We start from the raw sequence: 57,671 nt of genomic DNA, 5'->3' as shown, positions 1-57,671 counted from the left end.
CAGAGAAAAATATGCAGTTAGTACCTAAAAAAAGCTATAAATCGTTTAAATACTTAGCTTTTTCCTTCATAGCGGCGACAGTTATTTTAGCTGCTCCTTTAATATATTTCACTTTTATAAAATTTCCTTATCAAAATAAATTGTTAGAAGCAAATGCAAGTTTCATAGCAACTGATTATGACAAAGTCATTACGCAATTAAATGAAGAGGAATTTGAATCATTACCGATTGCATCTAAATATGAGTTAGCATTTGCATACATTACAGCTGAAAAACTAGGTGAAGCTCAAAAGAAATCGATTATGAAAAACATTAGTTTGAAAAGTGATGAAAAGTATTTGCTGTATTGGATGTATAACGGAAAAGGTAATTTTGATAAATCATTAGATTTAGCTAAGACACTTGATGATCCTCAGCTTATTATGTACGGCCTTGTTAAACAAATTGAATCACTGAAAAATAATCCGGATTTATCAGGAGAAGAACGTGATCAAAAGTTAAAAACATATGAGCAACAATTAGATGAATATAAAAAGAAATATGGCAATTCATCAAGCGATAAAAATTTGTCGGACACAGAGAAAAAAGAGTAAGCACTTGATGAGACAGTTGAAAAGGAGCAGTGAACACGGATGGAGCAACTATTAGTATTGACTTATGGAGACAAAATATATAAGTGCACATTACATCCAAATGAGCAATCAATAGTGTCGATTGGAAAAGAGTGGACAAATGATATTACGAATCCAAGTTTAGAACAAGAAATAGAGTTAAAGTGGAATAATGAAGTAAATGCTTGGATGGTACAGGATCAATTAATAGAATTCAATAAGGAAGTTGAGATTGGAAAAACAAGAGATGTGAGCTTGAAAATCTTTATATCTATTATTGGCACAACTAAAGTGTTTGATATCGGAACGAAACTTTCTCTTACAGTGAGTCGAAACGATTACGATGATATTTCTATTACCGGGACTAGTGTAGATTTAATGCTATCTCGCGAAACGTTGTACGATTCTTTTAAAGTGAACGTGTATGGCGGGGATGTATTTCATAATTATACGAAGTTAAAAGATAGCGTTATGTTGGAATCAGGAGACGTATTATATTTTGATGGTATTTTATTGGAGATTGGTAGTGAAGACATTCAAGTACTTTCTTCAGAAGATAAAGTGAAATCTGCGTTACCTATTTTAGTAGAATCAGAAACGAATTATCAAAGTGGTTATCCAGACTATCATCGTTCACCACGTATTATTTACCGTGAACCAGAAGAGAAAATGACAATTGCAAAGCCTTCAAGTATGCCATCAAAACCAACGGAGCATTTAGCAAGAATCATTGCACCTTCACTTGTCATGATTGTCGTAACTGTATTACTTGCTATTTTCATGAAATATGGAATGTTTATTATCGCATCGATTGCGATGACATTAGTAACAATCATTGTTTCTGTCACATCGTATATTAAAAATTTGAAGCAATATAAAGTCGACATTGTTGAACGAGATAAAAGCTATAGAGAGTATATAAAACAAAAAACGAAAGATTTACATGCAGAAAGTGAAAAACAGCGTCACGCATTACATTATCACAATCCAAATGTAGAAGTAATACGTAATATGGCAGTTCAAGTAAATCCTCGAATTTATGAAAAAACAATGTTACATCATGATTTCTTAACATTTAGCGTTGGAACAGGACAAGCTAATACGAGTTTTGAAATTCAATTTAATGAAGAAGAATTTAGTCAAACGAAAGATGAATTAATTGATATAGCACGTGAACTAAGACAGCGTTATCTATCATTGGAAGATGTACCAGTTGTAACAGATTTAATGAATGGACCAGTCGGTTATATTGGTCAACGCTCTTTAGTGTTAGAGCAATTACAATTATTAGTTGCACAAACGGCTTTATTCCATAGTTATTATGACTTGCAGTTTATTACTATTTTTCCGGAAGAAGAAAAAGAAAAATGGGATTGGATGCGCTGGTTACCTCATGGGAGTGTTCGCGATATAAATGTACGTGGATTTGTATACCATGATCGTAGCCGTGATCAAGTGTTAAATAGTTTGTATCAAATATTGAAAGAACGAAAATTAAAACTAGATGAAAAAAGTTCTACTAATGAAAAAATGTACTTTGCACCGCACTATGTCGTTCTCATTACAGATGAAAAACTAATATTAGACCATGTTGTTATGGAATTCTTTAATGATGATCCGAGTCAATTAGGTGTATCACTTGTATTTGTACAAGATGTTATGCAAAGTTTACCGGAGCATGTGAAAACGGTAATAGATATAAGAGATGCAAAACAAGGGAACATCATCTTAGAGCAAGGAGAGCTTGTTAACCGTCAATTTAAACTAAATCATGTGCCAAAAGGGTTCAATTTAGAAGATATTTCACGGGCATTAGCACCATTAAATCATTTGCAAAACTTAAAAAATAGTATTCCAGAAAGCGTAACATTTTTAGAAATGTACGGCGTTGAAAAAGTAAAAGAACTGAATATCACAAGTCGTTGGGAGAAAAATGCAGCGCATAAATCTTTAGCTGTACCACTTGGGCTACGTGGTAAAGAAGATATCGTAAACTTAAACTTACACGAAAAAGCACACGGACCACACGGATTAATAGCAGGTACAACCGGTTCAGGTAAATCAGAAATTATACAATCGTACATTTTATCTCTAGCAGTTAATTTCCATCCGTACGAAGTAGCCTTTTTACTAATTGACTATAAAGGCGGCGGTATGGCGAATTTATTCAAAAACTTACCGCATTTATTAGGAACAATTACGAACTTAGATGGAGCACAAAGTATGAGAGCGCTCGCATCAATTAAAGCTGAATTACAAAAAAGACAACGATTATTTGGGGAAAATGATGTAAACCATATTAATCAGTATCAAAAACTGTATAAAGAAGGCTTAGTAAGTGAACCGATGCCACATCTATTTTTAATTAGTGATGAATTCGCGGAACTGAAGTCAGAACAACCAGAATTTATGAAAGAGTTAGTTTCAACAGCGCGTATCGGTCGTTCACTCGGAATCCATTTAATATTAGCTACGCAAAAACCGAGTGGTGTTGTAGATGATCAAATTTGGAGTAACTCGAAATTCAAACTAGCACTAAAAGTTCAAAATACGTCAGATAGTAATGAAATTTTAAAAACACCGGATGCTGCTGAAATTACATTACCAGGACGTGCTTACTTACAAGTTGGGAATAATGAAATTTATGAATTATTCCAATCAGCTTGGAGCGGAGCAGACTATGTAGAAAACAAAGAGGATAAAGAACATTTAGACGCAACAATCTATGCAATAAATGATCTAGGACAATATGAAATATTAAGTGAAGATTTAAGTGGACTTGGTAGCAGTAAAGAAGTAATAAGCGTACCATCTGAACTGGATGCTGTTATTGACTACATTCACGATTACGCAGAAATAAATGAAATTGAAGCGTTAGCTAGACCGTGGTTACCACCACTTCCAGAAAGCGTATATTTACAAGACTTACATGCAATTCAGTTCAAAGAAGCATGGACGAAAGAAAAGAAACCATTACAAGCAACAGTTGGTCTACTAGATCAGCCTGAATTACAATCACAAACACCATTAACATTAGATATTAGTAAAGACGGACACGTAGCGGTCTTCTCAAGCCCAGGCTACGGAAAATCAACATTCTTACAATCAGTCATTATGGATGTAGCTCGTCAGCATAGTCCGGAGCATTTGCATGTGTATTTAGTGGACCTTGGAACAAATGGTCTTCTACCTTTAAAAGGATTACCTCATGTAGCGGATACGATTACGATTGACGAATCTGAAAAATGTTTAAAGTTTGTTGAAAGATTAACTCAGGAAATGAAAAATCGTAAACGATTATTAAGTGAATATGACGTTGCAAATATTGAAATGTATGAAAAGGCAAGTGGGAAAGAAATACCACATATTATTATTGCAATCGACAATTATGATGCAGTAAAAGAAGCGAAGTTCTATGAAAGCTTTGAAATGCTAATTATGCAAATTGTCCGAGATGGTGCAAGTTTAGGAATTCATACCTTAATTAGTGCAGGGCGACAAAATGCACTTAGAATTCAATTGTACAATAATATTAAAATCCAAACTTGCCTATATATGATTGATCAAAGTGAAGTAGCTAGTATTGTAGGGAGATCTGATATAAAAGTGGAAGAAACAGCAGGAAGAGCGTTAATAAAACTAGAATCTCCCACATTATTCCAGGTTGCATTACCTACGAAAGCAGAAGATGAATTACAGCAAATTCAATTATTACAACAAGAAGCAAATGATATGGACCGAGAATGGGATGGAGAACGTCCGAAGGCAATTCCAATGATGCCAGAAATTATTGATATTGCTACTTATCGTAAAAATAAAGACGTTACAAAAGCTCTACAAGCAGCAAGAATTCCAATGGGGCTTGATTTTGCAAACGTAGAAGTTGTAGCTCATGATATTGCAGTGAATGATCATTTAATGATTTATAGTGTAGATGATAGTATGAGAAAACAAATTGTATCTAGCATCCTATCTCAATTGAATAAAGATTATTTTGAAAGTGTGACGTTGGTGGATACAGCAGAGTATAGTTTCGTTCAATATAAAGACGATGTGACGCACTACATTGTAGACGAAAATGAAATCAATATGCATGCGAAGTATTGGATGGAAGTAATTCGTGAACGAGCTTTTGAATTAGCACAAGCAAGACAAGAAGGTAGAGAAATTCCTGCATTCACAAAACAACTCATTATCATGACAAATGTTGAAGAGTTTAGTAAATTTGTTTATTTAGAAATGGAGGATGCAGCGACTTTAATTGATTTATCTCGTACAGTAGGTATTTACTTTGTATTAGCAGGTCACCACGACTACATGGACCGAAATCGTGAAGCTCTACCTATGAAAATGAGAAGTAAGCTAACAGCAGCAATTATCGCAATGCCATTAAATGATCAAAGTATCTTCAACATAAAATATATAAGCAACGAAGCGCCATTAGGTAAAGATGAAGTGTATTACTATCAAAAAGGGAACATAATGAAACTAAAAATGCCTAGAGTAACTAACGAGGTGACAGTATGAAATTAAAGAAGAAAGTTAAGGTGATGATAGTCGTGTCAATAGTGGCAAGTTTATTAAGTGGATGTGGTTTTGGGGAAAAGCAAATAGATTATAAGCCATTTGTCAAAGCTTTGGATGAAGGTGACATGAGAAAGGTTATGTCTGCGAGTGATGATGGGTATGCGTATGTGAAGGAACGGGTTATTGATTTTACGACAGAAAAAAATGGTGATGACAGAATTCATAATACACTATATCAAACTACTGAAGGTATATATAATTTGAAAGAAAATTTATTGTATGGAGAGACCACTCAAAAAATAACAAGTGATATTAAGAACATAAAAGATAGACATAAGGATAATAAATATAAAGAAGAAGAAAAATATAGCACTAGGTTCATGTATAAAGATAGAAAGGGTTACAGTACTGATTCGAGCTTGGATGTTTCACATGTAAAACTAATTTTTAATAGATTGCAAGGTGTTGGGAGTTTACAACTGAAAGTAGATGGAAATAAAAAGAAATTTAATGAACCAAATACAGTTGGTTTTACGTTAACGGAATCACAATTTCAAGAAATAATTAACGATAAATTGAATTTGCAATATGATAGTTTTGAAACAGCATCAATTGTATTTAATTTTAACGATTCTAAAGATACGAAACAGCATCCAATGCAAATAATACAATTAATAATTTCAATTGTATATGAAAAGAAAAATAGTGAGGGAAAATTATTAACACATACTCAGCAAATATCTGTGAATTTTAGTAGTAAAAAGGATAATGATCAGGAAGCCAAGCAAGATTATGTGAATTATGAAAAGTCTTTTCAAAATAATAAATCATTCTAAGGGAGCTGATTTTTTTGAAGAAAGGTGTGGAAAAAAAAGAGGATTTAAGAATAAACTCTGATATGGGAAAGTTAGAGCTCGCTGGGCAAGATATATATAATTTTAGAGATGGCAAAGAACCGTATAATAATATTGGGGAGGATGCCGAAGAGAAAAACGAAGATCTCTTAGAAAAAAAATTTAATGCAAGACTAATAGATTCAGCAGAAGATAAAGACACCGGATTTGCTGCTTACGCATTTAAAGATAATAAAACAGGAGAAGTTATTATTTCATATGTTGGGACGGAACCTGGAAAAGACAACAATAGTGATGTAGTAGTAGATGCAGAGATAGGTGTTCACAATTTAACAAATGCAAATAAATTAGCATTTAGTAATTGGGAACATGAATTAAAAGTAAAACAATATGACCAAGGAGAGGCATTTTATGAAAAAATGAAACAATATGCTAATGGTAAAACTATTAGTATAACAGGACATTCTTTGGGCGGAGGTATTGCAAATACAGTAGCATTAAGGCATCAAAAAGACGATATTGATGTTTTAACACTAAATCCAGCTCCAGTTTTAAATCGAGATGTAGATAAATTCGGTAATGGGTTTGATATGAAAAATGTTCGGAATATCATTAATCAGAATGATCCTCTACATATTGGGATAAAGGCAGCAGACTTCACACTTCCAGGAAGAATGTATAAAATTCCGAATCAAGCAGGACACTCATATGCTTTTACAGAGAAGGATTATGATGAGAATGGACATCTAATATGGATTGATAAACTAACAAGTGATAATGACACGGGGTGGGATGCTATCCCGGGGTTTCTGGAATTTGCTCAATCTGCTGGGGCTATTTACACAGGAACTATACATGATGTATTTCATAGAAAAGTTTCTATACATGAAGAAAAGATAGCTGGAGTTACACTTAATTTGATATTAAGTGCAACGCCAATTTCTACTATTATAAACGGAATATTAGGTTACTCGGACATTGTACAAGGTAGCAAGGAGCTTGAAAAGCTAAAAGATAAAGTTCAAGAAGGTTTTTCAAGATTAAATACAAAGTATGAAGGGCTAAAATCTCAAATTACAGCAGAAGCAATCCAATTTAGTATAATGGCTACAGTTGAAATAAAAGGAGCGATAGATATCGCTGTAGAATGGATTGAAACAACTTTAGCGAAATGTAAGGAAAAAGTTTTAGAAGTATTAGAGTCTGTATTTAATACTGCTATAAATTTTTTAGCTGGAAGTGTTGTAGTATATTTAGCTACAAGTGAAATTTTAGAAATTGCAAAAGAAGTTGCAGCTTCTTACGTGCAAGATTTACTAGATTTGTTTAAAGGAGATTTTGTAGTTGATACAAATGTAGCTGCAATTGTATCTGAACATATATTAAGTCATCGTCACTCATTGTTAAATCTTTTTATGAATGACAACAGCAGGGGGATAAACCGTTCTTTATTAGGTGAAATTGCTAAAGATGTGAAGGAGTTATCAAAAGATTTAAAGCAATTAAACGACGATGTTTCAGAAGCGGTATTTTCTATGTTTGCAAAAGACGAAGAATTAGGAGCAGTTTCATATTATTAAAACTCCAAGTTTATAAATTTAAAAGAGAGGGGAATGAAGGTGGATTTACATACAATAATGTCAAGAGTTCATAGTACATTTCCAGCTAGTGGTGGACGAGAACAAATTATAAACGTTGTAGTGCAATTGGAAAAAGCAGCTGCATCTTTAACGGGGGATATTAGAAGGTTAGAGAGTAGTATTGATAGCACATTACAAGGAAAAACACGTGAGGCATTTATTGATCGTATCCGTCAATTAGAGAAAAAAAGACAAAAAATAGAAGAGAAAATTAGCGTACTAAAAGGGACAGTGAATTAATATGAAAGACTATATGGATAAAGTATTACCTTTAGGCAGTGTTGTAAGATTGGGTCTTAAAGAAGAGGAAGATGTGGAGTATGTAATCACTACGAGAGGTTTATTACTTGATGAAAACACATTCTATGATTATGGTGGAGTGTTGCATCCAGTGGGTTTAACCGAAGAAACGTATAAATTATTTAACCACACGGATATTGCAGAGGTTAAATTTGAAGGGTATCGAAATAAAATTGAAGGTCAATTCGCAGCTAAGTTTAAAATGTGGCGAAATGAGTTTGTTGAAAAAGTAATTGAAAAAAATAAAAAGCAACAACAAGCACAAGAGTTAGAAATAAAGGGAAAAAAAGAAATTTAAAAGGAAATAAGCTTTCCTCTTCCAAAAATGGAAAGAGGAAAGCTTATTTTGATTGAATAAGGGTGTCAGTATGAAGTTAAAGAAGAAAGCTAAGATGATAATAGTTCTGTCAATAGTAGCAAATTTATTAAGTGGATGTGGTTTTGGGGAGACGAAGATAGAGTATGAGAGATTAGTAAAGGCATTGGATGAAGGTGATATGAAGACGGTTATGTCTGCGAGTGATGAAGGGTATGTGTATGTGAAAGAAGAGGTTAGGGATAGCACTTTTATTGAGGATAATAATAAGCAAATAGGAGTAGTTTATCAAACAACGCAAGGTATTTATAGTATTAAAGATAATATTCTTTTTGGTGAGGCACAAAAGAAAGTCAATACTCCAGTTGAGGATGAAAAACATAGTGACAACCCACAATATAAAGAAGAAGTTGTATTCAAGTCAGATATAAGATACGAAAATGGACAGCTAGAAGCTTCAAATCGAGGGAAAGATATGTCTAATATAAAATTAATGCTTAATAGAGTGCAAGGAATAAAAGAATTGAAACCAAATGTGAATAAAAAAAGCTTCAGCCAACCAGCTACGATAAGCTATAATTTATCAGAAATTCAATTTAAAGAGATATTTAATGGGAATTTAGAATTAAAGTATGAGAAGTTTAGTTATGCAACACTACTAATTGAATTTAATTCTGCTAAGGATACAAAGGAAAATCCGATGGAAATAACAGAGATAACAATTTCGATAGGCTATAAACAAAGAAATGAAGAAAATAATATGATTAGGCATGATCAAGAAATAACAACATATTTACGTAATAAAGAAGAAAATAATCGGAAATCAAAAAAAGATTATTTACAATATGAAAAGAAATTTAAAGAAAGCCATTAATATATATAAGGGGGAGAATATGGCGAACGAGGAAGATTATAAATTAAGTAGTGATGTAGGAAAATTAAGATTATCGGCAAGAGATATTTATGATTATAATGCACAAGAAAAAATATAATAATTCTGATCCAATAATAAATAAATGAATAAATAAATAGAAATTACAAGACAACTTTAATGCTAATCTTATAGTTTCTGATGATATTCATTCAGTAACTGGATTTGGGGCATATGCTTTAGAGGATAGAAACACGCATGAAATTTTCATTGTATACGTTGGAAACCAACCGAGCCAAATAGGCTATTTAGCAACCGATGGAGCAATTTGGCTGCATAATTTAACTAATTCACCTATATTGGGGTCATTAGCGGAATTTCAGTATAGTCAAGCAGAAAAATTTTATGAAAAAGTCAAGGCGGGTAATAAAGGAAAGAAGATAACTTTACTAGTGCACTCTTTAGGTGGCAGAGCAGCGAATACAGTTGCATTAAGACATCAAGAAGATAATATAAACGTATTAGCTTTAAATCCTGCGCCTGTTTTAAATAAGGATGTGGTTAAGTACGTATACGGGACCAATATGAAGAATTGCCGCAGTCTTATAAATGAATATGGTCCTTTGGATGGCGCCATTAAAGCCACAGATTTTGTAATACCTGGACAGGTTTATAAAATGGAAAATGGGGATATTTCGGTATTTTTATAGTTAGGAAAAAGTTATTCTAAAAGGAGTATGTTGGGTGAATCATAGACGTAAGAAAAAGAAACCGAAACAAATAAGAAAAGAAGCTGTTCAGATAAAACCGATAGTAGAAGAAAAACCACTAAAGAAGAGTAGCAACAAGTTAATTGATATTCTCCTAGGTATTCTTCTTTTCCAAATTTTTATATGGGCTGTCTTGGAAGGTTCTACAACACAAGTAAGCAAAGGGAAGACTTTCCTTATTATCGTTTTCTTTATCTTATTGCAATAGGGTTATCTATGATAGGAAACAAATAAGGGGGAGTTCAGATGTTTAAGAAGAAGGAGAAAAAAAACATTTACGTTAGACTGGTAAACACACAAGGGGAAATCATTCGAGAGTTTAATTGTACAGAAAAAGACTTGCGAAAAGTAAAAGAAAATGGTGCTGAAATTCGTTTGGTTGGAGACAACTCATATGAGATGGTAGCAACCGATGAACAACTAGAACAACTAGCAAGAGCTGAAGCAGAAATCGAAGCGGAAATTAAGGCATGGGAAGATGCTTTAAATGAGAGTTTGGATGAACGCGAAGAAAGAGAAGCGAGACAGAAGGAATTGAAAGAAAAGAATAAATGGAGTACAAAGAAGAAAGTAATCGTATTTGGACTGATACTCTTTGTATTTATTGGATTACCTATTATCGAAGGGTATCAAAATAGTAAATTAGTTGAAGAAGGTACATCATTACATGCAGAAATTGTAGGTAGGCATGTAGAGAAGGAATTCATGTTTACACACCCCACATTAGTAGTTGAGGTAGATGGTAAAAAGCATAATGTATGGGTAAGTGAAGAGACATATAACGGAGCAGAGTGGTTAGGTAGACTAAAAGTCATCAAAACAAAAGATGGTAAAGTTGAGAAAGACCCTAGATATGAGGGGGAAGACTTAATTACGAGTTATTAAGCAGTATGTTTTTAATATTCGCTGCTCAAATTAAATAACATTATTATTTGCAAAAATCGAATCCATTAAAATAAAAAACAAATTTTAAATAACTGTAATAACCTCCTAGCATATTGTTGATGGGAGGTTATCACCTTTCTGAAGATAAAATTAAAGCTATATTATCTCGATACAATTGTGATGACAGTAACGTTTTTACTAAGTGAGTGCAATTTCAGAGAAACAAAAATAGAGTATGAGGGATATGGTTAAGTGAAAGAGAGAAGAATATTTAGAGCTTTTGAGGAGAAAGAAGGCTATTTGAACTATCAAAAGTATTCTGATTATGTACGGTAATTAATATAGAGATAATATTATCTGAATATAGTTACACAAAGATGAATGTACTTAAAAAGTTAGGAATGTAATGGGATTTTAGTGAATGAAAATTATTTAAACTGTATAGAAGGTGAAAAGTCAGGATGTGGAATATAAAAGAAGAAGATTTAGATAAGTTTAGGATGACATGTAATGATCGTTTAAGTCCTGAGGGTGCTACAGGATTTATGTTTGGAGGAATACTTTATAGTTCAATAGCCGTCTTTTCTATTATTGTATCAGGTGATTGGGATTACTGTATGGTTCTCCTTAATATAGGAATTGTTAAGCTGGAAGTGTTGTTATATGCTCTGCAAGTAATTTTTTTCATTTTATATTTATTTCCAAAAGCTCAATTTAAATTTCAAAAGCTACAAACACTTGTCGTATTATTATACGCACTTCAAATGGCTACTATATTACTTACAGTTTTAGTTGTTTCTGAAATAGCTAATAATTCAATGGATCGTATTACGTTGAATTATGAATGTTTGCTATATTTAGGAGCAGTAATTTTTCATATTGTAACAACAATAGATACATTTAAATTGGCAAGTGAAGGTGCGTTTAGTATGGATGAAAGATCCGTATCCTTTTTTAGTAAAACAAAAGGAACTATGATGAAAGTTGCTTCAATATACGCATTAATCATTCTTATTTTGATTTATTTTCATAATGATTATGCGTTTGATACTTTTATTGGATATGTAATAGGAACTGTTTTAATGTATACGATAGCCATAGGAGCAGCTGAATTTCAACTATTAGCATATTGCAGATTTAAATTTCCATCATTTAATAAAACGTGGGAGCAACATAAAAGAGAGACTCCAAGATATCGAAAGAAAAATAAAAAAAGTAAATCGAAACGTAAGGCATAAAGAAAGTGTGTATTGTAAGTTTTGATGATGAAAAAGTAATAATTTATAGGAGAGTATTTGAACTACGAAAAGAAAATTTACTTATGTAAGGTGATAAAAGTGATTAGTAGGTTATCTAATTGAAAATATAGAGTGGGTAGTGTGATGATGAAATGAACAAAAAAAGGGTTTCTAAAATGATTACTATCATAATAGCAATCAGCCTATTACAAGCATGTAGTTTTTTTGAAAAAAAGATAGATTATGAGCCGTTTGTCAAAGCTTTGGATGAAGGTGACATGAAAAAGGTTATGTCTGCGAGTGATGATGGATATGCGTATGTGAAACAAAGAGGTATATATAGTACATATGAGCAAAAGGAAGATGGAGAGCACAGTAAAACAATTTATCAAACTTCGAAAGGTATATATAATACGAAAGATAAAAGTTTATATGGAAATACAACACAAGAAATTACCTCGAAAGTAGATAATAAAAATTATAGAGAAGAAGTTAATTATAGTACAAATATTAGTTATGAGAATGGACAGGTACAAAGTACGGATTCAAGTCTGGATGTTTCATACGTGAACTTAATTGTAGATCGTTTAAAAGGGATTGGGAAACTAAAGATGAAGCCAGGAGATGATATAAAAAAGTTTGGTCAGCCTAGTACTGTTGGATATAAACTAACTGAATCAGAGTTTCAAAGTATTATTAATGATAAGTTGAAAATACAATATGATGAATATGGTGGTGGATCGATCGCACTGCATATTGAGTTTACAAAGGGTTCAGAGCAGATATTGGAAGTAAGTATTGTAATGAATTATAATAAGAGAAATGAAGAAGGAAAGTTAGTAGAACACATATCACAAATACATACATATTTTGATAGTCACCAAGGTAATAACAAAGATGCGAAACAGGAATATATTGATTTTAAAGCAAAGTATAATGAGACGCAGTAATATTTAGAAGGGCATTTGTACGGAAAGATAATAGCGATATAAGTGTGATAAGTGTTTCATAAATATAGTGGAAAGAATTTGAGGATAAACGCCCCAATTGCTGGAGTAGATGCAACTGGGGCGTTTATCCCGCTTTAATGGGCAGTAAGACCCCCACCTCAAAATGCAGCGAAAGCAAAGAAGTTAGGTGGGGGATCAACTGCCCATAAAAGTCCGATTGGTTCAACTAATAATCAGTGGGGGATGGAGAAACCCCCCCACTGATTAAAGTTTCACTTTATCTGTCTAAATTTAGTTTGAATGCATACCATTTTTTAGTTAGAGTCCTCGCTCCTCAAGTAGTTTCTTCATAATAACGGTGTGAAGTTTTTGTGTAATCGGCTTTTATTGCTAAGTTACAACTATTTCCTCTTATAGAGTACTTCTTATTATCGATACATCGTCCACATTTCAATGTCTTTAAATCCTAGTCGTTTATAAATTCGTCCAGCAGCTGGATTGTTATAAAATAAACAAAGTGTTCGGCCTTCTTTCGTAAAGTCTTGGATCATTTTTTGTAATATGAGTGAAGCGTAGCCATTTCCGCGATAATTCGGGTGTGTACATACACCAACTACCATAGCGGATAATGAATTTTCAGCGGAAGTAGAGGCGGATGCGATGATCACGCCATCTTTTTCAATATAGTATGTGCGTCCTGTATTTGTTTCGATAGTCTGACTTAATATTTTCTCTGATTCATTGGTAGTCGGAAATTCAGCGATGTCACTTCGTAATTTCATAATTCGTTCTATATCATCGAGTGAGGCAAGTTTAATTGTTTCATGAATTGGTGTGCTAGGTAAGTTGTTGTCATTTAGACATTCGCAAAAATACATTTCATTTTTAGTACCTAGTTGTATATTTGAAGCAGTTTCAAATTGTTCTACGATAGTCGACTTACCAGAGAGTTTAAGTGGCTTATATGCGGAAAGAAGTGCCTCATAATCAGTGGTAATAAATTCTTCTTTACTATAGGGTATAAATGAATCGTGGAATCGGAGTAGAATTGATTTTAATGTTCCATTCTCTTTAAATACTCCCCATAATTCTTGAAAATCTGTGTCATAACCGAAAGCTTCAATATCTCCAATAATAAACAAGTTAAGGGCTGCTTCTTCTTTTAGATAAGCGAATACTTGTTCATGATCTTTCTTTGTTAATTTTCGCATCATAACGAATCGACCTCTTTTTTATTTTTCTAAATATTACAACTTAAGTTTTTTGAAATCAATATAAAATTTTATGTTTAGTTCACAAACTTTCGGAAAAACTAGGAAAGATATGACAAAGGAGGTTATGAACGGTGGATCATCCAATTCAAGGGTTAATGAAAGCAGCAATGGAAAATTTAAAAGAAATGGTTGATGTAAATACGATTGTTGGAGAGCCTGTTCAAACGGCTGACGGTGGTGTGGTGTTAACGGTTTCTAAAGTAGCGTTCGGTTTTGGAGCAGGAGGTTCTGATTTCCAAACGAATGATGGACAAAGAGCGAACGGTAACGCTGCATTTGGTGGCGGTAGCGCGGGTGGTGTTTCGATTACACCAGTAGCATTTCTTGTGGTGAATAAAGATGGAGTAAATATTCTTCATTTACAAAATGCGACACATTTAGCAGAAAAAATGATTGAATTAGCTCCGCAAACAATTGATAAAATTCAATCGATGTTCCAAAAAGAAGAAAAGAAAGAGGGAAATCATCATCCTCAAAACCCTGATGAAATCCTTTAAAAACGCCTGCTTATGAGCAGGCGTTTTTTCTTGTAATCACTATGTAATAAAACACATGAAATTGTAAATAGTTTTTGAAGTTTTTTCTATGTTTCTAAAATTTTTCATGTTAAAATATGCTATAGAATTGAAACATATAAAACGAAGGTGGCTAGGTGCTTTGTCTGGAGGATCTGACCAAGTAAAGAATATGATATATATTAATGGTAATCGTCGAGGTCATTGTTTTATTACATCAGGAATTACGTTTAAAGAGTTTGCGAGTAACATCCCTTCACCGCTTCATCAAGTGTTGCTTTTGAAGCACAACTTTGAATGGACGGATTTTCATTATCATACTTTATTTGAATATGTTGAGGAAGAAAATATACATAAGTTAATTCAAGCAGAGATTGATGAATTTGATGAATTTTGTTGGGTAGATTTTGATGATGCAAGCGATTTAGATGAATTAGAGCCGAAAGAAATTGCAGAATTATTATATTTGGCTCACAAAAAAGAACCACTTGCAAGAACATTCTTTCCGCTGTTGAAAAATCGATTTGTTTATTTTTCACATGATGACGGATGGTACAACAAAGTGTATTATCGTAGAATTGCTGATTTTGTAGGAATGTTAAGTAAAGTCATTCCGTATAAACTCGGTGCTTTCGGTAAGAAACGTTTTTCTTTCTTCCAAAAATCAAAAATTTTCCCAGCAATTTCAAAAGAATTGATCATGGGGCTGATTCCACTAATGGAAGATGGTCTTTACATAGATCTAGCAGGGAAGATTGAGTCAAGAAGAGGTCTTGAAATTCCGGTATATGTAGTTGGTTCGTATGAAAGTACGGATGAGGTGTTAGATAATATCGATGAATTGAAAGAGGAAGCAACAGAAACAGGTTGGCTCATTTTTGATAAGAAAGAACAAGAGTGGCAATGGGTTGTTGACTAAGAAAACTTGGCGTATGAAGTCAAGTTTTCTTGTCATTTGAAAGGAGTACAAATGAAGAAATATTATACAATTGTGGGTATTATAAGTATTATTCTCGTGGCAATATTACTTATAACTTGTCCGAAAGAATCAGATTTTAAAGTGTATGTAGAGGATAAGTATGCGTTGAATTGTAATGAGAGTAGTTTTGAATGCACGCAAAATGTAGATGGTAAAAAAGAAAAACTACAATTTGAAAGTACAGATGCACGAAATGGTGTATTCTTTATGACTGTAAAGCAAACATTTAAAACAGAAGCTGGTGTTTCAAAAGAATATAGCGGAGTAGGAATGTTTGGTACATTTCTTTTTGTTTCAGAGAAGACTTTCTAGTAATAGAAGGTCTTTTTTTTATGCTTATGTTCATATAGATGAAGTAAGACAAGCATAGGAGGGATAGCGATGAAGAACACATGTATCGTTTGCGGTGGTGAGGAGTTTTTTTCCTCAACGTTATATGCACGTACGAAACAAGATTGGGCATATGCACCAAACATGTATCGATTTGAAAAAGTATTTATTGAGCATCGAGATGAAGAAAATTATCCAGTGTTTCAAGAAATTACAGCGAAACATTGTTGTGGATGCGGTCATATTATGTTGTATCATGAATGAACACACCAAGTATAACTTGGTGTGTTTTTTTAAAACGCTGACAAAGCAAGCGGATAAAGTAAAGTAAATAAAACAGAAAAACTACCAAAGCCAATTGCTGTATATCCAAGTGTTCTTGCTCCGAAATTGACAGCTAATAGGCCAACTAAAATTGCTAGGGAGCCGAGCGTAACGGGATAAAAAGCAATGGAGAATAACGAAAGAAATAAGGCGACATAGCCTACCATTGTGCCGGTATTTGTACCTTCTATCTCATTTGCAATTTCTTTACGCTTATGTCTAATTGGAATGCCAGCTGGTGATATTTCAGCAGCATACTCTTCGTTTTTTTCACCACTTTTAAAATGATGATTTCTCTTTCTTCGCATGTACATCCCTCTCTTTCAATTGGGTGTATCTATAGTATCTTTCAAAATGAGAAGAGCATGAGTATGAGTTAAACCCAAGTAAAGCAAAAATTGGAGAATACGCATTCCATCGTTAACATATCCATCTCCTATTGAAGATAAAGTGTGGAATTTTTTCCACTAGGACTGATTATCAGCCAGCGACAATTGGATTTTTATGAGCAATTCTCTCCCATTAACTGGTCCGCATCCATTGAATTTTGGGGTAGGTGTCTTACTGCAAGCGGGATAAAACAGGAATTTTGGAAAATGATGTAGAATGAAATGAATGATAATACGTGAAGGTAGGGGAATGTATGACAACATTTAATTGGCATGAATCAGCAGAGAAGAAATGGGATAGTAGTGCGGAGTTTTGGAATCAAAATAGTCAGGAAATGTGGGATAGCGGGAGTAGGAGCACAATTATTCCGTTTTTTGAACAATACGTGAAGAAAGAAGCACAAGTGCTCGATGTTGGTTGTGGTGATGGGTACGGTACATATAAATTAAGTCGCGCAGGCTATAAAGCAGTGGGAGTAGATTTATCGGAAGTGATGATTCAAAAAGGTAAGGAGCGCGGAGAAGGACCAAATTTATCTTTTATAAAAGGAGATCTTTCTGCATTACCATTTGAAAATGAGCAATTTGAATCAATTATGGCAATTAATTCTTTAGAATGGACGGAAGAGCCATTACGAGCGTTAAATGAAATAAAGCGTGTGTTAAAGAAAGATGGATATGCATGTATTGCAATTTTAGGACCGACAGCAAAGCCACGAGAGAACAGTTATCCTCGCTTGTATGGAAAAGACGTTGTTTGTAATACGATGATGCCTTGGGAATTTGAACAGTTAGCGAAAGAACAAGGTTTTGAAGTTGTAGATGGCATCGGCGTATATAAGCGCGGAGTAAATGAGAAGATGCTAGGTCAACTACCTACAGAGTTACAACAATCGTTAACATTCTTATGGGTATTTATGTTAAAAAACGTATAAAGAAATGAAAGAATTTTTAGGAGGTAAATAAGTGCAGAAAATACAAAAAACTGATACAATATCATCAGAACCAATTAAAGGGGGACTAGGGTATATGACAACTACTACAACAGTGAAATCCGATATTGAAATCGCACAAGAAGCGAGTATGAAGAAGATTCAAGAAATTGCAGCTGATTTAAATATTTTAGAAGATGAATTAGAGCCATACGGGCATTATAAAGGTAAGTTATCTCTTGATATTTTTAAGCGCTTACAAGATGAGAAAGACGGTAAAGTTGTTTTAGTAACAGCGATTAACCCAACTCCAGCTGGAGAAGGTAAATCAACAGTAACAGTTGGTTTAGGTCAAGCTTTTAATAAAATTGGTAAGAAAACAGTAATTGCACTTCGTGAACCATCTCTTGGACCAACGATGGGATTAAAAGGTGGAGCAGCAGGTGGCGGTTTTTCACAAGTCGTACCAATGGAAGACATTAACCTTCACTTTACTGGAGATATCCATGCGATCACAACTGCCAATAACGCATTAGCAGCGTTTATTGATAATCATATCCAACAAGGAAACACACTTGGAATTGATACGCGTAAAATCGTTTGGAAACGCTGTGTTGACTTAAATGATCGTGCCCTTCGTAATATAGTAATTGGTCTTGGTGGACCTGTACAAGGTGTACCACGTGAAGACGGTTTTGACATTACAGTAGCATCTGAAATTATGGCCGTGTTCTGCCTTGCAACAGATATTCAAGACTTAAAAGCACGTCTATCTCGCATCGTAGTTGCTTATAACTTTGCAAATCAACCTGTAACGGTTAAAGATTTAGGTGTAGAAGGTGCGTTAACGCTATTATTAAAAGACGCATTAAAGCCAAACTTAGTACAAACGTTAGAAAATACACCAGCTATTATTCATGGTGGACCATTTGCGAATATTGCTCACGGTTGTAACAGTGTTATCGCTACGACAATGGCAGCAAAATTAGGTGATTATGTTATTACAGAAGCTGGATTCGGTGCTGATTTAGGCGCTGAAAAGTTTTTAGATATTAAAGCCCGTGCAGCTGGTATTAAACCAGAAGCAGTTGTTATTGTTGCGACTATTCGTGCGCTTAAAATGCATGGCGGCGTTGCAAAAGATCAATTAAAAGAAGAAAATGTAGATGCATTAGCAAAAGGTATGGAAAACTTACAGAAGCATGTTGAAACAATTCAAAGCTTCGGTGTGCCTTTCGTAATTGCAATTAATAAATTCATTACAGATACAGATGCAGAAGTTACATACTTACAAGAGTGGTGTAATGAGCGTGGCTATGCAGTATCCTTAACAGAAGTTTGGGAGAAAGGCGGCCAAGGCGGAGTTGATCTTGCTGAAAAAGTAATAAAAGAAATCGAAAAAGGTGAAAACAACTACGCACCACTTTATGAATTAGAATTACCCTTAGAAGAAAAAATTCGTACAATTGCTCAAAAAGTATATGGCGCAAAAGATATTGAATTTGCTCCGAAAGCACGTAAGCAATTAGCTCAATATGAAGGAGAAGGTTGGAGTAACCTACCAGTTTGTATGGCGAAAACTCAATACTCTCTTTCTGACGATGCAACAAAATTAGGTCGTCCATCTGACTTTATCGTTACAATTCGTGAGTTAAAACCATCTATCGGTGCAGGCTTTATCGTTGCGTTAACAGGTACAATGTTAACAATGCCAGGTCTTCCAAAACAACCAGCAGCACTTCAAATGGATGTAAATGAAGATGGAAAAGCAGTAGGTTTATTCTAAAAGGTTGTAATTCATCTCGTTTATCTGTAAACTATATATACATCAAGTGGCGCCTTTCCATCGAAAGGCGCCTGTTTTTTGGAGGAAATTATGTTTGATCCAACTGCTTTTGACAATTTAAAAGTAATCGTAGAAGGTGCTGTGTATGATTTTGATCTACATGGAGATATTCTTGTAACAGATCGAAAAGATATGATGAACCTTGCTTCATTAAGTCGTATATATCATATCTCATTTCAATTAACAGAACCGTTTGAACCATTAGTAGAAGCAACATTTTCATTATCTGTGGATGCAAAGAACTTGTCTGGTGAAATACTAGAAGTGCCTCAGTTTACACCAGGTTGTGAAATGAAGCTAGCATTTTCATTCCCGTTAGAACAACCAGAAGTAGGATGCGAAGAAATTGAAACTTTAATGCGTTCTATATGGGGAAAAGAAAGAATGATTATGCAGAAAGTTTCATACGAATATAATAAGCAAGCGATTTCATATCATAATAAGGTAGAGGTTCTATTTCAAAAAGCGATTACAGAAGACCATGTTGATGATTTAATAGCTGTTATTTCACACATGATAGAAACGGTGCGAACAATACAGCATTTTCTTCAAAAATAGAGATAAAGGAGAAAAACAAATGATAAAAGATATGCAACCATTTTTACAAGAAGCTTGGGAGAAGGCTGGTTTTAAAGAATTAACTGAAATTCAAAAACAAGCGATTCCAACTATTTTAGAAGGACAAGACGTTATAGCTGAATCTCCAACTGGAACAGGAAAAACATTAGCGTACTTATTACCCCTTTTACATAAAATTAATCCTGAAGTAAAACAGCCACAAGTTGTTGTTTTAGCGCCAACACGTGAACTTGTCATGCAAATTCATGAAGAGGTTCAAAAGTTTACAGCAGGAACTGAAATTTCAGGGGCATCTTTAATTGGTGGTGCAGATATTAAGCGCCAAGTTGAAAAATTAAAGAAACACCCGAGAGTAATTGTCGGTTCACCAGGACGTATTTTAGAATTAATTCGAATGAAAAAGTTAAAGATGCATGAAGTAAAAACGATTGTATTTGATGAGTTTGATCAAATTGTAAAACAAAAGATGATGGGCGCAGTACAAGATGTAATTAAATCTACAATGCGAGATCGTCAATTAGTATTCTTCTCGGCGACAATTACAAAAGCGGCAGAAGATGCTGCACGCGATTTAGCAGTTGAACCACAATTAGTGCGTATAACACGTGCAGAGTCAAAAAGCTTAGTTGAACATACGTATATCATTTGTGAGCGACGCGAAAAAAATGATTACGTAAGAAGAATTATGCATATGGGCGATGTAAAAGCAGTTGCTTTCTTAAATGACCCATTCCGTTTAGATGAAATTACTCAGAAATTGCAATTCCGTAAAATGAAAGCAGCAGCTCTTCATTCAGAAGCAAGTAAGCAAGAGCGTGAAGCGACGATGCGTGCATTCCGTGGTGGGAAACTAGAGATTCTCCTTGCTACTGATATTGCAGCACGCGGTATCGATATTGATGATTTAACACATGTAATTCACTTAGAGTTACCAGACACAGTAGACCAATACATTCACCGCTCAGGACGTACTGGACGTATGGGTAAAGAAGGAACAGTAGTTTCTCTTGTAACAGAACAAGAAGAACGTAAATTACTGCAATTTGCGAAAAAACTAGGCATCGTATTTACGAAGCAAGAAATGTTCAACGGATCATTCGTAGAAACGAAACCGAAAGCACCAAAGAAAAAGAAACCAGCATTTACTGGGAAGAAAAAGCCTAGATAAATAATGGGGAAGGCGTAACTATTTGTAGTTACGTCTTTTTTTATTTGCAATTGAATAATACAAGGAGGTTTATTAATGGTTATTAAAATGTATCTATCATCATTTTTTAAATCAACATATGTAAAAGGAAGTAATATAAAAAAAGTCGAATATTAAATTGATGCGAAATAATAAAAAGAAGGTACATATATGGATAGGAAATTAGGAATGTTTTTGAATACGAAACATATTGAAGTAAACGAAGGAATACAAAAAGCAAGGGAATGGGATTTAGAATATATTCAATTATATGCTATGAATAAAAACTTCAACTTAGCTAATATTCCAGTGGTAGAATGGACTGCTTTAAAGAAAAGCTTATCTTTTAATGGAATAAAGATTCCATCATTAGCAATTAGTTTTGGAGAAAATGGAATTACAGGAACAGAAGTTGACAGTGCAATAGATCAGATTAAATATATTACTGACAGAGGTTTGGATCTGGGAGCAAAGATAATAACAGCTCATATTGGGAAAGTTCCAGATGATGAAAAAAGTGAGTACTATGATAAAATGATACGGGTTTGTTATGAGATAGGGGAATTAGCATTCAAACTTGGGGGAGTCTTTGCTATTGAGACGGGATCTGAAAAAACAATAGTATTAAAACAATTTTTAGAAACTGTAAACTCGAAAGGACTAGCTGTTAACTTTGACCCAGCAAATTTAATAAGTGATGTAAATGAAAATCCGGAAGAAAGTTTATTACTATTAAAAGATTATATAGTACAAACTCATATTAAAGATTGTAAAGAAGTGAAAAGCGATCGTTCAAGTAAGTATATAGAAGTAGCAGTAGGAAATGGTGAAGTGGATTTCGATATATTTTTCAAAGTATTAGATGAAATTGGATTCGACGGATATAACATGATTGAAAGAAATGATTATTTTGACGAACTGGATGGGATGAGTCAGTCGATAAATTTTGCAAAGAAGTACATACCAACTCAAAAGGAATAACGATAGCACCTGTGGAAACCTACATAGAATATAAAAAACCATTAGGGGGAAATGAAATGATCCATAAAGTTGGACAAATTATGCTGTATGTAAATAATCAAGATGAGGCAGTAAATTTTTGGACGGAAAAGGTAGGGTTTCATGTAGTAGCAGAGGAAGATAACAAGCAAGGAATGAGATGGATTGAAATCGCTCCGACTAATGGTGCTGAAACGAGCATTATACTACATAATAAAGAAGTTATTTCGAAAATGAGCCCAGAATTAAATCTTGGTACACCGTCCTTAATGTTCTTCTCAGAAAATCTGGATCAATTATATGCAGATTTAAAAAATAAAAATGTTACTGTTGGAGAAATGGTAACTATGCCTTCTGGTAAAGTATTTAACTTTGCTGATAGCGAAGGGAATTATTTTGCGGTTATGGAAAAGAACAAATAGTAATATTACTATGTGAAAATCCCCCTCAAATATATTGAGGGGGATTACATGTTTGAAGTGGATTTTTCATTAGAGAATTGATTAATATAAAATACGCCTTTTTCAATGGCTGTCTCAATATAACCAACGATTTGGTCAAACGTAAACACTTGTAAGTCTTCATGCAAATTTTGCTCCGGATACAACATATCTTCAAAAAGATACTTTCGAAAAGAAAAAACGTTTTCTTTAGAAACTTCTTCAATATCCATGATGTGAGCCTCTTGGTTGAGAAGAGAGAAGAGTTGCTGTTCTGTATCGTAATGATGAAGCAACTTTGCATTTAATAATTTAAAATCGTTATAGTACAGGGGTGCGATCGTTTCGTCATTTTCGATTCTATTTTTTAGCCAAGGTAGAAAAAAGCCGCTTAGCCAATTGTCATCGGCAATGAGATGGGTGTAATAGCCTAAGAGAAAAGGGGAATCCATATGAGCTTTATATTTTTGAAAAAAAGAATTGAAATCTATCCTTCTCGTATAGTTTTTCGTTGTACCAGCGTAAAAGTGTGAAGTTCCTTTTTCTTCTGCTGAATGAACCGCATCAGGGGCTACACCTCCAAGTATGAAAGAAGTTTTATCTTGGATATATAGTTTTTCGGCAATCTTGATAGCGATAATAGCATGCATAATTCGTGATCCCATGAATGACACCTCGGTTTCAAGTATTCATTTCAGGAAGAGGACTGAACAGTTAGTATTACTTTCCCTGTACTTTTTCTACTTTCGACCCATTCATGTGCTTTCCCTGCATCTTGAAGCGGAAAAGATTTCGTTGCTTTTACTTTTAGACTGCCATCACGTAAATAACGGAAAACTTCATTTGCAGTTTCTTGGAGTAGTTCAGGACGTTTTTTTCGTGTAGTGCCAAAGCTAAAACCGAGTATAGAGCGACAACTTGCGTGTAAATCTTTCGTTTGGAAATTACCAATTTCACCGCTAGCATTACCGAAATGAATGAGGCGACCATAATAAGCGAGACAATTTAAACTTTTTTCTGAAACCGTTCCAGAAATAGAGTCTAAAATTACATCAACCCCTTCACCGTTTGTCAGTTCGTTGACTTTCTTTACAAAATCCTCATCTTGGTGACAAATAACATAATCAGCTCCAGCATTTAAAGCTATTTTTCTTTTTACTTCACTTCCGACAGTACCAATAACGGTTCCAGCCCCTAATCGTTTTGCAAGTTGAATAGCTGTTGTACCAATTCCGCCAGCCGCAGCATGAATGAGTACAGACTCGCCTTGTTGAAGCCTTGCAACATTTGCGAGTAAATTATAGCTTGTAAAAGATACAATCGGACAAGCAGCTGCAGTTTGAAAATCGACTTCATCAGGTAAAATGAAAGTAAGGTTTTCGTTTGCGACAACGTATTCTGCGTAAGATCCATTTTGAGGAAAAGCAATGACACGTTGTCCAGGATGAATATTTTTCACTTGAGAACCGACACGTTCTACAATACCAGCGGCATCTATCCCTGGTATAAAAGGTAGTGCTTTATTTCCTTTTTTACCATAACGGGATTTAATATCGGCGAAATTCACACTAGTAGCAACAACACGAATTAAAACTTGATCTTCTGAAATAGCGGGTATATCCACATCTGTATATTTCATCACTTCAGGACCACCGAACGACGTTACAACGATAGCTTTCATTATATGTCCTCCTAAATTTGACTATATAAATCATTTTAAATCGTCATTAGAAATTGGAAAATTATATAATAGTTATGTGTGATTATAAGTGAAGCTTATGAACTGATTGAATCATTATATTAATTTATATAAAAAATTTGAAAAATCGAACGAAATAGTAATTACTTGCCAATATATAGTGTAGGACAAAGGAGGGATGGTATGTGAAGGATGAAACAGTGTATACAAATTTAATCCAATTGACTTTATCAGGAAATAAAGAAGCGTATAGCGAATTGTATGATAAAACGATTCAAGAAGTATATAAAACAGCACATTTTTTAATTGAAGATAAAACAGATGTAGATGATGTCGTTCAAGAAATATACATACAACTATATGAATCGCTTCGTAAGTATGATAGTGAGAAGCCATTTCGTCCTTGGCTAATTGGACTTGCGATTAAACAAATTCACTCTTATAGAAGAAAGAGGTGGATGCGACTACGCATTATAAAAAAAGCAGAAGAGCAAAGAAAACCAGTACAAATTGATTTTTCTAACGATGTTGTAAGTAAAATATCAAACAAAAAACTAATTGAACTCATTCATAAATTACCGTATAAATTGAAACAAGTTATTATCTTAAGATACTTACACGATTATTCACAAGAAGAAGTAGCACAAATATTACATATTCCAATTGGTACTGTGAAATCTAGAATTCATTCGGCATTAAAGAAACTACGTCAAAAAGAGCAAGTAGAAGAAATCTTTTTAGGAGAGGTAGGGAATGTGAAATGAGTTTAGATTGTAGAGTTAGAGAATCTATACGAGAAGAAGCGAAGGGGATTGTTGCCCCGCCGGAGTTAAAAGAAAAAGTAATCGTTCAAATTAAAATGAATCAAGGAGGGCGTAAGAGAAAGAAACATCTTATTGCAGGAGTGCTTGCAGCAGCTCTTTTAATCCCGACGACTGGTTTTGCGTATCAATCTATTATGGCGGATGGTATATACGGATCTTTTGAGAATTTAAAAAAACATGCCGGAGCAATGACATTAGAAACGTATATGCGTTTTAATGCAAAATTATCAGAAGCGAAAGATGAAATGGGTACGAAGGAATATGAAGAGTTTACAAAAGAAATGAAAAAATTAACTAGTGCAAAGCTTGCGTACGGAGATTCGAACGGTAATATAGATTACGATCAATTATCACCAGCTAAAAAAGAGGAATTGAAAAAGGTAGTAATGGAGCTTCATCCGTATTTTGATAAATTAAATGGCCATAAATCTAGTAAAGAAGTACTAACTCCTGAAGAGTATGAACAATATATGGAGGCATTAATGTCATATCAAACTGTGTTAGTAAAAACGAAATCGAGTGGCGGGATAACAGTAGAAGAAGTACCTGAGGCGTACAAAGAAAGATTTATTAAAGCGGAGCAGTTTATGGAGTATGTAGATGAAAAGGTGAGATAAGTAAAAAAGCTCAAAGCTTTCTTTCGTTTAACTATTACATATTGAATATGTAAACAATAAAAAATGAGTATACAATCTACGTGATTGTATACTCATTTTATTATTACTTAAATTTCCTTACCGCATGAATAGCGACTCTTACAAGTAATATCGCACTTATAAATAAACCACCGTAACCAACGACACTTAAAAATTGATCATTTGGCTCTGTCGCACTGTTTGCTAAATGCAATACGCCTACCGAAATCCCACCAAATGCAGTTCCAATAAATGCAATGAGGAATTGTGAGATAAATGTAGTAATAAACGATGCATTTGTTTCGTCAGAGAAAAAGCCAACCTTAACGGATAGTTCTCCGTTTTCTAGTTTTGAACTTAAATCATCTAGTTTTCTAGGAATGCGTCGCATGGCAGGTAACATAGCGAGTAATTCGTTTGTTGCAGCTTCTTTTAAACTAGAATAATTGTTAACTGACATGAAACTAGCTGCATGATCTTTCGCAAAGCGTTTCGCTTCGTCCATTAAATTGAATTCGGGATTTAGTTGCAGCATCGTTCCTTCTAGCGTAATTAGAGAACGGAAAGCCCCTGCAACCATTGGATAAAATGCTAATTCAAACTCAGCGATTATTTGAAATAGCCCCTGAATGAATTCTTCAGAACCATTTGTAGAACCATACGTACTTTGGATTAATAATTGACTGATAGATTGTTCTAATTCCTCTTTATCAACATTTGGCTTCTTTTCAACTAATTGAAGCAGTCCATCAAGCAAGACATAAGAATTTTTGCGCTCAAAGCCGATAAGTAGTCGCTTGAATGCATCTTGTTGTAGTGTTCCTAATCGCCCGACGGAACCGAAATCAAGTAATGCAGGTGTGCCATCACGAAGAACATACACATTACCTGGATGAGGGTCTGCATGGAAAATACCTTTAAAGAAAATTTGCTCTAAAATACAATCAAAGAGTTGTCGTTGTACTTTTTTCGTATCAATTTGTAATTCATTTAATAATGCTGACCCACTTTTAACACTTACTCCATCTAAAAATTCAAGCACAAGTATTTTTGAATTACTGTATTCTTTATATACTTTCGGTATTTTTACTTTCGTTTCGCTATTTTTTAGTGAATCAGACACTTGTTCGAAGTTACGAGCCTCAATTTTGAAATCAATTTCTTCTTTCATTGCGATGGAGAAGCCATGTGCTAAATCAAGAAATCCGATATTTTTAGCCCAAGTTGATTTGTTGGAAATCCATAAAGAAAAATGAATTAAAATATCTAAGTCACGTTTAATTGTCTCAGAAATATTAGGACGTAGTAGTTTAACGACGACATCCTGGTCGTTTTCTTTCAACTTCGCTTTATGTACTTGGCCAATAGAGGCGGCAGCTAACGGTTCCATTTCAAAGGAGCTGAAAATTTCATCTTTTGGTATATGTAGTTCCTTTTTTAATATTTCTTCAACTTGTTTTTGTGATAAACGCGTTACATTTTCCTGAAGGTTTGATAACTCGTGAATAAAAGCAGGTGGTAATAAATCAGAGCGAGTTGATAAAACTTGTCCGAATTTAATAAATACACCGCCGCATTCTTCTAGTGTATTTCGAAGTGAAGTGGCGAGCTTACGATCTGCTTCTGGCGAGCGCTTTAAAGCTAAATATTTACCCATTCCGTGTTTTATTGCAATAGAAGAGACACGCATATATCTTTTTTGTCTACCAACCTTTGCGAAGAATTTTGAAATAGGATTTCGGCTTTCCGTTACTACGTCATCCATTTCGCCTCGTCTAATAGGATCAAATAATTCAAAAACTAGGTAACAAAGCATGGATACAATTAATGAGCTTCCTAGCCAAAAATATCTATCAACACCGACAACCGATTCATCTTGATAGCGTAAATATAAAAACCAATACAGAGCTGACGTAAGTGAAACACCTAAAGTTGCTGCACTTGCTTGTTTGAAAAGATTTAGTTTTGTACCAATTAGTCGACCACTAATAAAAGACATAATGATTGCTAGTAGAAAAAATTGAAAAAACATTGTATCATTCCTCCGAATTTTATTCGATAACTGTATTATACAGGAATATAATTATTCTAAAAACAAGCCAAGGAGGTACAATCCTTGACTTGCACGATTAAATAGAGCATTCAATTATATTTTTTCATCGTTGCATTGTCCTTTTGTATAAAACAATCTAATAGTGAATAACCAGCTATTAAACTAATTATCGTAACAAAAGTTGTATTTATAAGAATAACATTAGCTAAATAAGGTAGGTATTCGCCAAGTGGTGAGAAAAGTAGTGCTGGAGAAAAGGAAATTAATATTGTAGGCACTGTAATAGCGATAAACTTATCCGGTTGAAAACTCCAGTTTTGTTTACTTGTTTCGTGATTAATGGATTGAAGGAATCGTAATAAAATGCCGACCAAAAGAGGAAAGAGTGTAAAGTAGAATAATCTTGGATAAACGTTAAAGTTCACTTGCGCGTCTGTATCTAAATAAAATTGAATCTTCACTCCAACAAATAATAATAAGACGATAAATAATGTGAAGCAGAGGTATAGCATTACTCTTTGCATTATATTCCACCATCCTTTACTCAAAATATATTCAAAAAAAGAAGAGATATACAATAACTACTGTTGTATATCTCTTCTTTTACTGTTAGTTAATAGTGGAGTTTGCTTTTTCTTGCTTCGTGAAATAATCAATAATGCCCATCGCACTAATTTCTATATCTAGATGTAAAATGTTATAAACGGAATGATCTGCTGGAACGTTTAACTTTGTAAGATGAGAAGAGATTTTATCCATTAATAAAGTTTGTAAAGCTTTAGTCGCTTCATCGAAATCATTATACTGTTCAAAGACTTCCTTACCAGTATGAACGAAAATAGGTAGCCAATGTTCCAGTTGATTATATATTTCTGTAACATGAGAGGATGCGCCGTAATGACCGAAATAAATAGTATCTACATTCATGCTTTGAATGTGATTTTTAGAAGCAATCATCGCATCTGGTTGGAATTGTGAAGGGGACGTTGATGGTAGATATAACTCTACATCAACGTCTGCGAGTTCTCTATAATAAATTCCAATTGTATCGCCAGTAAAAATCCCGTTTGTTAATGAATCGTGAATGCTAATATGGTGCTTCGCATGCCCTGGTGTATCATAAAATGTAAGGATGCGGTCTTCTGCAATTTTTAACGTATCACCATGTTGTACAATATGAACACGTTCTTCTTCAATTGGAAGAATTGGATCAAAGAGTTTATCGAAATCTTCTTTGTACACAGCTTTTGCACCTAAAATAAGTTTTGTTGGATCAATCATATGACGAGCACCACGAGAATGCACATATAACGTAGCATTTGGGCATTTTTCCATCATTAAACCAGCAGCACCGGCGTGATCTAAATGAACATGTGTAACGATAATGTTTTTAACTTCGTTTAAATCAATATGTAATTGTTGTAAGCCGTCTAAAATATACGGAAGAGAAGGGGCTGCACAAGTTTCAATTAAAGTAATATCGTCACCTAATAAAACGTACGTACCTGTTCGTTCATTATGCTGTAAATCGAAATCATCAATAAGATATAGGTGAGAAGATAATTGCTCTACTTTTTTCATATTTACCACTCCTTATATATTACATGTTTCTATTATACGCTAAAATAGAAAAAAGGCAGAAAACGAAAGCTCGTCTTCTGCCTTTTGTAATACTATTATTTCGTTTGTTGTTTATTAATAGACATAATGAACAGTCCAACAATCCCACCAACTAATGGAAGCATAATTTCTCCTGCTAAATTAAAGTAGGAGCTTAAGAATAAACCATTTACATCGATTACCCAGCCAGTAACATACAATAACATCATATATAGTACGAAATAAAACTCGCGATTTGAAATCGTTTCATGTTGTGCAGTTTTCATAATGAACACCATCCTTTTCTTTTATAATGGAATATAAACTGTCACATTTTGTTCACATTTCGATTGTAAAACTTTCCATCATAAAAGTCTAGTAGTTTGTGCCGAATTTTCGAACGGAAATAAAGCGCTATCATTATAGCGTATAAGTACGTAATAAGAGCTGTATATTCACGAATGTAGTATAGTATAAACATAGAATGATAGTGAAGAGAGGGGCAAAGACAATGACAGTTTATGATTTTTCAGCTAAAACAATTACAGGTGAAGAAAAATCGTTAAAAGATTACGAAGGAAAAGCACTTCTTATTGTAAATGTAGCTAGTAAATGTGGTTTCACACCGCAATATAAAGGATTACAAGAGGTGTATGATAAATATAAAGACCAAGGACTCGAAATACTCGGATTTCCTTGTAACCAATTCGGGGGACAAGAACCAGGTACAGAAGCGGACATTACTAGTTTTTGTGAATTAAACTACGGTGTAAACTTCCCAATGTTTGCAAAGGTTGATGTGAAAGGTGATAAGGCTCATCCTTTATATACATACATGACAGAACAAGCACCAGGTTTACTCGGTATGAAAGCAGTGAAATGGAATTTTACGAAGTTTTTAATCGGAAAAGACGGGAAAGTAGTAGGGCGTTTTGCGCCGCAGACGAATCCGGTAGATTTAGAGGTTGAGATTGAGAAGGTACTTGGAGAATAATTAGGAGTTTCACTTTATTAAAAAACGTCTCAAAGAACAATGTAGTTCTTTGAGACGTTTTCTTTAAACTCACATTTTCAAGATTAAATAACTGTATCAAAGCCATCTGATTTAGGTAGAGAACCTGCTTTTTTCATAAGCACTTCCCATAAGTGTACGGATGTCTTCCATTCTGCTGCAGCCTGCCCCTGTTGATACATAGCGTTCTCATAACTGGCAGTAAGTTGTTGCATATCGGCCGATTTGTAAAGTGTATCGATATGGAGAGCGTATTCTCGGAATGTTTGACTTTCACCCCGTGGTATGCCAATTCTCGCAAATTGTTTTAAAAGTGCACCGTAAGCTTTTTGATAAACAGCATCATCTTTTCGGTATCTATAGAAATGAATAATAAGAAATGTCATCCATTTCATTCTAGTGATAAAGAGAATGTATCCCATAATACTAATTAGTATCGTAGAGAGGAATACGTACCACCAAGAAAAACTAGTTTTAGAATTTGTGACCTTTTTAGTAGAAGCTTCTTCTGTATGTTCTATTAAACTTTTAAGTTTTGCTTCATTATTTCGTTGGTGTATTTGCTCGTTATTAGAATTATTTGCTTCGCTATTTTGTGAAATAGGAGCAGGCGTATTATTTATAAAATTATAGGGATTGGTAAATCCTTTTGTTGGTTCGAATGGAATCCATCCGTATCCTGGGAAATATACTTCGACCCAAGAGTGTGCGTTATCGTTCGTGATTGTATAAACATCCGCACCTTCTGCAGAGGCAAGTGTATTGTCAAGAGTTCCTTCTGTATAGCCTTTTACCCAGCGAGCAGGAATCCCGGCAGAACGAAGTAGTACAATCATAGACGTCGAAAAATTATTACAGTAGCCGCTTTTTGTATCGAAAAGGAATTGATCTACATAATCTTGGCTTTTGGCAGGAAATAAGACATTCGTTGATTCGTATGTAAAAGAGTTGTCTGTGAAGTAATTTTCAATAGCTAATACTTTATCATATCGGTTGTCTTTATCATTTGTAAGATTGGCAGCCAAGTCTTTTACGCGCTGTGGTAATGACTCGGGAAGTTGTGTGTACTTTGTCATAAAATAAGGATTTGTTTCTTGACCTTCATTTGTTTTTACAGCTTTCAAGTTTTCTATGGAAAACTCAGGGATCTCATATGTTACTTTATACGAATGTAAAGTAGTAGAAGAGTCTCCATTCATTGTATAAATTTTTTCTGAAAACGAGTTAACACTGTATGATACATCAGAAGAAGCCTCAACTGATACTAATCCTGCTGGATAGGTAAGGTGAGGATAACTTTTTAGCATGGTAATTGTTGCCTCAGTCGTTTCCGTTTTTGTATTTTGTTCGTACCAGCTTACGACGTCGTTTTTATTTTTAAAAGAAACCTTTTTCGGATTTTCAGAAATTTCCCAGCCTTTTCCTGTATAAAAATCTTTTGTTTCTACTCGCCAATATTGTTTGTTTTGCGTTCGTGCTGTGAAAATAATTGTAGGATCCGCCTTAAAAGGACCACCTAATCGCGAGTCATCTAAACCATACCCAATTGTAGAAACTTTTTGTTCTTTACTTGCTTCAGATGTGTTGAATTTTAAAAAATCCATTGGGTTTGGCCATTGAGGGCCAAATTTTGGAGCAAAGTATGCGATGGTTGCTAATAATACAATAAATATTGTAAGTGGTCTAAGTAATTTTGAGATTTCCCTAGCATAATTTTGTAAGTGTTCGCGCTCTTTTATTCGTTCTACTTGAAGAAGACTAAGCATAAAAAAGCCGATGACAACAGTACGAATAATAGCGTAGTTTGCATTGTATAAATGTAAGTTATGAAAAGTTGTGATATAAATAATAGTCAATACAAGAAATAAAAAACCACGTTTTTTATGAATAATCCAAAATGAAGTGAAAGAACTCAAAAACCAAAATGAGAGAAAAAATAAAACCGTCGGAAAAACTGGAGAAATATCTAGTAAATTCCCTTGGAAAAATAGGGAGGAATTTCGAGACATATCAGAAAAGAGTGTTGTTAGCCAAGATGGATTTATAAAAGCATTTTTATAATATAGGGAATGAATGATAAATAGGACTGTGACAATTTTTATTGGAATCTGCCACCTCGTTTGAAAAAAAGAGAGAGCGAAGCAAATTCCTATAAATGTTACGAAAATATCTAATCTACCTACATTTGTAATACCTATAAGAGGTCTTATCCATTCTAGTAAAAGAAGAAATACACATGCATGCATGAAGAATTTGTTCGTATCCCACTTGTATTTTGCTTGTAATGTTATCATTTGCTCACCTCAAAAAACACGTTTGTATACCGGTTTTCATAAACCGTGTTTACAAATATTTGTCGTTTTTTTAGAGTCTCTAATATACTGAGTTCTCGGTGTGAAAGTTGATTCGCTTTTTCTTTCACGACAAAAATCATACATTTTCTATTTCTTATAGCAGCACAATCAGCCGCCTTTTGAATATCGGGAGAAAGATTACTTGTCACGAGTATAACCGTGACGGGCTCATAAATTTTTCTTAGTTCTATTTCTACACTCTGGGAGAGCGGGAATACACTGTCTGCTTGTACTTTTGCTAAATGACAAAGGATTTGTTGTAACTGCGTATCTCCATTATCTAAAGGGAAAATAGTTTGTTCTTTTCCGATAGACACGAATGATGCTGGTGAATTTTGTTTCAAGACAGCCCTTACGATAGAGGCAGTAAATGTGACGACTGATTCGAATAGAGGAGACTCGGTTCTGTCTATGAATATCATGATATTATGGCTGCGCTGTTGTTCAAACTCTTTTGTCATAATATTGTTTGTTCGTGCAGTTGCTTTCCAATCAATCCATGAAAAGCGATCTCCAGGTTTATAGTCTCTGACACCGACAGAGATTGTAGAGTCTTTTGCAGAATTTATATTTGCTGAAAGCGCTCCTTGTTCGAAATGATTTTCCAATTGTCGATACGCTATATCTACATACTGGGGATAGACTAAAAATGTATCTGGAACTGAAAAAGTTACTTCTTTCTCCATCATGCCGAATAAATCGCCAGTTTTGACACGAACGCTTGAAAAAGTGTGCTCGCCTCTAGGGATTGTGTCAATAACATATTGAAACGAAATATTTCGTTTCAATCCTGGGAAGAGTACTACCTTATTCATCTTTGTTTGTTTACAACTTATAAATTGTGGTGGCAGTTCATCTTCTATAACTAAATAAAGTAAGGGAAAAGGAAATTTTCTTTTTATTGTAATCGTGCTTACAAATTGTTCTCCTACTACATATCCATTTTGGTTTGTTGTTCGTTTTACTTCAGCGTCCCGTAAAGCGTAGAAGGGGAGTAGTAGTGAATAAAGAGCAATGGGAATTGTGCTGTAAAATAAAAACCAACTTACAAACCCTCCTTGAAACATAGCGTACACAAATGTTAAGACTAGGCATAAAGGGAGTAGCAATAACTTCATAACGTGATATAGCGCTCGCAGCATTTGTTTCATCAAGGGTTCATCGTCCTTTGAGTCGGCACGGTAGTTCGTGCAACGATTTTTGCGATAACTTGTTCTCCTGTTATCCCTTCAAATTTTGCTTCCATTTTTAGAATGAGCCTATGCGCTAAAACGTAAGGAGCTAAAAATTTAACATCGTCTGGAATAACATAATTTCTGCCATGGATAAATGCATAAGCTTGTGAAGCTTTCATTAAAGCAATTGAGCCACGTGGACTTGCTCCTAGCTGTATAGAGCTATACGTACGAGTCTGATTAACAAGCTTTACAATGTAATGCTTAATTGCTTTGTCCATACTTACTACCCGTACGCTTTGTTGTAAATAAAGTAATTCTTCTATTGTAGTAATGGCCTGTAATTGAGAGAGTGGATTTGTTTTTTCCATCCGGTTTAAAATTTCAAATTCTTCTTCTGGTGTAGGATATCCCATTTTTAGTTTCAATAAGAAACGATCGAGCTGAGCTTCTGGTAGAGAATATGTTCCTTCATATTCGACCGGATTTTGTGTAGCCATGACAAAGAACGGCTTTGGTAAAGGCCTTGTAATGCCATCTATTGTAATATTGCCTTCTTCCATACATTCAAGTAAAGCAGATTGTGTCTTAGGAGATGTACGATTAATTTCATCAGCAAGTACAAAATTCCCCATAATTGGTCCAGGCTTGAACTCAAATTGGAGCTCTTTCGGATTATAAATAGAAACTCCTGTTACATCTGATGGCAGTAAATCAGGTGTAAATTGAATTCGCTTGTAATCCGCATCAATGGATTTAGAAAGAGCACGTACTAGCATTGTTTTGCCGACACCAGGAACATCTTCTAATAGCACATGACCTTCAGCTAAGAGAGCTGTCAAAGCTAAGATTGTTTCTTTTCGTTTTCCGACCATTATTTTTTCAATATTATTGATTATTTTTTCTACAGTGGGATGTAATGAATCAAGCTGGGGCATCGTAATCCTCCTAATTTTATTATCGTTTTCTAATCTATTTAGTGGACAAATTTATAATTATATTTGCAGGTAGTAAAAATTTTGTCATTAATTCTAAGAATATTCAGAATATTTATTTCGATTACATCTAGTATAATTGTTTCCGTAACTAAGGGCAATACAGTAAATAATGATTTGTAGTTTTATGTAAAATATGTCTGGATATAAAATAGTATTGTTAAAGAAAAAATTCCTTATATACAATTTCTAAACTCTTTCTTATGGCAGTTTTGAAATAATATCAAAACTCTTTTTTATATATTTATAAAGAAAAACGTAGGAATTTCTCCTGCGTTTTTCTTTTGCAAAATAGTCGATACCTCAAAATACCATTCTCCTAATAATCACGATTAATCATAACCCTTCAAAACGGAATAAAAGATTTTCTCACAAACTTATTTTCTACTGAATTTTTGACAATCTCTTGAACTGTGCGAAATGTCACATCTGTATTTTACAACCTCTCTTATAGTAAGGGTATGTAAGAGAGACGTATTAAAGGAGTGAACAGTATGAAGAAGAAACCTTCAGCACTAATGAGACGTTTAAAATATTTTTCACCAATAGATCGTTATAACGATAATCATACTCAAGAAACATATGAAGATCGTGAATGGGAGAATGTGTACAGAAAGCGTTGGCAGCATGATAAAGTAATTCGTTCTACACATGGTGTGAACTGTACTGGTTCATGTAGCTGGAATATATATGTGAAAGATGGAATCGTAACTTGGGAAGGACAGGAGCTTAACTATCCAACTACAGGTCCAGATATGCCTGATTTTGAACCACGAGGATGTCCGCGTGGAGCGAGTTTTTCTTGGTATATTTATAGTCCACTTCGTGTGAAATATCCGTATGTACGTGGTGTTCTTTGGAGTATGTGGCAAGAGGAATTACAAAATAACAAGTCACCACTAGATGCTTGGAAAAGCATTGTGGAAAACCCTGAAAAAGCACGCAAGTATAAGCAGGCACGTGGTAAAGGGGGATTCATTCGTGCGAATTGGGATGAAGTGTTACAACTTGTTTCTACTTCATTACTCTACACAGTAATGAAATACGGTCCAGACCGAAATGTTGGTTTTTCACCAATTCCAGCTATGTCGATGTTAAGTCATGCTGCTGGTAGTCGTTTTATGCAACTTATGGGCGGGCCAATGCTTAGTTTCTATGATTGGTACGCAGATTTACCACCAGCTTCTCCTCAAATTTGGGGCGATCAAACAGATGTACCAGAAAGTAGTGACTGGTATAACTCTGGTTACATTATGACATGGGGTTCAAATGTACCGATGACGAGAACACCAGATGCTCACTTTTTAGCAGAGGTTCGATATAAAGGAACGAAAGTCGTTTCTGTCAGTCCTGACTTCGCTGAATCTACAAAGTTTGCCGATGATTGGATTAGTGTAAAACAAGGTACAGATGGTGCACTTGCGATGGCAATGGGGCATGTGATCTTACAAGAGTTTTACGTAGATAATCAAGTGGAATATTTCACAAAGTATGCGAAGCAATATACTGATTTTCCTTTCTTTGTCACATTGAAACAAAAAGGAGATCAATTCGTTGCTGATCGTTTCTTAAACGCTTCTGATATTGGACGCGAAACGAAGTTAGGAGAATGGAAGCCTGTTCTTTGGAACGAGAATACGAATGATTTTGCAACACCTCAAGGCACAATGGGCTCACGTTGGGATAACGAAAAGAAATGGAACTTGCGTTTAGAAGATGAAGAAACAGGTGAAAAGATTGACCCACGTCTTTCTTTACTTGGAATGGAAGAATCGATTGGAACTGTACAAATTCCGTACTTCTCTGATGATGGAAACAAAGTATTAGAACGTACAATTCCAGTGAAAAAGGTTATGACAGAAGAAGGCGAAGTGTTCGTTACAACTGTATACGACTTAACGTTAGCAAATTACGGCGTGAACCGAGGGCTTGGCGGACAAGAGCCGAAAGACTTCAATGATGATGTACCGTTTACACCTGCATGGCAAGAGAAAATGACAGGAGTGAAACGAGAACTAATTATTCAAATCGCTCGTGAGTTCGCACAAAATGCCGTTGATACAAATGGTCGCTCGATGATTATTGTTGGAGCTGGTATTAACCATTGGTTTAATTCTGATACGATTTATCGCGCAGTTTTAAATCTTGTTCTTCTAGTTGGAGCACAAGGAGTAAACGGCGGGGGATGGGCGCATTATGTTGGGCAAGAAAAATTACGACCAGCAGAAGGATGGCAAACAATCGCGATGGCAAAAGATTGGCAAGGGCCACCGAAATTACAAAATGGTACATCTTTCTTCTATTTCGTAACAGATCAATGGCGCTATGAAGATACACCGGTTGGACATCTAGCATCACCAGTAGAAGGCAACTCTCGTTATCAACATCACGGTGATTACAACGTATTAGCGGCACGACTTGGCTGGCTACCTTCGTATCCGACATTCGAGAAAAATGGGATTGAATTATATAAAGAAGCTGTTGCTGCTGGTGCAACAACGCAAGAAGAAATCGGAAAATATGTTGCACAAAGATTAAAAGAAAAAGAACTAAAATTTGCGATTGAAGATCCAGATAACAAAAACAACTTCCCGCGCAACTTATTCGTATGGCGTGCGAACTTAATTTCAAGTTCTGGTAAAGGACACGAATATTTCTTAAAACATTTATTAGGTACAACAAACGGGTTAATGAATGACGATAGTGATTCATTACGACCAGAAGAAATTAAATGGCATGAAGAAGCACCAGAAGGGAAGTTAGATTTACTCATTAACTTAGATTTCCGTATGGCTGGAACAGCGCTTTATTCTGATATCGTCTTACCTGCTTCAACTTGGTACGAAAAACATGATTTAAGTAGTACAGATATGCATCCATTTGTGCATCCATTTAATCCAGCAATCGGTTCACCGTGGGAAGCGCGCTCTGACTGGGATATTTTCACTTCACTTTCTAAAGCTGTGTCAGATTTAGCGAAGAAAATTGATCTTGAACCAATGAAAGAAGTTGTTGCAACGCCACTTCTTCACGATACACCGCAAGAATTAGCGCAACCACTTGGCAAGATTAAAGATTGGAGCAAAGGTGAGTGTGAGCCAATACCAGGTAAAACAATGCCACAAATTCATGTTGTTGAAAGAGATTATAAAACAATTTATGACAAAATGACTTCGTTAGGACCAAATGCGGGAAAACAACCGATTGGTACGAAAGGGATTTCTTGGTCCGCAGAAAAAGAGTATGAGCAATTAAAGAGTCGATTAGGAGTTGTTCGAACGGATTCTATTGCAAAAGGTTGCCCAGACATAAAAGAAGCAATCAATGCTGCTGAAGCGGTATTAACACTTTCTTCTACAACAAATGGTCATATGGCTGTAAAAGCATGGGAAGCACTTGAAAAACAAACGGATTTAAAATTACGTGATTTAGCAGAAGAACGTGAAGAAGAATGCTTCACATTTGAACAAATTACAGCGCAGCCAAAAACAGTAATTACTTCTCCGGCCTTTACAGGTTCTGAAAAAGGTGGACGTCGTTACTCACCGTTTACAACAAATGTGGAACGCCTCATCCCTTGGAGAACAATCACTGGACGACAATCTTTCTACTTAGATCATGACATGATGAAAGAATTTGGTGAAACGATGGCAACGTTTAAACCGATTCTGCAACATAAACCGTTCCGTAAATCACGACCTGAAGTAGAAGGAAAAGAGATTACGTTAAATTATTTAACGCCGCATAATAAGTGGTCCATTCATAGTATGTATTTCGATTCATTACCGATGTTAACGCTGTTTAGAGGTGGTCCAACTGTTTGGATGAATAAAGAGGATGCTGAAGAAGCTGGTGTAGCAGATAATGATTGGATTGAGTGCTTTAATCGTAACGGTGTTGTTGTAGCCCGTGCTGTTGTAACGCATCGTATACCGAGAGGAATGGCGTTTATGCACCATGCACAAGATCGTCACATTAACGTACCTGGTACGAAATTAACAAGTAACCGCGGGGGAACGCATAATAGTCCAACTCGAATTCACGTAAAACCGACACATATGATTGGTGGATATGGTCAATTAAGTTATGGATTTAACTATTACGGCCCGACTGGGAACCAGCGTGACTTAAACGTTGTAATTCGCAAACTGAAGGAGGTAGATTGGCTTGAAGATTAAAGCACAAGTCGGAATGATAATGAATCTAGATAAATGCATCGGCTGCCATACTTGTAGCGTAACGTGCAAAAACATCTGGACAAATCGTCCAGGTGCTGAATATATGTACTTCAATAACGTAGAAACGAAGCCTGGAATTGGTTATCCGAAACAATGGGAAGATCAGGAGAAATATAAAGGCGGTTGGGAATTGAAAAATGGTGAAATTCAGCTGAAATCTGGTTCGAAAATGAAACGTCTTATGAACATTTTCCACAATCCAGATCAATCAACAATTGATGATTATTTTGAACCTTGGAATTATGATTATGAAACGTTAACAAATAGTCCGCAACGTAAGCATCAACCAGTTGCTCGTCCGAAATCAGCAATTACAGGCGAATTTATCGACAAAATTGAATGGGGTCCAAACTGGGAAGATGATTTAGCAGGCGGACATATAACAGGATTGCAAGATTCGAACGTAAAGAAAATGGAAGAAGAAATTAAAACAGATTTTGAAAACGTCTTTATGATGTATTTACCACGCATATGCGAACATTGTATGAATCCCTCGTGCGTATCATCTTGTCCATCTGGTGCGATGTATAAACGTGAAGAAGATGGGATTGTTCTTGTCGATCAAAATGCATGTCGCGCATGGAGATTCTGCGTATCATCTTGTCCATATAAAAAAGTGTATTTTAACTGGCAAACGAATAAAGCTGAAAAATGTACAATGTGTTTCCCACGTATTGAAGCGGGTATGCCAACGATTTGTTCGGAAACATGTGTAGGACGTATTCGGTATATTGGGGTAATGCTATATGACGCTGACAAAGTAAAAGAAGCAGCTTCTGTTGAAGACGAAAAAGATTTATATGAATCTCAGCTTACTGTTTTTCTAGATCCAAATGATCCAGAAGTGGCAGCTGAAGCGAAAAAACAAGGAATTCCTGAAGAATGGATTAAAGCGGCGCAACAATCGCCAATTTATAAAATGATTATCGATTGGAAAATTGCTCTACCTCTTCACCCAGAGTATCGTACAATGCCAATGGTTTGGTATATCCCGCCGCTTAGCCCGATTATGAATATGGTGGAGGGAAAAGGTAGTAACTGGCAAGCAGAAGAGATTTTCCCTGCTATTGATAATATGCGTATTCCAATTCAATATTTAGCGAATTTACTCACTGCGGGGGATGAATCACACATTCGTCTTACATTGAAGAAAATGGCTGTTATGCGAACGCATATGAGAGCACTTCAAATTAATAAAGAGCCAAATGAAGCTGTATTAAAAGAACTTGGTTTAACGAAACAGGATGTAGAAGATATGTATCGTCTTCTTGCTATCGCGAAATATAAAGATCGCTTCGTTATTCCGACATCTCACCGTGAACAAGTGGCAGATTTATATAGCGAACAAGGAAGCTGTGGTTTATCATTCACAGGTGGTCCAGGCTCTTGTATGACAATTTCTTAAATAAAGGGGGCAGAAAATTATGAAACAAAGTTTACAAACAGCTTTTTCTTGTTCTTCTTTTCTTCTCTCCTATCCTGAACTAGGGTGGAGAGAAGCTTTAACTGAATTGCAAGAAGAGGTTGAAACAATAGAACAAGAAGACGTTAAAGCGTCACTTACAGGCTTTATAAAGCAAGCGCTAGATAAAACGAATGATCAATTCATTGATAGTTACGTATATACATTCGATTTTGGGAAGAAAACAAATATGTATCTTACTTATATGAACACTGGTGAACAAAGAGAAAGAGGTATTGAATTACTAGAGTTAAAACAACATTATAAAAAATCAGGTTTTAGCGTAACAGATAAAGAACTACCTGACTATTTACCACTTTTACTTGAGTTTTTTGCAAATGCAAATGAGCAAGACAGTGAACCAATTATGAGTAAATACACGGAAAATATACAAGCATTACATGTTCAATTAAAAGAAGCGGGTAGTATGTATGAACCAATTCTTGCGTCTGTGCTACTCGCTATCGAAACATGGGGTGTACAGACAAATTAGAAAGGAGCGTTGTCAAAATGATGGATCAATTTCTTTGGGTATTGTTTCCCTATATCATTTTTGCGATCTTTATCGGTGGACATATTTTTAGATACAACTATGATCAATTTGGATGGACATCAAAATCTAGTGAACTATTAGAAAAGAAGATGCTCCGGGTCGGAAGTCTATTATTCCACTTTGGGATCATGTTCGTAATTGGCGGCCATGTTATGGGGATTTTAATTCCAGAAGCTGTATATCGTTCAATAGGTATTTCTGAGCATATGTATCATGTAGTAGCAATTAGTTTTGGGCTTCCGGCAGGTATTGCTTCTATTATCGGTTTAATTATATTAACGTACCGCCGTGTAACAGTAAAGCGTATCATTGCAACGAGTACAAAGGGAGATTATATTGCGCTTATTTTATTACTTATCGTAATGCTAGCAGGACTTTCTTCAACATTTTTAAATATAGATTCAAAAGGATTTGATTATCGTACAACGATTGGCCCTTGGTTCCGAAGTCTCTTTATTCTCCAACCGAAAGTTGAATATATGATGGAAGTACCAGTATGGTTTAAAATTCATATTCTTGCAGGAATGGGTTTATTCGCAGTATGGCCATTTACAAGACTTGTACATGTATTTAGTGCCCCAATTAAATATGTAAGCCGTAGTTATGTAATTTACAGAAGACGTATTCCTAATGAGTTGAAAAAATAATACTGCTGTAAACGGATAGGAGCTAATGGTTAAAACGAAACGAGGTCTAATATGGAAGGCCTCGTTTTTGTTTATATAGGGAATAACCGTTAATAAGTAGCTTAAATTGAAAAAAGATTAGCATCTAAATAAAATGCTAATCAATGCTACAAACAGAGGCAGAGCAATCTTCACAAGCAATTTCACATTTTAAAAATTGTAAATCGTGGATTGTAATCTTTCCTTTATGAATAGAAATTGTACCTTGCTTTTTTAATTCATTTAACATTCGATTTACACTTTCACGTGAAGTTGCACAGAAATTAGCAAGTTCTTGATTCGTTAATGGTAAATCGATGAGAATCCCATTTTCTTTTAATACACCGTAACTATTTGTCATTCGTATAAGAGTAGAATACAGGGCACCTTTTTTGCCGTGTAATACTAAATCTCGGAACTTCGTTTGCATTCTTCTTAAATGTTCACTAATCCATTTCATAAATTCAAATACAAGTGCGGGTTTTTGGAGCAATGCTTTTTCTAAGGTTTCACGCTTTATAACCCCTACTTCAACATCTTCAAGGCATTTTGAATTTAATAAATACTTCGCATTGTCCGTGAATAATGTTAATTCTCCAATAATGTCGTATGCCGAACAAATACGGAGTGTTAATTCTTGCCCGTCAGCACTTAATTTACTAATTTGTACTTTTCCTGAGTGGATGATATAGAGCTCTGTTGCCTCCATACCTTCTTGAAAAATAAAACTACCTTTTTTAATTTGCATTTTATATTCAACAGATGCAAGTAATTCTTTTAAATCTTGAGATAATGTCATACTGTTTGCCACAGTGATCACCTTTCTTCTTATAAGCAATACATTTCCTATTTTGAGTGTAAGTATGATGAAAATGCAAGAGCTATTTTAAAAATACATTGAAATTTCAATGACCGTAAGGGGGAAGTGATTTTCAATTTTTAGTTTGAAAAATTCAATAGACAAAGTGGATGAGATTAAAGATGTGAACAAAATTCGAACGGATTTGTGAAGAATTTTTGAATGGGGAAAGTAATGTGAGAAAAGTCACATTGAATATGTAGCTTCTTTTTTATAATGAAGGCAAATAAAAAAATGAAAGCTTACTAAGGATTACAGCAGAAAAGAAGGGATATAGATGCACGAGAACATGAAAGATTCTTTAGAACGGCCACTTCAAGATTTACGTATTTCAGTTATTGATCGTTGTAATTTTAGGTGTACATACTGTATGCCTGCTGAAGTGTTCGGACCTGATTACGCTTTTTTACAGGAAGAGCTTTTATTAACGTTTGATGAAATAGAAAGATTAGCGAGATTATTTATAAGTCTGGGAGTCAATAAAATTAGGCTTACTGGCGGTGAACCGTTATTGCGTAAAGACTTACCGATGTTAATTGCAAGACTTGCAAAGCTAGAAGGCTTAAAAGATATTGGACTCACAACAAACGGTATTCATTTAGCAAAACAAGCAAAGGCGTTAAAAGAAGCGGGATTAAAACGTGTAAATATTAGTTTAGATGCGATAGAGGATTATGTCTTCAAAAAAATTAATGGACGAAATGTAAATACAAAACCTGTACTGAAAGGAATTGAAGCAGCAAAGGCTGCTGGATTAGAAGTAAAGGTAAATATGGTCGTAAAAAAAGGAATGAATGATAGTCAAATTCTTCGTATGGCTCGTTATTTTAAAGAACAAGACATTCAGCTCCGTTTTATAGAGTTTATGGATGTGGGCAGTACAAACGACTGGAACTTTGAACAAGTTATTACGAAGGAACAATTAATAGAGAAGATTAATCGCGTATATCCAGTTGAGCCCGCTCAGCCTCGTTACTTTGGAGAAGTTGCGAAATTGTATCGATATGTAGGGAGCGATGCAGAAGTTGGGTTTATTACTTCAGTATCTGAGTCATTTTGTTCTTCTTGTACGAGAGCTCGTATCTCGGCAGACGGCAAGTTTTTCACGTGTCTATTTGGAACGAAAGGAACGGATTTGCGAACGCTTCTTCGAGGAAATATTTCTGATGCATCACTATTAAAAATTTTACAACATACATGGCGATATAGAACAGATCGATATTCAGATGAAAGAACGGCGGAAAGTACAAATCAACGTCCAAAAGTTGAAATGTCCTACATTGGCGGATAGTGAGAGGAGGATTCCCTATGCAAGAGCGATATGCAAGGCAAATATTGTTTTCTGGAATTGGTGAAATAGGACAAAGAAAAATAAGAGAAAAGCATGTGCTCCTAATTGGTGCAGGTGCATTAGGAGCTGCGAATGCAGAAACACTCGTTAGGATGGGAATTGGGAAATTGACAATCGCTGACCGTGACTACGTGGAATGGAGTAATTTACAGCGGCAACAGTTATACATAGAAGAAGATGCGCAGCAATGCAAACCGAAAGCAATTGCAGCGGCAGAACATGTAAGGAAGATTAATTCTGAAGTAAAAATTGTACCAGTTGTAACGGATGTCACAATGCAAGAAATAGAAGAGTTAACAAAAGAAGTGGATCTCATCATAGATGCGACTGACAATTTCGATACGCGCCTACTTATAAATGACATTTCACAAAAAGAAAATATACCTTGGATATATGGTGGATGCATTGGAAGTTACGGTGTAACGTATACAATTCTTCCTGGGAAAACACCATGTTTTCGCTGTCTAATGGATCATCCTATGGGCGGTGCAACATGCGATACAGCCGAAATCATTCAGCCAGCTGTACAAATGGTCGTTGCTCACCAAGTAACAGAGGCGATGAAAATATTGGTGGATGATTATGAGTCGTTAAGAGGAACGATGTTATCATTTGATATTTGGAACAATCAATATCTTTCATTAAAAGTAAATAGACAGAAAAAAAGTACATGTCCATCTTGTGGGAAATCACGAACGTATCCAAGTCTAGCATTTGAAGCGCAGATGAAAACGGAAGTGCTATGCGGACGGAATACAGTTCAAATCCGTTCAGGAATAAAGAGAGATCTTAATTTAAACGAAATTCAAAAACGATTACAAAAAAGTGTACATGTCCAAAAAACGCCTTACTTACTATCATTTCTAATTGATGAATATCGTTTCGTTTTATTTACAGACGGTAGGGCATTTATTCATGGAACAAATGATGTGAAAATAGCAAAACGATTATACGCAAAATATATAGGATGAACAGAAAGAGCGTTGCCCCTTATTAAAACGAGGTGAAAAAGAATGTTAGAAAAACGTATACCAATTCCGGTGGCAGAAGCAGTGGCACGTGTAATGAAATACGCTCATCAAGGTGAAATAGAAAAGGTTTCTCTTATAGAAAGTTACGGAAGAATTCTTGGAGAAGATGTTATTGCAGATCATGATGTCCCTCACTTTGATCGCTCTCCATACGACGGGTTTGCGATTCGAGCAGAAGATACAAAAGAAGCGAGTAGTAGTAACCCCATTCAGTTTGAAGTGATTGGCGAAATTGGAGCAGGTTTTGTTTTTCCAGAAGAAGTGAAACCATTTCAAACTGTCCGTATTATGACAGGTGCCGCAATTCCAGCCGGATGTAATGCAGTTGTTATGTTAGAGCTAACTGAAGGATTTGAAGAAAGTGAAAAGACTTATATGAAATTGAAACGCTCCTTTATTGCTGGGGATAACATTTCTTTTAAAGGTGAAGATGTAAAACAAAATACCATCCTTGTGAAAAAAGGGACTGTTATTAACCCTGAAGTAGTGGCGCTTCTTTCTACGTTTGGTTATAGTACCGTTTACGTTGTAAAACAGCCGGTTATCGGAATTGTAACGACAGGAAGCGAACTGCTTGAAGTACATGAACAATTAAAGCCAGGGAAGATTCGAAATAGTAACTCCTATATGATAGCTGCTCAAGTTGAACGAGCGGGCGGAGTTGTACAGTATTATGGACAATTCGCTGACGATTTTGAGACGTGTTATAACACTGTGAAAAAAGCGATAAAAGAAGTTGATATTTTAATTACAACTGGTGGCGTTTCGGTAGGAGACTATGACTATTTACCTGCTATTTATGAGGAATTACGAGCTAATGTGCTTTTCAACAAAATAGCGATGCGACCAGGAAGTGTGACAACTGTAGCTGAGCTAGAAGGAAAACTATTATTTGGTCTATCTGGTAATCCTTCAGCTTGTTATGTCGGTTGTGAATTATATGTTCGGCCAGTCATTGGAACATATTTGCATAGAAAAGATTCGCACGTATATCGTACAGAGGCAATATTACAGAAAGACTTTCTGAAAGCAAACCCATTTACTCGTTTTGTACGAGGGAAAGTGGAAATTGTAGATGGAACATTGCAAGCTACACCAGTTGGTTTAGACAAATCTAGTGCAATTTCTTCACTTGCAGGGGCGAATGCATGTATCGTCCTGCCGGGAGGAACGAGAGGATTTAAAGCAGGAATAACTGTCTCGGTACTGTTATTAGAATCAAGCGCCGGAAGTGAGTGGCCGTGGGAAGAACCACTTCGATCATACAAATAATAGAAAAATAGATTGCTAACTTATACAAAGATAAGAGGTGCAAGATGGCACATACGTATTATGAAGTAATTGATACACCTATTTCAATTGAAGAAGTTACAAACAAAGTAATTCGTCGTGAATGTGGCGCAGTTGCGACTTTCATTGGTACTGTTAGAGAATTTACGAAAGGCCGTCGTACGCTATATTTAGAGTATGTAGCATATAAGTCAATGGCGGAGAAACAGCTTAAGAGAATTGGCACCGAAGTAGGAGAGATGTGGCCTGGGACAAATGTCGCCATTACACATCGCATTGGTACATTACAAATTTCTGATCTTGCTGTTGTCGTCGCTGTTTCTACACCACACCGGAAAGCTGCCTATGAGGCGAACGAATATATTATGGAGCGTATAAAACAAATTGTTCCAATATGGAAGAAAGAGTTTTGGAAAGATGGTGAGTCATGGATAGGTGATCAGTTAGAGAAGGTAGCGTATGCAAATGGTGAGCCTGGAAAGGAGATGAGAATATGATTGAAGTACTATTATTTGCACATTTACAAGAAGAAGTAAGTAAGTCAGCATTACACATAGGTTGTGAAAATATTACGGTTGCTGAACTAAAGGAAGTCCTTATTACGAAATACAACGTAGCAATTTCAAGTGAGATAATGGTCGCTATAAATGAAGAGTATGCAAATGAGGATGATATCATTCAAACTGGCGATGTCATAGCAATGATTCCGCCAGTAAGTGGTGGTTGATTCTTTTCAGCCTAATCATGTTAGGACGTGATTAGGCTGGAGGGAATGAATATAACTATGCATACATAGGAGGGAACAGGATGAAAGGTCCTAATTTTCAATTAAGTTTACAAACTTCTAATCTAGTTATCGGTTTTATGGTATGGGTTATTTTATCATCATTAATGCCTTATATTAAAGCGGATATTCCATTAACTGCGGGACAAATTTCTATGGTAACAGCAGTACCGGTTATTTTAGGTTCTGTTCTTCGTATTCCAATTGGCTATTGGACAAATCGTTTCGGAGCAAGAAAATTATTCTTTATTAGTTTTATTCTATTATTATTTCCTGTCTTTTATATTAGTGTTGCCAATTCTATGATGGATTTAATTATTGGTGGATTATTTGTAGGAATTGGTGGAGCTGTATTCTCAGTAGGGGTAACTTCTTTACCAAAATACTTTCCGAAAGAGAGCCACGGTTTTGTAAATGGTATTTACGGTGTCGGTAACGCCGGAACAGCAATCACTTCGTTTTTAGCACCTGTTATCGCAACTTCAGTTGGTTGGAGAACGACAGTACAATGTTATTTAGTTTTACTTGCAGCATTTGCACTTATGAACTTTTTATTAGGTGATCGTAAGGAGAAAAAGGTGAATACACCATTAATGGAACAAATAAAAGGTGTATATAAAAATGAAAAACTTTGGTTTTTATGTATCTTTTACTTTTTAACATTCGGATCATTTGTCGCATTTACAGTATACTTACCAAACTTTTTAGTATCTCACTTCGGATTAGAAAAAGTAGATGCAGGTATGCGGACAGCCGGATTCATTGTACTCGCAACAATTATGCGCCCGATTGGTGGTTGGCTCGGTGATAAGTTTAATCCATTTAAAATATTAATCTTCGTATTTATCGGTTTAACACTTTCAGGTATTATTTTATCATTTATGCCTAGTATGAACGTGTATACATTTGGTTGCCTACTAGTCGCATTTTGTGCAGGGATTGGAAATGGTACAATCTTCAAACTCGTTCCAATGTACTTCTCAGAACAAGCCGGTATTGTAAATGGGCTCGTTTCAGCTTTAGGCGGACTAGGAGGATTCTTCCCGCCACTAATTTTAACATTACTATTCCAATTAACAGGTCATTATGCAATTGGATTTATGGCGTTATCAGAAGTCGCACTTGCTTGTTTAATCATTACAGTATGGATGTATAGCCAAGAGAAATTGTTAGTGATGTTAAAGAATCATTAATAAGGAAAAAGAACCATCCCAAAGTATTTTGGGATGGTTCTTTTAGTAATAGGCTTCAACATGTTTTTATTGCTATCTCAACAAACGCTTGTTTTCTATAAGAATGTGCTTTTAAAATGAAAAACAGAAGGTTGATGGAATTTTATTTTAAAATATAGATGTCAAAAGTTATTTAATTAAAGGGCAGATTAGTTAAGGAAATCTTAAATCTATTCTAAAGATCGAACTCATTTTTAGAATGCAAATATTTAATTGAATCGGGATGTTTAGATGAAAAAAATATAAGTCCACTCAAGATAAACAAGTATCAGGTGTGTTAGGTGACTCAAGCGACAAGTATGGAATTGATGTAAGTATTCTTCGCATAGTAACTGTAGTATCAGATTTTTTTAGGGCAAGATTTTTTGGTAAGGCTAACGGATATTGTGAAAAAAGTACACTTAAACTAAAGAATACAGTTTAGTTCAATAAGATAAAGTTATGAATTTGTATAAATAATCTATAATTTTATTTATGAGTCATATTTGATATGTTAAAGAAAAGAGAGCGTTTAATCCAACTAAAATATATGTAGAATGAGGTTTTAAATGATTATTTTTATTATATTAGACGTAATATTACCAATATTAATATTGCTGCTAATTGGTGCAATTTTACAAAGGAAGTTCCAATTTAACTTAAAGCAGCTATCTACACTTATTACTTATTGCTTGATGCCAGCGGCTGTATTTATGAATATATATGATATTAGTATAGAGACAGGTTTGTTGCTCCAGATAATATACTATTTAATGCTTTATAGTTTGAGTCTGATCATAGTAAGTCATTTCATTTCAAAAACATTAAAGTTAGAAAAAGGAGAAAGTGCAGCTCTAAAAAATAGTATTTCGTTAATGAATTCCGGTAATTATGGATTACCAGTAAGTCAATTGATTTTCAGTCACAATCCAGTGGGGGTTTCCATTCAAATTTTTATTGTGATTTTCCAGAATCTTTTAACTTATTCATATGGGATATATAACTTACTATCAGCAACAAAAACAATCGGAAGTATTATTCAATCATTTCTAAGACTGCCTGTACTTCATGCGCTTGTATTAGGGGTTCTCTTTCAATCTTTTAAAATTCAAATACCTAATTCTATCTTTCTACCTCTTAATCAGCTTGCGAATAGTTTTGTTGCAATAGCAATCATATTGCTAGGAGCGCAATTATCTAACATTAAGCTTAATTTTTTCCATCGAGTCATAACATGGGCTTTAATTGGAAGGTTACTGATAGGACCATTATTAGCACTTGCCATGATCTATCTACTAAACATTGATGGTATTGTTGCACAATCATTATTTATTGCAAGTTCTTTTCCTACTTCAAGAAATACATCAACCATTGCTATGGAGTATCAAATAGAGCCTGAACTACATGCGCAAATCGTTTTATTTTCAACACTTTTCAGCATTGTTACAGTAACTGTCGTTATTTATTTGTCATATATTTTGTTTTGAATATACGTGCAAAAACGAATAGATTTGAGGCGATAAATGATGGACGGAAATCCCATCGATATGAGAAGAAAACAGTCTTAGATATATTGGGTGTCGTTTACAATTGTACCATGTCTGATAATCAAGCAGTTTAATTCAAAAAAAGGAAACGCATTAGGGGTTATTTCGGATGCAAATCTTTAAAGCATCTACATATAGACTTGCGAAAAAAGACACAATTTCGCTTATAATTGACGTTACATGAGCTTAGTTTGATAGCGATGGGGTGGGAGTGTCAAGTAAGAATTTTTTCTTTATTGATTTTATGCGGTTTTTCCGCAAAATTGTAACTAAGGAGGGATTCCAAGTTGAGTAAACAGAATATCAGCACAACAGTTTCAGGAGATATAATTGTTACCCATCTAGTTGGAAATATAAAAACAGATGATGTGTATGAATGGTTTAATGGTTTTGAGCAGGTTTGTCAGCAATTCATTTCTGAAGGGCGGAAATACAAATTGTTGGTGGATAGAAAAGGATACACGCCAAATCATTTTTCTGTTCAAAAAGTATGGAAAGAGAAGTTCTTCAATGAAATCATTTTGAATAACAGTAAGGCAATTGCATTTCTCCTTGAAGAGGGGGAGATAATGGATTATTTACAACAATCTAATACGAAAGAATCTGTGAGATTTTTTGATGATTATGAACAAGCGCTAATTTGGTTGAATGAATATCCAATATAAAACCTGTATTGAAGCAGTTGCTCTCAAGCAACTGCTTTTTTTGTCCGTAATTGTTGCCGCTATTTTTCTTCACAGATTCTTGTCCAATTGTTTGTCTGATCCTAAAAAGCGAAACTAAAGCAAAAGGAACAAACGCCTCTAAAAAACGTTTGTTCAAAGTTAATTACTATTTTAGCTAAGTGATAGATTACATTTTATGAGTACGAGAAAGCTTGTTTATAAGTTTAGGAAATATAGATGTTAGTTCCTGCTTCAAATGCTTCGTAAACGATGGATCTTTACCTGAAGTTGAAATAGTGACAACATATTCATCATGTCGGATGACACCAGGTGTGTGAAACGATGATTTTGTACCATCACTTACGACGTTAACCCACTGGAAATCATGGGCGGCCTGTTTGACCATCATATTTACAGCATGTTGATTTGTAGCTGCATAAATAAGATGAGCATCTTTAATATCATTATTACTAAAAGCTTTTTGCTTCCAAGTAATATAAGGAAGTTCCTTCATTTCCTCGCAAATTTCTGGGCTGATAACGGTGACAAAAGCGCCTGTATCCTTTAATCCGGACGCTTTTCGATATGCGATTTTACCACCACCAACTATAACGACCACTTTTTTATTTAAATTAAACATAAGAGGGTACATGTTATACATATATGCATTCCTCCATTCGTTCTAATAATGTTAACTTCATGTATCTATCAAACTGAAGACAGTTACAAGTTGTAACGTGATCGTATTTTTTTGCATGCAATTTAATTTTTTGAAGTAATAATCCGGTAAAGAGAAGGTACGGCATGACATATACATGGGATGAAGTCGATGTTATAGCCTTGAGCTCAGCAGTAAAAGAGGGAGTTCCTTTCGTTAAAAAGGAGCACGATACTGGCATACTGAGTTTTCGTTCGACGACTGCTCCGATTTGTTGTAATTCATGTAACGGCTGTGGATCACTACTGCCTCTCCCTACGAGTAAAACACTACTACCTTGCATTGGCATAGTTTCACGTATTCTTTTTACTACAAGTTCAACCATATGTGGATGTGTACTAAAAGGTTGTACAACTGAAAATGTTATATGTGGATATTGCTTTTGTATTTTCTCTATCTCAAAAGGAATATCACGTTTATAGTGAGCTGCTGCAAATAATAAAACAGGTACAATCATTATTGCAGTTGCACCCTCTAGTATTGCTTCTGTAACTGCATCCGAAATGGTAGGTGTCGTTAGTTCTAGGAAAGCTATTTTTTGAATCCGTTCGTTACGTTCTTTTATAACAGATTGAATAAAGTGAATGAATTGTTCGTTACCTTTTTGTAAGCGGCTCCCGTGTCCAACATATACAATTCCTTTCATCGTACCACCAAATCTTTCTTCATAATCATGTCTTGTAATTGCTCATCTACATTATGAAAACCGACTTTATTCGCATAGTGTAAAGTTGGAACGTCGGTATACGAGAATGGGAGGGTAAGAATATTGATAAAGCCTAGGCGTTTTATTTCTGCTAGAAACGTATCAATAGAAGCACGACCTTCAAATACAATGCTGTCCCATGAGAATTCAGAAAGCATACGGGAATGAATTTCATCGAAGCGATGATCAATTGTGTACTCATGAGTCATCATATAGGAACCAGCACCAATTTTTTCTTGAATAAAAGCAATTCGGTTAATGTTTCGTCCTAAATAAATCGTTGAATTCGAAGAAAATTGCGCAGGTTTACTTAACAATCCATATTGCATAAGCTTTTCTTGAATAGAAAGGTTCATATACTGAAGCTCTGCCTGTAAGGAGCGAATATCTTTATGATATTTACTACATGATTGCACTAAGATGTCTACACTCTCAGCGGAACAAAATACAAGACGATCAACGTTAAAAATCTTATTAATTTGTTCAGAGGTTAATGTGTATTCTTTCTTTTGGAAAATTGGAATTTGATATATTTCTGCACCGGACTCTTGTAACATTTGCTTTATTGCGCTTTTTTTATTTGTTGCAGATGCAAGTAAAACTTTCTTGCCGTGCAATGGTTTACGTTCTTTCCAAGCAATTTGATTCCGTAAAGTAACAACATCACCAACAATTGTCATAGAAGGGTTAGAAATATTTTCGTCTTTGACGATAGAAACAATGGTGGACAGTGTCCCTGTGACTACACGTTGTTTACCAGTTGTACCCCATTCAATGACGGCTACTGGTGTATCTTTTTTCTTTCCTGCTTGTAGTAAGTTTTCACAAATTGTAGGTAAGTTTTTTATACCCATGTAGTAGGCGATCGTGTCGCTATTATAGGATGAATTATATTTTCCATGATCGGTTAAAGGGCCTTTTGCATGCCCAGTTAATAAAGTGATGCTATTACTGTAGTTACGGTGGGTGAGGGGGATACCTGCATAGCTACTAGCGGCGATGCTAGATGTAATACCTGGTACGATTTCATATGGAACGTTCGCTGCTGCTAAAGTTTCTGCTTCTTCACCAACGCGGCCAAAAATAGATGGATCTCCGCCCTTTAATCGGACAACGATTTTTCCTTCTTGTGCGAATTGAAGGAGGTGGGCGTTAATCATTTCTTGTCGCATAATATGATTCTTTGGCATTTTGCCGCAATACATAAGTTCACATGTTTCTTTTGTATAACTAAGAAAGAAAGGGTTTAATAAACGGTCATATAAAACGATATCTGCACGCTTTAAACAATCTATCGCTTTCTTTGTAATAAGCCCTTCATCACCTGGTCCTGCACCAACTAAATATACATATCCGTTCATAATCGCACCTCTTCTATTTTTATGTAAAAGGAAGCCAGAGGAGGCTTCCTTTCGTAAATTACATGTTTATATAAATGTCACCATCAATAACTTCTACTTCGTATGTTTGGATACAGCCGTCATCAGGTTTTTGCACTTCACCTGTTAGTAATGAAATTTTCCAATCATGCAGTGGACAAAAGACGAATTCTCCAGATACAATTCCTTCTGCTAACGGTCCGTTTTTATGAGGACAACGATTTTCTACAGCTCGAATATCTCCATTTGAAAGGCGGAATAGGGCGATAGACATACCATTCATTTGCACCTCTTTACCGATTTGAATAGGAAGGTCTTCCGCACGCATAACTTTTATTTTTTCTTTCGTTTGTATCATATAGATCACAGCTCCTTATTTCACAGTTTCTACTTCATACATCGCTTTTAATGATTTCGTTTCTAGTGCTTGTCCCCATGCTTCTTTATATGTGCCACGAGCTTTTTGGAAACGTTCATTTAACTTAGTGACCATATTTGCATCTTGCAGTATTTCTTTTATGTGATCGAAGCCTAAACGTTCTGTCCAGTAGGCAGTACGCTCTCCATAAATACCAGTTTCACGATAATATTGCATATAAGCTGTAGCGATGCGAAGGACATCATCTTCAGTAGGGACAATCATTACAAAATCAGCTTCGCGTACTTCCGTACCACCATTTCCGCCAATATAAAGTTGGTATCCATTTTCGACACAAACAACGCCAAAATCTTTCGTCAGTACTTCCGCACAGTTACGCGGACAGCCCGTTACACCCATCTTCATTTTATGAGGTGTATCTACCATTTCTAATGATTGTTCAAGCAACATACCAAGTCCTAATGAATCTTTCGTACCGAAACGGCAGAAGCGAGAACCAACACATGATTTTACATTACGAAGCGATTTTGAATATGCATATCCCGAAGTCATATGTAAGTCAGCCCATACGTTAGGTAAATCTTGCTTCTTAACACCATATAAGCCGATTCGGCTTGCACCTGTAATTTTCACAAGAGGAACATCGTACTTTTTCGCAACTTCAGCAATTTTCATTAAATCATTAGCTGTTGTAACGCCTCCGTACATGCGTGGAATAACAGAGAATGTACCATCGTGCTGGATGTTACCATTCATTCTTTCATTAACGAAACGGGACGATTTATCATCTTCATATTCTTCTGGAATCGCCATACGTAAATAGTAGTTTAAAGCAGGACGACATTTTGAACAGCCTTCTTCATGTATAAAACCAAGAACATTTCGTACTTCTTTTGGAGATTTTAAGCCTTTCTCGTGAATGGCCGCTACGACTTCATCACGGGATAAAGTTGTACATCCACACATACCGGCAGATTGCGCTGAGGCATCAAAAGCATCTCCAAGTGTATGAGATAAAACTTGTTCCACAAGCGGACGGCATTTACCACAAGAACCTGCGGCTTTCGTACAGCCCTTAACTTCTTCAAAAGTCGTTAACTCTTGTTCTAAAATGGCGTGAACGATTGTACCTTTCGTAACACCATTACATCCGCAAATCGTGTCATCCGCACTCATTGTAGCAACGTCAAGTGCACTTTCTTCACCAGCTTTGTGGAGAAGGGAAGCGGCTGTATATTCTTGTATATCCTCTTCTTTCTTTAACATGCTAAAGAGGCGTGTACCGTCAGCTGTGTCACCATATAAAACGATACCGACGACTTTATTGTCACGAATTAATACTTTTTTATAGGAACGTTTACATTCATCAAAGATGGATATTGCTTTCGTTTGGTCATCTTCATAAATTTGGCCAGCAGAGAATAAATCACAACATGCAACTTTTAATTGTGTACCGACGATACTGCCCGTATATCCATCAGTTTGTAAATTCGTTATATGTTTTGCTAATATCGCACCTTGTTCATAAAGAGGAGCAACAAGTCCATATGCGATACCGTCATGTTCTGCACATTCTCCAACTGCATAAATGGATTCATCATTTGTTAGCATATAGTCATTGACTACAATACCGCGATTTACAATTAAACCAGCATCTTTTGCTATTTGCGTATTTGGGCGTATTCCGACAGCCATTACGATTAAATCACAATCTACAACTTCACCATCTTCAAATTGAATGCCCTCAACATGGTCTGTACCAAGAATTTTTACAGTTTTCTTTTCCATTAGAAATTGCATGCCTTGCGCTTCTAAATCTTCGCGTAATAGAGAAGCTGCTTTGGCATCTAGTTGTTGCTCCATTAAGCTTGGCATTAAATGAACGACATATACGTCCATTCCTAAATCAATAAGACCTCTTGCAGCTTCTAAGCCAAGTAATCCACCACCAATGACAACAGCCTTTTTCTTTTCATTAGCGGTATCAATCATAAATTGTGTATCTTCAATAGTTCGAAATCCTGTTACGCCAGGAAGAGTAGAACCTTCAACGGGCAAAATAAAAGCACTAGAACCTGTTGCGATAATTAGTTTGTCATATGTAAGAGTACGATTTTTTTCTGTGATAATTATTTTTTCTTCTCGGTTAATACTTTGAACCCTTTCATCTGTATACAAAGTTATTTCATTTTCCTCATACCAACTATATTCATTCATAATGATATCTTGCATATTTGTTTTGCCTTGTAAAACATGAGAGAGCATAATGCGATTGTAGTTTGGATGTGGTTCATCTCCAAAAATAGTAATCTCATATGAATCACTATCATGTTTTAATATTTCTTCCATACAACGTATGCCAGCCATACCATTTCCGATCATAACTAAACGTTTTTTCATTTTCGTTTCCCCTTTTTATGTGAAGTGTTGAACAAAGGATTATATTTCTATTATAGAAAATTTAAAAAGAGGGAGATGTGATATTTATCACATTTTTACAATGATTCACAAATTGTTAAAATTCGGACTTATTCGAGAGGGATGTGTATATTCTTTACCAAATGAAAAAACAGGACATAAGTATTTACACTCATGTCCTGCACTTAATTTACACTCTCGTAATTGCACGTGGAAATAAAATGTTATTTTCTAAATGAATATGCTCAAATAAATCAGACTCTAGTGCTTCAAGGCGTTGATAAACAAGTCGATAAGTGCCGCAAGCTCCTTCTGGAGGAGTAAAGTCATTCGTCACTTTACGAAGCTCTTTAATAATGTTGCCTGCGTGGTTATGTTCCTTTTCCAACTCATCTACTACTTTACGTAACTTCACATAGTTTTCTTCAGTTGGATTTTGTTCAAATTCTAAAATTAATGGAAAATCTTCTGTTTCTTCTTTAATTAAATGTTGTTCTAGTTCCATCTTTAGTTCATGAAATAGCTTATGAATTTGAGCTAAATGAGACTGACTTGCCCCATGAACACGTAATACTTTTGTCACATACGGACTTAATTGTGGCAACTCTTCATTTAAATAGCGATGATGCTTATTTATAACATAATCAATCAATTCGCGATAAGAAGCATTTTTCCAATCAATTTCAGATTCATTTAATCGTTTCATATTATTATAAAGCGTATTTAACTCTGTAAGCACTTCAGTAGCTGATAAATTTCTTTCATGAATTGCATCAATAAGCGGTTTATTGCCACCACAACAAAAATCTATTCTATATGATTTAAAAAGATCACTAGCTTTCGGGAATTGTGTAACGATCTCACCGACAATAGAAGTTTCAGTAAATGTATGTTTCATATGAACGCCTCCATAAAGTTTGAATGTAATTACTAAATTAAGAATAGCGATAAATGAAAATCAATGTGGTGATTGAAATCACTTATTATGTGTCATTTTTGAGAATAATAGTATGAAATTTATTTAAGAACACATCTAAATAAGAGAAAGGGATATTAAATGTAAGGCATTACAGTAAAAAAAGAAGCTTTTACTAAGCTTCTTTTTTATTACTATTATTCGCATGCAACTCCATCGCCGTCTCTATCTAGTTTACGACTATATCCTGGTTGATCTTTATATAGAGGAGCTTTCCCCGCAGCTCTAACTGCATCACAATTTTTGTAATATGCACTACTAGTATTTCCTGAGGTAGGTTGTGTTTGAGTTTGCTGTGCTTTTTGCTCTTCTTGTTGCTTACGAGCTTGTTCATCAGC

53 protein-coding genes and 5 pseudogenes (1 of these 58 running past the window's edge) are annotated in these 57,671 nt (G+C 35.1%); 39 read left to right on the top strand and 19 right to left on the bottom strand.

Annotated elements, in window-relative coordinates; all coding sequences use genetic code 11:
• From essB to MR160_RS09705, 13 genes and pseudogenes are all read left to right on the top strand, one after another.
• Positions 1-593, top strand: partial view of a type VII secretion protein EssB gene (gene essB / locus MR160_RS09760; RefSeq protein WP_000136616.1) — the final stretch only. 607 nt of this gene lie to the left of the window's left edge; only the last 593 of its 1,200 coding nucleotides appear in the window; the start codon falls outside the window, past its left edge; its stop codon occupies positions 591-593.
• A gap of 39 nt (positions 594-632) precedes the next feature.
• Positions 633-914 (top strand): annotated as a pseudogene (locus MR160_RS35305) (FtsK/SpoIIIE N-terminal domain-containing protein); the annotation flags it as partial.
• Positions 909-5,138, top strand: a pseudogene (gene essC, locus MR160_RS09755) (type VII secretion protein EssC); the annotation flags it as partial. The pseudogenes MR160_RS35305 and essC, both read left to right, overlap by 6 nt.
• The gene (locus tag MR160_RS09750; RefSeq protein ID WP_000768496.1) at positions 5,135-5,974 is read left to right on the top strand and encodes a DUF3952 domain-containing protein; all 840 of its coding nucleotides are present in this window, start codon (positions 5,135-5,137) and stop codon (positions 5,972-5,974) included. The pseudogene essC and the gene MR160_RS09750, both read left to right, overlap by 4 nt.
• 14 nt (positions 5,975-5,988) lie before the next feature.
• On the top strand, positions 5,989-7,572 hold the full coding sequence (locus tag MR160_RS09745) for a Tle-like phospholipase domain-containing protein (RefSeq protein WP_000715953.1): 1,584 nt from the start codon (positions 5,989-5,991) through the stop codon (positions 7,570-7,572).
• A 39-nt stretch (positions 7,573-7,611) separates the two neighbouring features.
• Positions 7,612-7,872 (top strand): hypothetical protein, encoded by a 261-nt coding sequence (locus MR160_RS09740; RefSeq protein ID WP_000363098.1) that lies wholly within the window; start codon positions 7,612-7,614, stop codon positions 7,870-7,872.
• 1 nt (position 7,873) lies between these two features.
• Positions 7,874-8,230 (top strand): DUF4176 domain-containing protein, encoded by a 357-nt coding sequence (locus tag MR160_RS09735; RefSeq protein WP_000656384.1) that lies wholly within the window; start codon positions 7,874-7,876, stop codon positions 8,228-8,230.
• Between the two features lie 70 nt (positions 8,231-8,300).
• The gene (locus tag MR160_RS09730; protein ID WP_118961975.1) at positions 8,301-9,122 is read left to right on the top strand and encodes a DUF3952 domain-containing protein; all 822 of its coding nucleotides are present in this window, start codon (positions 8,301-8,303) and stop codon (positions 9,120-9,122) included.
• A gap of 19 nt (positions 9,123-9,141) precedes the next feature.
• Positions 9,142-9,826: pseudogene (locus tag MR160_RS35080) on the top strand (lipase); the annotation flags it as partial.
• 37 nt (positions 9,827-9,863) lie between these two features.
• A pseudogene (locus MR160_RS09720) lies at positions 9,864-10,123 on the top strand (hypothetical protein).
• Between the two features lie 12 nt (positions 10,124-10,135).
• Complete coding sequence (locus MR160_RS09715; RefSeq protein ID WP_000473563.1) at positions 10,136-10,774, top strand: hypothetical protein; 639 nt, start codon at positions 10,136-10,138, stop codon at positions 10,772-10,774.
• 461 nt (positions 10,775-11,235) lie between these two features.
• Entirely contained in the window at positions 11,236-12,012 is a 777-nt protein-coding gene (locus MR160_RS09710) for a hypothetical protein (RefSeq protein ID WP_242297273.1), read from the top strand.
• A gap of 176 nt (positions 12,013-12,188) precedes the next feature.
• On the top strand, positions 12,189-12,962 hold the full coding sequence (locus MR160_RS09705; RefSeq protein WP_000628346.1) for a DUF3952 domain-containing protein: 774 nt from the start codon (positions 12,189-12,191) through the stop codon (positions 12,960-12,962).
• A 428-nt stretch (positions 12,963-13,390) separates the two neighbouring features.
• On the opposite strand, the gene MR160_RS09700 is transcribed toward MR160_RS09705, so the two are convergent.
• On the bottom strand, positions 13,391-14,176 hold the full coding sequence (locus tag MR160_RS09700; RefSeq protein WP_242297271.1) for a GNAT family N-acetyltransferase: 786 nt from the start codon (positions 14,174-14,176) through the stop codon (positions 13,391-13,393).
• Positions 14,177-14,307: 131 nt separating this feature from the next.
• On the opposite strand from MR160_RS09700, the gene ytfJ reads away from it, so the two are divergent.
• From ytfJ to MR160_RS09680, 4 genes are all read left to right on the top strand, one after another.
• Positions 14,308-14,733: a GerW family sporulation protein gene (gene ytfJ, locus MR160_RS09695; protein WP_000349986.1), complete on the top strand. Its 426-nt coding sequence runs from the start codon at positions 14,308-14,310 to the stop codon at positions 14,731-14,733.
• Between the two features lie 160 nt (positions 14,734-14,893).
• Complete coding sequence (locus MR160_RS09690; RefSeq protein ID WP_000014087.1) at positions 14,894-15,670, top strand: oxalate:formate antiporter; 777 nt, start codon at positions 14,894-14,896, stop codon at positions 15,668-15,670.
• A gap of 51 nt (positions 15,671-15,721) precedes the next feature.
• Positions 15,722-16,042 (top strand): hypothetical protein, encoded by a 321-nt coding sequence (locus tag MR160_RS09685; RefSeq protein WP_000761171.1) that lies wholly within the window; start codon positions 15,722-15,724, stop codon positions 16,040-16,042.
• A gap of 69 nt (positions 16,043-16,111) precedes the next feature.
• Positions 16,112-16,324: a hypothetical protein gene (locus MR160_RS09680; protein WP_000798747.1), complete on the top strand. Its 213-nt coding sequence runs from the start codon at positions 16,112-16,114 to the stop codon at positions 16,322-16,324.
• A 29-nt stretch (positions 16,325-16,353) separates the two neighbouring features.
• Here the strand turns inward: MR160_RS09680 and MR160_RS09675 are convergent, their stop codons facing one another.
• A complete protein-coding gene (locus MR160_RS09675) occupies positions 16,354-16,692 on the bottom strand; it encodes a hypothetical protein (protein WP_001253202.1) in 339 nt (112 codons plus the stop codon).
• A gap of 335 nt (positions 16,693-17,027) precedes the next feature.
• Between MR160_RS09675 and MR160_RS09670 the strand changes: the two genes are divergently transcribed.
• The 6 genes from MR160_RS09670 (at position 17,028) to MR160_RS09645 (ending at position 22,737) form a co-directional block, all read left to right on the top strand.
• Positions 17,028-17,708 (top strand): class I SAM-dependent methyltransferase, encoded by a 681-nt coding sequence (locus MR160_RS09670; protein WP_000206579.1) that lies wholly within the window; start codon positions 17,028-17,030, stop codon positions 17,706-17,708.
• 94 nt (positions 17,709-17,802) lie between these two features.
• On the top strand, positions 17,803-19,491 hold the full coding sequence (locus MR160_RS09665) for a formate--tetrahydrofolate ligase (RefSeq protein ID WP_255804968.1): 1,689 nt from the start codon (positions 17,803-17,805) through the stop codon (positions 19,489-19,491).
• 90 nt (positions 19,492-19,581) lie between these two features.
• A complete protein-coding gene (locus MR160_RS09660; RefSeq protein ID WP_000460231.1) occupies positions 19,582-20,109 on the top strand; it encodes a hypothetical protein in 528 nt (175 codons plus the stop codon).
• A 19-nt stretch (positions 20,110-20,128) separates the two neighbouring features.
• The gene (locus tag MR160_RS09655; RefSeq protein ID WP_000588600.1) at positions 20,129-21,298 is read left to right on the top strand and encodes a DEAD/DEAH box helicase; all 1,170 of its coding nucleotides are present in this window, start codon (positions 20,129-20,131) and stop codon (positions 21,296-21,298) included.
• Between the two features lie 189 nt (positions 21,299-21,487).
• Positions 21,488-22,297 (top strand): sugar phosphate isomerase/epimerase family protein, encoded by an 810-nt coding sequence (locus MR160_RS09650; RefSeq protein WP_242297267.1) that lies wholly within the window; start codon positions 21,488-21,490, stop codon positions 22,295-22,297.
• Between the two features lie 56 nt (positions 22,298-22,353).
• Positions 22,354-22,737, top strand: coding sequence for a VOC family protein (locus MR160_RS09645; RefSeq protein ID WP_000581472.1), 384 nt, complete (start codon positions 22,354-22,356; stop codon positions 22,735-22,737).
• Between the two features lie 44 nt (positions 22,738-22,781).
• Here the strand turns inward: MR160_RS09645 and MR160_RS09640 are convergent, their stop codons facing one another.
• Positions 22,782-23,420 carry a zinc dependent phospholipase C family protein gene (locus tag MR160_RS09640; protein WP_000535582.1) on the bottom strand — a complete coding sequence of 213 codons (639 nt, stop codon included), beginning with the start codon at positions 23,418-23,420 and terminating at the stop codon, positions 22,782-22,784.
• 29 nt (positions 23,421-23,449) lie between these two features.
• Entirely contained in the window at positions 23,450-24,436 is a 987-nt protein-coding gene (locus MR160_RS09635) for a quinone oxidoreductase family protein (RefSeq protein ID WP_242297265.1), read from the bottom strand.
• A gap of 203 nt (positions 24,437-24,639) precedes the next feature.
• Between MR160_RS09635 and MR160_RS09630 the strand changes: the two genes are divergently transcribed.
• Together MR160_RS09630 and MR160_RS09625 are read left to right on the top strand one after the other, a co-directional pair.
• A complete protein-coding gene (locus tag MR160_RS09630) occupies positions 24,640-25,218 on the top strand; it encodes a sigma-70 family RNA polymerase sigma factor (RefSeq protein ID WP_000651123.1) in 579 nt (192 codons plus the stop codon).
• Positions 25,215-25,895: a DUF3600 domain-containing protein gene (locus tag MR160_RS09625; protein WP_000050700.1), complete on the top strand. Its 681-nt coding sequence runs from the start codon at positions 25,215-25,217 to the stop codon at positions 25,893-25,895. Before MR160_RS09630 ends, MR160_RS09625 begins: the two co-directional genes overlap by 4 nt.
• A gap of 103 nt (positions 25,896-25,998) precedes the next feature.
• On the opposite strand, the gene MR160_RS09620 is transcribed toward MR160_RS09625, so the two are convergent.
• The 4 genes from MR160_RS09620 to MR160_RS09605 all read right to left on the bottom strand — a co-directional run bounded on the left by MR160_RS09620 (position 25,999) and on the right by MR160_RS09605 (position 29,852).
• On the bottom strand, positions 25,999-27,945 hold the full coding sequence (locus tag MR160_RS09620; protein ID WP_000466000.1) for an ABC1 kinase family protein: 1,947 nt from the start codon (positions 27,943-27,945) through the stop codon (positions 25,999-26,001).
• A gap of 110 nt (positions 27,946-28,055) precedes the next feature.
• Positions 28,056-28,490, bottom strand: coding sequence for a hypothetical protein (locus MR160_RS09615; protein ID WP_001190002.1), 435 nt, complete (start codon positions 28,488-28,490; stop codon positions 28,056-28,058).
• A gap of 85 nt (positions 28,491-28,575) precedes the next feature.
• Positions 28,576-29,547, bottom strand: coding sequence for an MBL fold metallo-hydrolase (locus tag MR160_RS09610; RefSeq protein ID WP_000754983.1), 972 nt, complete (start codon positions 29,545-29,547; stop codon positions 28,576-28,578).
• Between the two features lie 95 nt (positions 29,548-29,642).
• Complete coding sequence (locus MR160_RS09605; RefSeq protein ID WP_000844984.1) at positions 29,643-29,852, bottom strand: DUF3925 domain-containing protein; 210 nt, start codon at positions 29,850-29,852, stop codon at positions 29,643-29,645.
• A gap of 224 nt (positions 29,853-30,076) precedes the next feature.
• Between MR160_RS09605 and bsaA the strand changes: the two genes are divergently transcribed.
• The gene (bsaA, locus tag MR160_RS09600; protein ID WP_098832539.1) at positions 30,077-30,559 is read left to right on the top strand and encodes a glutathione peroxidase; all 483 of its coding nucleotides are present in this window, start codon (positions 30,077-30,079) and stop codon (positions 30,557-30,559) included.
• 83 nt (positions 30,560-30,642) lie between these two features.
• On the opposite strand, the gene MR160_RS09595 is transcribed toward bsaA, so the two are convergent.
• Genes MR160_RS09595 through MR160_RS09585 form a run of 3 tightly spaced genes read right to left on the bottom strand, consistent with a single transcriptional unit; the run spans position 30,643 to position 35,044 of the window.
• Positions 30,643-32,871, bottom strand: coding sequence for a transglutaminase TgpA family protein (locus MR160_RS09595; RefSeq protein ID WP_098832540.1), 2,229 nt, complete (start codon positions 32,869-32,871; stop codon positions 30,643-30,645).
• Complete coding sequence (locus MR160_RS09590) at positions 32,868-34,082, bottom strand: DUF58 domain-containing protein (RefSeq protein WP_000812152.1); 1,215 nt, start codon at positions 34,080-34,082, stop codon at positions 32,868-32,870. The genes MR160_RS09595 and MR160_RS09590 overlap by 4 nt, the downstream gene beginning before the upstream one ends.
• A complete protein-coding gene (locus MR160_RS09585; protein WP_001135803.1) occupies positions 34,082-35,044 on the bottom strand; it encodes an AAA family ATPase in 963 nt (320 codons plus the stop codon). Before MR160_RS09585 ends, MR160_RS09590 begins: the two co-directional genes overlap by 1 nt.
• A gap of 551 nt (positions 35,045-35,595) precedes the next feature.
• On the opposite strand from MR160_RS09585, the gene MR160_RS09580 reads away from it, so the two are divergent.
• The 4 genes from MR160_RS09580 to narI are packed head-to-tail and all read left to right on the top strand — an operon-like array spanning position 35,596 to position 42,001.
• Positions 35,596-39,279 carry a nitrate reductase subunit alpha gene (locus tag MR160_RS09580; protein ID WP_242297263.1) on the top strand — a complete coding sequence of 1,228 codons (3,684 nt, stop codon included), beginning with the start codon at positions 35,596-35,598 and terminating at the stop codon, positions 39,277-39,279.
• Positions 39,269-40,744, top strand: coding sequence for a nitrate reductase subunit beta (narH, locus tag MR160_RS09575; protein ID WP_242297261.1), 1,476 nt, complete (start codon positions 39,269-39,271; stop codon positions 40,742-40,744). The genes MR160_RS09580 and narH overlap by 11 nt, the downstream gene beginning before the upstream one ends.
• Before the next feature lie 19 nt (positions 40,745-40,763).
• On the top strand, positions 40,764-41,294 hold the full coding sequence (narJ, locus tag MR160_RS09570; RefSeq protein WP_000814226.1) for a nitrate reductase molybdenum cofactor assembly chaperone: 531 nt from the start codon (positions 40,764-40,766) through the stop codon (positions 41,292-41,294).
• A 17-nt stretch (positions 41,295-41,311) separates the two neighbouring features.
• Entirely contained in the window at positions 41,312-42,001 is a 690-nt protein-coding gene (gene narI / locus MR160_RS09565; protein WP_000969224.1) for a respiratory nitrate reductase subunit gamma, read from the top strand.
• A gap of 136 nt (positions 42,002-42,137) precedes the next feature.
• Here narI and MR160_RS09560 read toward each other — a convergent pair whose 3' ends face one another.
• On the bottom strand, positions 42,138-42,830 hold the full coding sequence (locus MR160_RS09560; protein ID WP_000013863.1) for a Crp/Fnr family transcriptional regulator: 693 nt from the start codon (positions 42,828-42,830) through the stop codon (positions 42,138-42,140).
• Between the two features lie 325 nt (positions 42,831-43,155).
• Here MR160_RS09560 and moaA point away from each other — a divergent pair, with 325 nt between their 5' ends.
• The 9 genes and pseudogenes from moaA to MR160_RS09520 all read left to right on the top strand — a co-directional run bounded on the left by moaA (position 43,156) and on the right by MR160_RS09520 (position 50,757).
• Positions 43,156-44,169, top strand: coding sequence for a GTP 3',8-cyclase MoaA (gene moaA, locus MR160_RS09555; RefSeq protein WP_000545009.1), 1,014 nt, complete (start codon positions 43,156-43,158; stop codon positions 44,167-44,169).
• Positions 44,170-44,186: 17 nt separating this feature from the next.
• Complete coding sequence (locus MR160_RS09550) at positions 44,187-45,200, top strand: molybdopterin-synthase adenylyltransferase MoeB (RefSeq protein ID WP_242297259.1); 1,014 nt, start codon at positions 44,187-44,189, stop codon at positions 45,198-45,200.
• 42 nt (positions 45,201-45,242) lie between these two features.
• Positions 45,243-46,532: a molybdopterin molybdotransferase MoeA gene (locus MR160_RS09545; protein ID WP_098832542.1), complete on the top strand. Its 1,290-nt coding sequence runs from the start codon at positions 45,243-45,245 to the stop codon at positions 46,530-46,532.
• 44 nt (positions 46,533-46,576) lie between these two features.
• A complete protein-coding gene (locus MR160_RS09540; protein ID WP_000951544.1) occupies positions 46,577-47,047 on the top strand; it encodes a molybdenum cofactor biosynthesis protein MoaE in 471 nt (156 codons plus the stop codon).
• The gene (moaD, locus tag MR160_RS09535; protein ID WP_000573687.1) at positions 47,044-47,277 is read left to right on the top strand and encodes a molybdopterin converting factor subunit 1; all 234 of its coding nucleotides are present in this window, start codon (positions 47,044-47,046) and stop codon (positions 47,275-47,277) included. Before MR160_RS09540 ends, moaD begins: the two co-directional genes overlap by 4 nt.
• A gap of 80 nt (positions 47,278-47,357) precedes the next feature.
• Positions 47,358-48,527 carry a nitrate transporter NarK gene (narK, locus tag MR160_RS09530; protein ID WP_000678170.1) on the top strand — a complete coding sequence of 390 codons (1,170 nt, stop codon included), beginning with the start codon at positions 47,358-47,360 and terminating at the stop codon, positions 48,525-48,527.
• A gap of 274 nt (positions 48,528-48,801) precedes the next feature.
• Positions 48,802-48,930, top strand: a pseudogene (locus MR160_RS35300) (PspC domain-containing protein); the annotation flags it as partial.
• Between the two features lie 184 nt (positions 48,931-49,114).
• Positions 49,115-50,032: an AEC family transporter gene (locus tag MR160_RS09525; protein WP_000583193.1), complete on the top strand. Its 918-nt coding sequence runs from the start codon at positions 49,115-49,117 to the stop codon at positions 50,030-50,032.
• A gap of 347 nt (positions 50,033-50,379) precedes the next feature.
• Positions 50,380-50,757, top strand: coding sequence for a hypothetical protein (locus tag MR160_RS09520; protein WP_000043368.1), 378 nt, complete (start codon positions 50,380-50,382; stop codon positions 50,755-50,757).
• A 187-nt stretch (positions 50,758-50,944) separates the two neighbouring features.
• Here the strand turns inward: MR160_RS09520 and MR160_RS09515 are convergent, their stop codons facing one another.
• The 7 genes from MR160_RS09515 to MR160_RS09485 form a co-directional block, all read right to left on the bottom strand.
• Complete coding sequence (locus tag MR160_RS09515; RefSeq protein WP_000282583.1) at positions 50,945-51,418, bottom strand: precorrin-2 dehydrogenase; 474 nt, start codon at positions 51,416-51,418, stop codon at positions 50,945-50,947.
• The gene (locus MR160_RS09510) at positions 51,411-52,121 is read right to left on the bottom strand and encodes a sirohydrochlorin chelatase (protein WP_000676489.1); all 711 of its coding nucleotides are present in this window, start codon (positions 52,119-52,121) and stop codon (positions 51,411-51,413) included. Before MR160_RS09510 ends, MR160_RS09515 begins: the two co-directional genes overlap by 8 nt.
• A complete protein-coding gene (locus MR160_RS09505) occupies positions 52,118-53,542 on the bottom strand; it encodes a uroporphyrin-III C-methyltransferase (protein ID WP_242297257.1) in 1,425 nt (474 codons plus the stop codon). The genes MR160_RS09510 and MR160_RS09505 overlap by 4 nt, the downstream gene beginning before the upstream one ends.
• 58 nt (positions 53,543-53,600) lie before the next feature.
• Entirely contained in the window at positions 53,601-53,918 is a 318-nt protein-coding gene (gene nirD / locus MR160_RS09500; RefSeq protein WP_000616697.1) for a nitrite reductase small subunit NirD, read from the bottom strand.
• A 15-nt stretch (positions 53,919-53,933) separates the two neighbouring features.
• A complete protein-coding gene (gene nirB / locus MR160_RS09495) occupies positions 53,934-56,339 on the bottom strand; it encodes an NADPH-nitrite reductase large subunit (RefSeq protein ID WP_242297255.1) in 2,406 nt (801 codons plus the stop codon).
• 208 nt (positions 56,340-56,547) lie between these two features.
• Positions 56,548-57,255, bottom strand: coding sequence for an iron-sulfur cluster repair di-iron protein (ric, locus tag MR160_RS09490; protein ID WP_242297253.1), 708 nt, complete (start codon positions 57,253-57,255; stop codon positions 56,548-56,550).
• Between the two features lie 215 nt (positions 57,256-57,470).
• Positions 57,471-57,671: excalibur calcium-binding domain-containing protein (locus MR160_RS09485; protein ID WP_136997633.1), on the bottom strand; the 201-nt coding region annotated here is incomplete at its 5' end.

Origin of the sequence: Bacillus cereus group sp. BfR-BA-01382, assembly GCF_022663475.1 — a bacterium.
Lineage (GTDB): Bacteria > Bacillota > Bacilli > Bacillales > Bacillaceae_G > Bacillus_A > Bacillus_A thuringiensis_S.
Note: the sequence above shows the minus strand (reverse complement) of the source record. Positions and strands in the feature narration are given on the sequence as shown.

Excerpts from the sequence above, each read along its gene's own strand:
- MR160_RS09750 (WP_000768496.1), top strand. The coding sequence starts at position 5,135 with ATGAAATTAAAGAAGAAAGTTAAGGTGATGATAGTCGTGTCAATAGTG.
- MR160_RS09735 (WP_000656384.1), top strand. The coding sequence starts at position 7,874 with ATGAAAGACTATATGGATAAAGTATTACCTTTAGGCAGTGTTGTAAGA.
- MR160_RS09730 (WP_118961975.1), top strand. The coding sequence starts at position 8,301 with ATGAAGTTAAAGAAGAAAGCTAAGATGATAATAGTTCTGTCAATAGTA.
- MR160_RS09715 (WP_000473563.1), top strand. The coding sequence starts at position 10,136 with ATGTTTAAGAAGAAGGAGAAAAAAAACATTTACGTTAGACTGGTAAAC.
- MR160_RS09710 (WP_242297273.1), top strand. The coding sequence starts at position 11,236 with ATGTGGAATATAAAAGAAGAAGATTTAGATAAGTTTAGGATGACATGT.
- MR160_RS09705 (WP_000628346.1), top strand. The coding sequence starts at position 12,189 with ATGATTACTATCATAATAGCAATCAGCCTATTACAAGCATGTAGTTTT.
- MR160_RS09700 (WP_242297271.1), bottom strand. The coding sequence starts at position 14,176 with ATGATGCGAAAATTAACAAAGAAAGATCATGAACAAGTATTCGCTTAT.
- MR160_RS09685 (WP_000761171.1), top strand. The coding sequence starts at position 15,722 with ATGAAGAAATATTATACAATTGTGGGTATTATAAGTATTATTCTCGTG.
- MR160_RS09680 (WP_000798747.1), top strand. The coding sequence starts at position 16,112 with ATGAAGAACACATGTATCGTTTGCGGTGGTGAGGAGTTTTTTTCCTCA.
- MR160_RS09675 (WP_001253202.1), bottom strand. The coding sequence starts at position 16,692 with ATGCGAAGAAAGAGAAATCATCATTTTAAAAGTGGTGAAAAAAACGAA.
- MR160_RS09670 (WP_000206579.1), top strand. The coding sequence starts at position 17,028 with ATGACAACATTTAATTGGCATGAATCAGCAGAGAAGAAATGGGATAGT.
- MR160_RS09665 (WP_255804968.1), top strand. The coding sequence starts at position 17,803 with ATGACAACTACTACAACAGTGAAATCCGATATTGAAATCGCACAAGAA.
- MR160_RS09660 (WP_000460231.1), top strand. The coding sequence starts at position 19,582 with ATGTTTGATCCAACTGCTTTTGACAATTTAAAAGTAATCGTAGAAGGT.
- MR160_RS09655 (WP_000588600.1), top strand. The coding sequence starts at position 20,129 with ATGATAAAAGATATGCAACCATTTTTACAAGAAGCTTGGGAGAAGGCT.
- MR160_RS09650 (WP_242297267.1), top strand. The coding sequence starts at position 21,488 with ATGGATAGGAAATTAGGAATGTTTTTGAATACGAAACATATTGAAGTA.
- MR160_RS09645 (WP_000581472.1), top strand. The coding sequence starts at position 22,354 with ATGATCCATAAAGTTGGACAAATTATGCTGTATGTAAATAATCAAGAT.
- MR160_RS09640 (WP_000535582.1), bottom strand. The coding sequence starts at position 23,420 with ATGGGATCACGAATTATGCATGCTATTATCGCTATCAAGATTGCCGAA.
- MR160_RS09635 (WP_242297265.1), bottom strand. The coding sequence starts at position 24,436 with ATGAAAGCTATCGTTGTAACGTCGTTCGGTGGTCCTGAAGTGATGAAA.
- MR160_RS09625 (WP_000050700.1), top strand. The coding sequence starts at position 25,215 with ATGAGTTTAGATTGTAGAGTTAGAGAATCTATACGAGAAGAAGCGAAG.
- MR160_RS09620 (WP_000466000.1), bottom strand. The coding sequence starts at position 27,945 with ATGTTTTTTCAATTTTTTCTACTAGCAATCATTATGTCTTTTATTAGT.
- MR160_RS09615 (WP_001190002.1), bottom strand. The coding sequence starts at position 28,490 with ATGCAAAGAGTAATGCTATACCTCTGCTTCACATTATTTATCGTCTTA.
- MR160_RS09610 (WP_000754983.1), bottom strand. The coding sequence starts at position 29,547 with ATGAAAAAAGTAGAGCAATTATCTTCTCACCTATATCTTATTGATGAT.
- MR160_RS09605 (WP_000844984.1), bottom strand. The coding sequence starts at position 29,852 with ATGAAAACTGCACAACATGAAACGATTTCAAATCGCGAGTTTTATTTC.
- bsaA (WP_098832539.1), top strand. The coding sequence starts at position 30,077 with ATGACAGTTTATGATTTTTCAGCTAAAACAATTACAGGTGAAGAAAAA.
- MR160_RS09595 (WP_098832540.1), bottom strand. The coding sequence starts at position 32,871 with ATGATAACATTACAAGCAAAATACAAGTGGGATACGAACAAATTCTTC.
- MR160_RS09590 (WP_000812152.1), bottom strand. The coding sequence starts at position 34,082 with ATGAAACAAATGCTGCGAGCGCTATATCACGTTATGAAGTTATTGCTA.
- MR160_RS09585 (WP_001135803.1), bottom strand. The coding sequence starts at position 35,044 with ATGCCCCAGCTTGATTCATTACATCCCACTGTAGAAAAAATAATCAAT.
- MR160_RS09580 (WP_242297263.1), top strand. The coding sequence starts at position 35,596 with ATGAAGAAGAAACCTTCAGCACTAATGAGACGTTTAAAATATTTTTCA.
- narJ (WP_000814226.1), top strand. The coding sequence starts at position 40,764 with ATGAAACAAAGTTTACAAACAGCTTTTTCTTGTTCTTCTTTTCTTCTC.
- narI (WP_000969224.1), top strand. The coding sequence starts at position 41,312 with ATGATGGATCAATTTCTTTGGGTATTGTTTCCCTATATCATTTTTGCG.
- moaA (WP_000545009.1), top strand. The coding sequence starts at position 43,156 with ATGCACGAGAACATGAAAGATTCTTTAGAACGGCCACTTCAAGATTTA.
- MR160_RS09550 (WP_242297259.1), top strand. The coding sequence starts at position 44,187 with ATGCAAGAGCGATATGCAAGGCAAATATTGTTTTCTGGAATTGGTGAA.
- MR160_RS09545 (WP_098832542.1), top strand. The coding sequence starts at position 45,243 with ATGTTAGAAAAACGTATACCAATTCCGGTGGCAGAAGCAGTGGCACGT.
- MR160_RS09540 (WP_000951544.1), top strand. The coding sequence starts at position 46,577 with ATGGCACATACGTATTATGAAGTAATTGATACACCTATTTCAATTGAA.
- moaD (WP_000573687.1), top strand. The coding sequence starts at position 47,044 with ATGATTGAAGTACTATTATTTGCACATTTACAAGAAGAAGTAAGTAAG.
- narK (WP_000678170.1), top strand. The coding sequence starts at position 47,358 with ATGAAAGGTCCTAATTTTCAATTAAGTTTACAAACTTCTAATCTAGTT.
- MR160_RS09525 (WP_000583193.1), top strand. The coding sequence starts at position 49,115 with ATGATTATTTTTATTATATTAGACGTAATATTACCAATATTAATATTG.
- MR160_RS09515 (WP_000282583.1), bottom strand. The coding sequence starts at position 51,418 with ATGTATAACATGTACCCTCTTATGTTTAATTTAAATAAAAAAGTGGTC.
- MR160_RS09510 (WP_000676489.1), bottom strand. The coding sequence starts at position 52,121 with ATGAAAGGAATTGTATATGTTGGACACGGGAGCCGCTTACAAAAAGGT.
- MR160_RS09505 (WP_242297257.1), bottom strand. The coding sequence starts at position 53,542 with ATGAACGGATATGTATATTTAGTTGGTGCAGGACCAGGTGATGAAGGG.
- nirD (WP_000616697.1), bottom strand. The coding sequence starts at position 53,918 with ATGATACAAACGAAAGAAAAAATAAAAGTTATGCGTGCGGAAGACCTT.
- nirB (WP_242297255.1), bottom strand. The coding sequence starts at position 56,339 with ATGAAAAAACGTTTAGTTATGATCGGAAATGGTATGGCTGGCATACGT.
- ric (WP_242297253.1), bottom strand. The coding sequence starts at position 57,255 with ATGAAACATACATTTACTGAAACTTCTATTGTCGGTGAGATCGTTACA.